The sequence below is a fragment of the Candidatus Pelagibacter sp. PS_28 genome, assembly GCF_059417885.1.
On the sequence record NZ_CM182070.1, the window covers coordinates 346,030 to 402,214 of the forward strand.

Genomic DNA, 56,185 nt, shown 5'->3' on the forward strand with positions numbered 1-56,185 from the left:
TTTGGGATATTCATCCACTAATGCCAATTATAAAAGCAGCAGGTGGAGTTGTAACTACTTGGGATAATAGAGATGCAGTTAATGCTGGAAATATTTTAGTTTCAGCTAATCAATCTATTCATAATAAAATGCTTAAGCTTTTAAAATCAGTTTCAAAATAAATGCATACAAGAACTAAAAAGATATTAGATTTTTGGTTTAAAGAAACCTCATCAAAAAAAAGATTTCAAAAACATAAAGATTTTGATGCGCTAATAAAAAAGAATTTTTTAAAAGATTATGAGTTAGCAGGTTCAAATGAGTATGATGATTGGCAAGATAGTCCCCTTGGTTCTTTAGCTTTAGTTATTTTATTTGATCAATTTTCAAGAAATATGTTTAGAGATGATCCAAAAGCTTTTATCCAAGATCATAAAGCAAGGTTGATAGTTAACGATTCCGTTTATGCAGGCTTTTTAGATGAAATGGATCAAGATCAAAGATTGTTTATGATATTACCACTAATTCACAGTGAAGAGATCACAGATCATGATATGGCCTATTATCTACTAGATAAATTCTTAAAAGATCATCCAGGTTTAATCTCTATAAAAAAATCTTGGAAAGATCACACCTTAGTAATAAAGAAATTTCATAGATATCCTCATCGAAACTTAGTGTTAGTTAGAAAATCTACTCCTGAGGAAATAGAGTTTCTAGCTCAACCAAATTCATCCTGGTAAAATGTTCACTAAACGAACAAATAAAATAAGCTATTCAATCTCTGCATTGCTGTAGTGACAATATGTCATTTTAATATCTTAAAGTGCCGTCTATAAGGAGCCTACAAAATTCAAAAATTAACATTATCTTCTCTCTCTATTAGATAGTTAATATTAGCTTCCCTCGAAAGGGGGGAGTTTCTTATTGTCAATATCCCCACTGAATAATATAAATTTTATATGAATTTCAAATTTGTTTATAAAATATGTACCAAATCTGAATGGCAAGAGGTTAAGACTAAAGGTAAATTAACAGGTTCTAAAAAAGATTTAGAAGATGGTTACATCCATTTTTCAGGTGATGATCAAGTTGCTGGAACGCTTAAAAAATTTTACCAAAATCAAAAAGATTTAATTTTATTAAAGGTTGATACTTTAAAGTTAGATCATTTAGTTTGGGAACAAGCATCAGATGGAAATATGTTTCCACATTTATATTCGCCACTAGATATTTCTAATGTAGTTGATGAATTTGATATTATTTTAAATGATGATGGCAATCATGTGTTGCCAGATATTTTTTGACCGCTTTTTTTAAGGGGGTCACCCTTTCGGTAAACTCCAAAAGAGTTCCCCTGTAAGTGAGCGGTATACGCTAAAATCTATAATAATAGATTCATATTTTATTGGTCTTATCTAGTCTTTGATTATTTAATCACACCAGTTATGTGTCAGGTGGTGATAAATTCATAATCATCCTCCTTTATTGATATTTATATATTAGCATTTTTGAATATTGTATTCAAAATATTTATTTCACTTTATGTTAAATATATTTATTGAATGCAACCTAGCAAAACTGTAGGATTTCGATAATTTTAGAAACTCTCCTAACTAGTTTTATTTAAATAATTTTATTAATTATTACCTAAAAGATTTACCATTAGTACACCCACAATAATAAAACATAAACCAACTATCGAATAAAGATTTGGAACTTGATTATATTTGATTATGCCAACACCTACAGTTGAGATAATCGCAAGACCCGCAAATGATGCGTAAGTAATTCCCATTGGAATATTTTTCATCACCATTGATAAGGCATACATACATAAAACTATAGTAATTGCCGTAATAATACTTGGAACAAGTAGAGTAAAACCTTCAGCACTTTTTGCAAAACTATTTGAAGCAACACCTAGTACTACTGCTAAAGCTAGAAATAAGTAGGAAGTTGTCATATTCATTAATTAGTTTTTCCCATTGTGTTTAATAATATAACACCAATAATAATTAAAGATATTCCAAGAACAGCATAAAGGTTTGGTGTTTGATTGTATTTTACAACACCAAAGATTGTTACAGCTGTAATAGTGAGCCCCCCGTAAGTAGCGTAAGTAAAGCCCACGGGTATAATGGTCATTGCCTTAGATAAACAAAAGATACATGCAACAATTGTAATAATACAAAAAATAGTAGGATAAATATTTGTAAAGCCTTCTGTAGCTTTTAAAAAACCATTGGATGAAATTCCAAGTATTATTGCTAACACTAGAAATATATAGCCACCAGTAAGATTCATCTAATTATCTTAAATGAAATATTGTTAGAGATATATAATTATTTAGATATTACCACCAACCCATTACACGGCCGTTACCAGCAATAATTAATAGGCAAGTTAATACATGAAGCGCTATCCAAAATGTTCTAAAAGCTAATGCTTTTTTAACATCGGTTTGTTTTATAGGTAAAAATTCAGGTTTATCTTTGTCATTAATACCTATTGGCATTCCAACAGTTCTTGCCCAAATTTTTAACCAACGTCTTTGACCAGTCATAATTTTATTTAAATTTAATCAATCCAATTAGGAAAAGGTAATCCTTTTTCTTCAAGAAAAGATTTGTTAAACATTTTAGTAGCGTACTTTTCACTTTTATCACAAAGAATTGTTACAATAGTTTTTCCAGGACCAAGCTCTTTACCTAATCTAATTGCACCAGCAATATTAATTCCACAACTAGTACCAAGACTTAATCCTTCATTTTGAATTAGGTCGTATAGAATAGGAAGTGCTTCATGGTCATCAATTGAGTAAGCATCATCAATTTTAGCATTTTCAAAATTTTTAGTAATTCGACTTGAGCCAATTCCTTCAGTAATTGAACCACCTTCAGATTTTAATTCTCCATTTTTTATATAATTGTAAAGAGCAGAGCCTTTTGGATCAGATAGAAATATTTTTATATCTTTATTTTTTTCTTTAAGAGCATTACTTACTCCTGAAATTGTTCCACCTGTTCCAGATGAACATACAAAGCCATCAACTTTACCTTCGGTTTGATCCCAAATTTCTTGTCCGGTTCCTTCATAATGACCCTTAGCATTTGCAACATTGTCAAACTGATTAGCCCAAACAACACCGTTATTATTCGAAGGTCTTAATTCATCAGCAAGTTTTGCTGCAACTTTTACAAAGTTTGCATCATCTTTATAAGGTTTAGCTGGAACTAGTCTTAAATCAGCACCAATATTTCTAAGAAGATCTTTTTTTTCTTGTGTTTGGTTATCATTCATTACTATGATTGTTTTATAACCAAGTGAATTACCAAGTAGACATAAGCCAATACCAGTATTACCAGCAGTACCTTCAACAATTGTTCCACCTTTAGAGATTAATTTTTTTTCTTCAGCATCTCTAATCAATGTAAGTGCTGCACGATCTTTAACAGAACCACCAGGGTTCATAAATTCTGCTTTACCGTAAATATTACAACCAGTAATCTCTGATGCAGCTCTAAGTTTGATTAAAGGAGTATTGCCTATTCCAGAAATAAAGTTGTCTTGAATATTTTTCATTAACTTGAAGTATTTTTATCTACCTCTTCTACCGCATAAGGTTTAAATTCTTCAGTTGCTGTACCAACATTTTTAGCAGGTATTCCAACCATTACTGCATTTTCGGAAACATCTTTTGTAACTACTGCATTAGCTCCAATTTTAGCATTAGCACCAATTATTACAGGGCCTAATATTTGTGCACCAGAACCAACCACAACACAATCACCTAATGTGGGGTGTCTCTTAACTTGTCTCTGTTCGTTTGAATTAATACTTGGTGCGATCCCACCTAAAGTTGCCATATGATAAATGGTTACATTATTTCCAATTTCTGATGTCTCACCGATTACAACACCCATACCATGGTCAATAAATAAATTTTTTCCAATCTTAGCTCCTGGATGAATTTCTATTCCAGTAAAAAACCTAGATAGCTGAGAGATTATTCTTGCAACTAAATGAAATTTAGCAAGTTGAAAAAAATTAGCAACTCTATGAAAAAAAACTGCTTTAACACCAGGGTAAGTTAAAATTAAACTTAGTTTAGATTTTGCCGCAGGGTCTCTGTCAATTATAGATTGTAAAAAGTCGTTCATTTTTTTGCTAGTGTTGATTATAATTTTATATTGCTTTATATAAGCTTTAAATAAGCAATTTAAAGAGGAAAATCTATGTACAAAAACACTAACTGTTTTCATTTAGCAATACCTTGTGGCGATTTAGAGAAAGCAAAACATTTTTACAGTGAAATATTAGGGTGCCGATTAGATAACTCGGCTCAAGAATGGGCAGATGTAGATTTTTGGGGAAATGAATTAACTCTTCACGCAAGTGAGCATAAACTTGAAAGTGAAAGACATGATGTTGATATGGGTAACGTTTCCGTTCCTCATTTCGGTGTACATTTATCTAGAGAAAATTTTAATTCACTAAAAAAGAGATTAACAGACAACAATACAAAATATTATGATGAGCCTTATTTAAGGTTTAAAGGCACGAAGTATGAACAGGAAACATTCTTTGTTAAAGATCCTAATGAAAATATTTTAGAGATTAAAACATTGACTGCAAATCCAGAATAGCTTCTTTACTAAAATCAATCTTTAGAATATCTTTAAATCTATAAAATGACTGTAGATTACAAAACTATAGCTAAAAATTTAAAATTTGAAGGCAGAGCTTTTATTAATGGTAAACATGTAGATGCCATTGATGGCGAAAAATTTGAAAATATAAACCCTGCAACAGGCGAAGTCCTTTGTGCAGTTTCAAAATGTAATCATAAAGATGTTGATTTAGCAGTTAAAGTTTCAAGAAAAGCTTTTGATAGTGGAGTTTGGTCTAGAACATCCCCAGAATTTAGAAAAGATGTTTTACTGAAATTTGCAGAATTACTAAGACAAACTGGTGAAGAAAATTCTGTTCTTGAATGCGTAGATACTGGAAAATTAATTGGAGACTGCATTAATGAGGTTGCAAATGACGCGCCAATGCATTTCCAGTGGTATGGAGAATTAATAGATAAAGTATTTGGTAAAGTTGGACCAACAGAACCATCGTTAACTAGTTTAATTGTTAAAGAACCAATTGGTGTTGTTGCTGGAGTTGTTCCATGGAACTTCCCTTTAATGATGGCAGTTTGGAAAATGGCACCAGCGTTAGCTGCAGGATGCTCTGTTATAATTAAACCAGCAGAAGACACACCTTTAACTGCAATTAGAGTTGCTCAAATTGCTAAAGAAGCAGGTATTCCAGATGGAGTTTTAAATGTATTACCTGGCTTTGGAGATGTGGGAGAAGCACTGGGTAGACACAATGATGTTGATGCAGTTTCATTTACTGGCTCAACAGAAGTTGGAGGACTGTTCATGAAATATTCTGGTGAAAGTAATTTAAAGACAATTAGTTTAGAGATGGGTGGTAAAAGTCCGTTCATCGTTTTAGAAGATGCAAAAATCACAGATAATTTAATTGATAATGCAATTAATTCTGCCTTTTGGAATGGTGGACAGAACTGCTCTGCAAATATGAGGCAAATAATTCACACTAAAGTTAAAGATGAATTTTTAGATAAAGTTTCCAAAAAAGTAAAAGATCTTAAAGTAGGAGATCCTTTAGATCCAAGCTCTAATATGGGATCAATGATTTCTAAAAAACATCTAGCAACTGTTGATGGGTACATTCAAAAAGGAGTTGATGAAGGTGCTAAATTATTATTTGGAGGAGTTTCAAGTAAAGATCAAAAAGGTTTTTTTGCAAAACCAACTCTTTTTGATGATTTAAAAGAGAATATGACTATTGCCCAAGAAGAAATTTTCGGACCAGTACTTGGTGTTCTTACAATCAATAGTGATGAAGAAGCTTTGAAAATTGCAAGTAATTCAAAGTATGGGTTGCACGCAAGTGTTTTTACTCAAGATATAGATAGGGCTTTTCATATGGCTAAAAGTTTACCTTGTGGAACTGTCTCTGTTAATACTTTTTCTGAAGGAGATATTAAAACGCCCTTTGGTGGATACAGACAATCTGGATCTTTAAGTAGAGATCAAGGTACAGAAGCTCTGGACCAATACCTTCAAACCAAGACTATTTGGATTAGTCATTCATAAAAAGATAAATAATATTAGGGATTATAAGTAGATAATTTTCTTTGACTTGCTCAAAAGTTTTAAGTTATGCTAGTTTTTTTAAATTAATCGAGAGGGATATAATGAAAATAATAAAAACTACACTTGTAGCTGGTTTAATTTCTTTATTTGCTACTTTTTCAGTGCTTGCTGAGAAAGTTAAAATTGGAGATCCAGGTTGGACAGGTGCAACAGCTATTGCAAATTTATTAGCAGCAGTTGTTAATGACAAAATGGGTGGAGAAGCAGAATTAGTTCCAGGAAATAATACTGCAATCTACGCGGCAATTGATAGAAGTAAAGGTGAGATAGAAGTTCACCCTGATATCTGGCTACCTAATCAACAGGCTTATACTAACGATCTAGTTCCTAAAGGAACTCTTAAGTTAAGTTCAAAACCTTACGAAGGAAACCAAGGATATTGTGTGTCTCAACAATTTGCTAAAAAAATGAATATTACAGCAATTGAAGACTTAGCTAGACCAGAAGTTGTTAAAGCAATGGACAGTGACGGAAATGGTAAAGGTGAGTTTTGGATTGGTGCTGATGGATGGGCTTCTGCAAATGTAAACCAAGTAAAACTTAGAGATTACGGTTTATACGATGCAGGCATTGAAGCAATCAGAGCTGCTGAAGCTGTAAAAAATGCAAGAGTACTTGACTCTATTAAAAAAGGTGAAGGTTATGCATTTTATTGTTACAAGCCACATGCAATTTGGGGAATGGCTGATGTAGTTATGTTAACTGAACCTAAGTTCGATGAAGCAAAATACAAAATGGTTCAGCCTAAAGAAGATGCTGATTGGTACAAAAAATCTTATGTTGCATCAAAAGATGCTCTTAAGCAAATCCAAATCGGTTGGGGAACTTCTTTAGAAGCAAAATCTCCAGCGATTGTTGATTTCTTTAAGAACTTTCAATTGTCAGCAGACGATGTTTCATTAATGGCTTTTCAAATTTCAGTTGAGAAAAAAGATCCAGCTGATGTTGCTAGAACATGGATGAAAAACAATAAGTCTAAAGTTGATGGTTGGTTAGGCCTTTAAGTTAAACTAAATTTTACCCGGCAGCCAAATTTGTTGCCGGGTATATTTCTTTAAAAAATTATTAAATTTTCGAACGGATCTGATGGACTCAGCTATAGAAATAAAAAATGTTTGGAAGATTTTTGGCAACACTTCTGACGAAGCATTAAATGCCATTCAAAATAATCGTATTTCAAAACAAGAAGCTTTAGAAAAATATAATTCAGTAATTGGTGTATCAGATGTCTCTTTTGACGTTAAAAAAGGAGAAATATTCTGTGTAATGGGTCTTTCAGGGAGTGGTAAATCCACTTTAGTAAGACATATTAATAGATTACTAGAACCTACTTCAGGACAAATTTTGATCGATAATGAAGATGTAATGAAGTTTGATCCAAAAAGTTTACAAGATTTAAGGAATAAAAAGATAGGCATGGTTTTTCAAAACTTTGCTCTAATGCCTCACCGATCAGTTTTAGACAATATAGCAATGCCACTTGAAATAAGGGGTATTAGTAAAAATGATAGATTGGATGCTGCTAATAAGATTTTAGATATTGTGGAACTTCAAGGTTGGGGAAATAAATTTGCCCATGAACTTTCAGGTGGAATGCAACAAAGAGTAGGATTAGCTAGAGCTTTAGCAGCGGATCCTGATGTTTTATTAATGGATGAACCTTTTAGTGCACTAGACCCATTAATAAGAAGACAGCTTCAAGCAGAATTTATCAAACTTTCAAAACAAATGAAAAAGACTACAGTATTTATAACTCATGATTTAGATGAAGCAGTAAGAGTGGGTCATAGAATTGCTATCATGAGAGATGGAAAAGTTATCCAAATAGGAACACCAGAAGAAATAGTAATGAAACCAGCAGATGATTATGTTGCTGATTTTGTAAAAGGAATATCTAGATTAAAAATTATTCAAGCAAAATCTATCATGCAGCCTGTTGATAAATTTGAAAAAGAATTTGGATTAATATCAAAAAATTTAGAAAGCGTTCATGAAAATGATTTACTAAATAAGTTGATAGAAAAATCCTCTATTAAGGATGAGCCGATATTAGTAATTAATAATGAAAACAAAAATATTGGTATAATAACACAGGCAGACTTATTAAAAGCTGTTGTAGAGGGTAGTGATGGATAATAAAGCAAACAGAAACCCATCAAGAGATGAATTAATTACTGACTTTGTAAAAAGTAATCCAGACTATTATATTAAAGAGTTTAAAAAAATTGGTAGCAAGCCTACTTACTCATTTTCATTTAATTTATTTGCATTCATATTTGGACCAATTTGGTTTGGAATGCGTAATATTTGGAATTGGACTTTAGCTTTTTTAATTATTGAAACTTTTTCAGTAGTACAAATAATCAGAGGTTTATTTGGTAATATTACGGCAGAGGCCATTGCTAAAGTTGAACAAGTAAAAAGCACTATAGCCTTTAGAAATAAACAATTAGAAGCTGCGATAGAAAATAATCCAGACAAAATTGATGTCTTTGAAAGAAACATAAAATCCTTAGAGGATGCTATGCAGGGTTATTTAGATGAAATTACGAGAATAGAAGCTTCAGCAATTTGGATAGCAATTTTTGGTTTTATTTTATTGATAGGAGTTAAAATTGTTCAGGGTGTTTTGGCAAATTCAATTTTAGAAAAGAAATATTCTGAATGGTTATCTGATAAATCTATTCATCCAGGGATGCAGATGAAAAATTACATTTTAAGTGGTGTTTTTACCTCTGTTATAATGATTTTTACAGTTATCCATTACAGTTTTCCGGGCTTACTTCAGATAATGGATACGTTCCCAACACATCCTGAAATAAGATTATTTTCAATTAAATGGATAGAAATTGTTTTTGATTATGCCGTTGTTAAAGGAGATTTAATTTTTACAGCTATAACAATTGGTATTAGGTCCGTATTAGATTTCTTAGAATTATTGTTTGTTAAAACTCCTTGGATTGTAATTATAACTGCAATTGTAACTTTAACTGGGTTATCAGCAGGACCCAGGGCTGCAATTTATTCTACAGGATTTTTATGTTACATGGGTTTTTTAGGTTTCTGGGTTAAAGCAATGACTACACTTGCCTTATTAGGAACTGCTGCAGTTTTAAGTATAGCAATCGGAATTCCGCTTGGAATTTTCTGTGCAAGACGACAAAGATTTTATTCATTAATTAGACCGATAATGGATTTCATGCAAACAATGCCAGCCTTTGTATTTATGATTCCAGTAATAGCATTTTTTGGAACTGGAAAGGTTGCAGCAGTAATTATTACAATGATTTTTGGTGGTACACCTGTTGTAAGACTTACAGTTTTAGGGTTACGTGGAGTGCCAGAAACAATTCGAGAAGCTGCTATCGCATACGGTGCAACTAAATGGTATTTGCTGAGAAAAGTAGATCTGCCACTAGCTACACCTTCAATTTTGGCAGGTGTGAACCAAACAGTAATGTTAAGTTTAGCCATGGTAGTTGTAGCATCTCTAATCGGTGCAAAAGGTTTAGGTCAAGATGTCCTCGAGGCATTGCAATATGCTAATGTTGGACAAGGTATACTTGCGGGTATAGCTATTTTATTTGTTGCATTAATACTTGATAGGGTTGTTCAGGGTAAAAAAAGAGTTTAATAAAACTTAATGGATTATTTAATATTAGGTTTTTTAACTGGGTTAAGTTTAATTCTTGCAATTGGTGCTCAAAATATATTTGTCATAGAACAAGGCTTAAAAAAAAAATATATTTTTATTGTATGTTTAATTTGTTCAATTTCAGACTTTTTATTAATTTTTTTAGGAATTTTTTTATTTCAGTATCTGAATCATTTTTTTACTCCAACTATTGAGTTAGTTTTTAATATTTTACTTTTAATATTTTTATTACATTTTATTTGGGGAAAAATTAAAACTAAAGTTTCAGAAACTTCATTTGATGTGGATAGTAAAACTAATAATCTATCTAACATTATAGTTAAAACTTTAGGTTTTACTTTTCTTAATCCACACGTTTATTCAGACACTGTGTTTTTCCTAGGAAACTTCTCTAAAAGCCTTACTCAAGTGGATAAGTATTACTTTGGTGCTGGGGCAGCCATTTCTTCATTCCTATTTTTTTTTATAATAGGATATCTTTCAAAATATTTTTCTAAATATCTTAAAAGTGCAACAGTGTGGAAAAGAATAAATTATTTGATTATTCTTTTTATGTCTATTTTGGCTTTAACAGTGCTAATGGAAATTATATAATTTAACTAGAATAACCGTACTTTTTAAGCCTAACGTCGCCTGTTCTTGCATGTGCTTCCATTCCTTCGTATCTAGAAATTCTTGCAGCTGCAGCACCAACTAATTCAGTAGATTCTTTTGTCATTCTTTGAAAACTTAAAGTTTTAACAAACTTACCAACGAATAATCCACCCGTATATCTTCCCGCACCTTTAGTTGGAAGTATATGATTAGTTCCTGAACATTTATCTCCATAAGCAACAGTTGTTTCTTCTCCAATAAATAAAGAACCATAGTTTGTAAGTCTTTTGTGAAACCACTCTAAATTTTCTGTCTGAACTTCTAAGTGTTCTGGAGCATACTCATCACTAATAGTTGCCATTTCTTCATCAGTATCACAAAGGATAACTTCACCATAATCTCTCCACGCTGCATCTGCGTTTGTTCTTGGAACTTCTGGTAGTTCAGCAATTAATTCTGGAACTCTTTTCATTACTTTTTCTGCAAGCTCTTTACTCGTTGTGTATAACCAACAAGGTGAATTATAACCATGTTCAGCTTGACCCACTAAATCTACAGCAACTATCTCAGGGTCAGCTTTAGCGTCAGCAATAATTCCAATCTCAGTAGGACCAGCAAACAAATCAATGCCCACTTTTCCAAATAAAATTCTTTTAGCTTCAGCAACAAATTGATTTCCAGGACCAACGATAATATCTGCAGGAGGGTTATTAAATAAGCCATTAGTCATTGCTGCAATTGCAGGAACACCACCTAAATTTAAAATTACATCAGCACCACAAAGATCTGCGGTATAAATAATTGTTGGATGTGCACCCACTCCTTCTTTTGGAGGACTACAGGCGATAACGTTTTTTACACCAGCAACCTTTGCTGTTGTTACACTCATAACAGCTGATGCAATGTGTGCATAACGACCTCCTGGTACATAACATCCAGCAGTATTAACAGGTATTAATTTTTGACCAGCAAAAAGTCCATCTGAAAGCTCTACTTCAAAATCTTGACCATAATTTTTTAATTGAGCTTCAGCAAATTTTCTAACTCTTTCATATGAAAATTGAACATCATCTTTTGTTTTTTGATCTAATGTTTTTTTAATTTCTTCAATTCTTTCTTTAGAAACGATGATTTCTCCATCGTACTTATCAAATTTTTTTGTAAGATCGATACAACCTTGTTCTTTTGTAGTTTCGATATTTTTTAATAAATCCTGAACAATTCCAGTTGTTTTAGTATCGTCTGTTGACGATGTTTTTGGTGATTTTTTTAAGTACGTTATAGCCATTGTTTCCCTCTCTAATTTTGAAGCTTTATTTAAAACATTAATGTAATTATTTCAATGAAGAATTAGTCTAAAGCAACAACAGCTGCAGCAATAGAGGCTAATCTAGCTTGTGCTTCATCAGATCTACTAGTAATTACTATTGGAACTTTACCACCCACTACCACACCAGCTGCACAAGCTCCCATAAAATAAATCATCATTTTGACTAAACTATTTCCTGTTTCAACACTTGGAACTAGCAATACATCTGCATCACCAGCTACAATATTTTTAACACCTTTTATAGCGGCAGATTTTTTTGAAATACTATTATCAAATGCCAAGGGACCAAAAACATCAGCATTTAAATTTTCTTCTTTTGCGAGTTTTGTAATCTCATCTGCATCGACAGAGCTTGGTACACTATCTAAAATTTCTTCTGTTGCTGATAGAACTGCAATCTTTGGTTTTTCAATTCCTATACGATTTGAAAAATCAATTACGTTTCTTAAAATATGCATTTTTGTTTTTACATTGGGTAAAACATTTAAAGCACCATCAGTGATTATAAGTGGCTTGTCGTCCTTAGTATTTGTCATATGCCATATGTGACTAAGTCTAGTTTTACCAAGTAAATTGTAATCTCTTTTTAAAATTTCTTTCATTAAGACATCCGTATGAATATGACCCTTAACAATAATTTTTACTTTATCTTGGCTAGCAAGTTTTGCAGCAATAGCAGCAGTATTATTTTCAATAGGTTCATCAATGATTTCAAATTTTGAAATATCCCATTTTAAATCTTCAGCACATTTAAGAATTTCTTTTTTATCACCAATAAAAATAGGTGTTATTAAATTTTCATTAACAGCATCTTGAACTGAAAGCATTGGTAAAGGCAACCCTGCATTTACGATTGCAGCATTAACACCTTTTTTCTTATGTGCATGATCCAGAAGGTTATTAGGACAAACAATTTCTTTATTTGAAAGCATGAGGTATATTTAGTCTGAATTTTTAAAAAGTATATACTGTAAATTGATAATGATTAAGCCTTTTAAATTAGATATTCCCGATAAAGTACTTCAAGAAATATACACTAAAGTAAAAAATTACCCATGGCATGAAATGCCAGATGATGGTGGCTGGAAATATGGAAGTAATCTTGATTATATGAAAGAGATCTCAAATTATTGGATTAAAGATTTTGATTGGAGAAAACATGAGGCAGAAATAAATCAATTTCCAAATTTCACAACTATTGTAGATGATATCGAAATACATTTTATTCATAAAAAGGGAAGTGGGTCCAACCCAACACCTTTACTTCTTATGCATGGATGGCCTGGATCGGTAATTGAGTTTTTACATATTATAGGAAGACTTGCACACCCTGAAAAATTTGGTGGAAATATTGAAGATGCCTTTGATGTAGTGGTCCCATCATTACCTGGTTTTGGTTTTTCTGGGAGACCTTCAAGACCCATGGGACCAAGAAAAATAGCCAATACTTTAAATAAACTGATGACAGAAAACCTTGGTTATAAAAACTATTTAGCACAAGGAGGTGATTGGGGAGCAACCATTGCAAACTGGATTGGTTATGACCATTCAAAATCATGTAAGGCAATTCATATTAATTGTTTAACAATGCGCCACCCTGATGGTCCACAATCAAAACAAGAAGAAGCATGGCAACAAAAATTTAATACAGACCAAATAATGCAGGATGGATATAGAACTCAACAAGCAACTAAACCACAAACCTTAAGTTATGGAATGATGGACAGTCCTGTTGGCATTGCTGCATGGATTATTGAAAAAATGTATTCTTGGTCTGATTTAAAAGACAACGATATTGAAAGTGTTTATTCAAAAGATACACTCTTAGCTAATATTATGGTTTACGTAGTTACAAAAACTTTTAACACAGCTACTTGGATTTATTACGGAAGAAGAGAAGAGGGTGGACGTTTTTTTCCTAAAGATTTTAAAAAAATAGAAATTCCAACAGCTGCAGCAATTTTTCCAGCAGAAATGTCCGAGTGGCCACCAAAATCTTATGTAGATAGAATGTTTAATATTACTCAATGGACAGAGATGCCGAGGGGTGGACATTTTGCAGCGCTTGAAGAACCTGAACTTCTTGTTAATGATCTTGTAAAGTTTTCAAGAACTGTAAGATAGTTAGATACTTTGTAAATATTCCAAGTCTTTTAAAACAGCTTTTGAAATATTAATTTCTTTTTTAAGATTACTTTTAAACCTATTAAACTTACTTTGTCCTGGGTAAAGAATTTCTTTAACGCCTTTTATCCTAGGTAGTCTTTTTATAGTTTTGATATTGTCTTTTATTCTTTTATTGAAAGAATTTCCCACAAATAAATTAGGCTTTAAAACAAAAAATAGGTGACCAATATTTTGTGGACCACTAAAATCGGTAAATGGATCTTTAACTCTACCTGCGTGATTACCACCTGTTAATACACCACTTAAAATATCAACCATCCAAGCTAATCCAGAACCCCTAAAACCAGCTATTGGTAATTGAACACCCTCTAATGCTTTTTTAGGATCCGTTGTTGGTTTACCAAATTTATCTAAAGCAACTCCTTCAGGAATTTTAGCTCCTTCTCTTGCTGCAACTCTAATTTTTCCTCTATTAATCATTGAGATTGAAGTGTCTAAAATAAAAGGAACCTTTGATCCAGTAGGCGTTCCAAAACAAATAGGGTTTGTTCCAAATAAACTTTTTAAAGCTCCATGAGGTGCAACAGCTGGAGGTGCATTAGTAAATACCATTACCATTAAACCTTTTTTAACTGCTTGCTCTGCGTAATAACCAGATAAACCATAATGACCACTATTCTTAACTGCAACTAAGCCAATTCCAGTTTTCTTAGCATTGCTTATAGCAGTTTTAATAGCAGTATCAGCTGCAACAAAGCCAATACTATTGTTACCATCAACATGGGCAATGGATTGAGAAATTTTTTTAACTTTAATTTTAGCTTTTGGATTAATAACTTTTTTAGAAATACGGTCACAGTACATCTTAAGTCTAGATAAACCATGTGATGGAGCACCAACTAATTCTGCATTGATTAAGGCTTCAGCACAAATAGTGGCATGATCTTTGTTTAATTTATGCTTAATAAAGATATCTTTAATAATTGTTTTTAATTTCGAAGATTTCATAGTTTAATAAAAGTTTGATTAACCTTTACCATGCCATGGAATTGTTTTGTCAATTATTTTTCTTAAAGCAACATCAAATAATAAACCTAACATACCCATTACAAAAATAGTGATCCAAATAACTTCATATTGGAAGTATTTTTTAGCAACGTTTTCAACAAATCCAATACCTGTAGTACCAGCTAAAAATTCAGCTGCAACCAAAGTTCCCCAACACATTCCAACAGCAACTCTAACCCCTGTTAAAATTTCTGGTAATGAGTTTGGAAATATTACATGTCTTAATATTTGCCATTTAGATGCACCAAGTGAGTGTGAAGCATGAATTTTAGACAACTGCGTACCAGCAGCTCCTGCTCTAGCAGAGATGATCATAATTGAAAATGAAACCATAAATAATAAGAAAACTTTCCCAACATTATCAATTCCAAATACAGTAATAACTAGAGGAGCCCAAGCTAATGGGGGTACCGGTCTATATAGTTCAATTAAGGGATCAAAAAATCCTTTAGCGAATCTGTTTAAACCCATAAATAATCCTAGTGGTACACCAAAAATAATTCCAAGTACCAAACCTAGGAGAACTCTTAAAAAAGAATCCCAGATATGACCCATCGGAACTGGTATCTTAAATAATTTAAACTCACCCGTAACAACACTTAAGACTTTACTCTTAAAGTTTGGAGTAACAGTTCCGTCAGCATTATGAATTGGATATGCCCCAGGCATAGCATCTGCAATCCAATCAGGTAATATAAAACCAACTATTTTACTTACATCCATCATTTCATACCAAATTAGAGGTACGTTTTTAAATCCAATACTGGGTTTAAGGAGTAGCACAAATTTATTAAAGGTATCAGACGGTTTTGGTAACCATCTTCCAGATCCTTGCTCAGAACAATTTGGTCCACTTGAAACAATTGTACCAGCAGGAAATAAAAAAATATCAACTAGTCTTAAAACACCTTGCTCTTTCTTTTGAACTTCATCAAACTCTATTATTGATTTTTGCATATCATCAAGAGTATTAGGTGGAAAAATACTTGCGTATTCGATTCTTCGAGCAATTTTTAAAACATCTTTTGCTAATGCAGAAGCTACTTCTTGGGTATCATCTAAACTAGATCGATAAGCTTTAATCTCATCCTTAATCTCTTTCATTAACTGTTTATATTTATAGTTATGATTTCTTAATTTGAAAAAGTCATTACTAATAAGAGTTAATTCTTTTGCAGCTGCATCAAATTTTAAACCCATTTTTGTTTCAGGAATAGTTGGTATTTCAACTGTATTTTCTACAGCGGTTGCAGAGGCTCCCCATTTCCCTTGTTTTTTTAAAGCTTCAATTCTTGCGTTCTCTTCTTCAATACTTTTAATTGGTGGATAGCTTATTTTTTGGAAATCTTCTGTTAACCAAGTAATTCTATTTGTTAAATCTCGAATTTGACTTTTTGTTTCTTCTTCTAAAAGATCAATATTGGTTAATAATGGAATTGATTTTTGAGTTTTTGCAATAAATTTTAAAAGAGTAGTTTTGTCTTGTTCTCTTATATTAGGTGAATTTTTAATTTCATTAGCTAGTTTTTGTATATTTTTGTTTTCACCTTTAATTATTGAAGTACTCTTAAATTCACGTTCCTCAATTGGAAATAAATATTTTAATGAAAGTAAAGAGTCGTTTACTTTTGCAACCTGACAAAGTTCATTTGCAGACTGAGGATAAAATGATTTAGCCATATCCCAAGAATAGTAAAGCCAAGTTAATAGTAAAAAACTACTACCAACAATAACCCAATGAACTCCACCTTTAGCTCTTTCAGGGTTACCAAATACAGCATCTAATTTTTCAGTTTTTGCTAATTTTCTTCCATACAAAATAGATCCAATAACTGCAAAAATTACTACGAATGTTATAATACCTGTTAGCATACTAAATATCTTTACCCATAATTTCTTCTTCCATATTCCAAATCATAGTTAGAATTTCTTCTCTAGTGCTTACAAAGTTAGGTGTTTTTTTTATCTCTCTTAAATCACCATCAATACCCATTGATGCAAAAGGAAGATTATATTCTTTATGGATACGACCTGGTCTTGGTGCCATTACATATAATCTTTCACCTAGTAGTAAAGCTTCTTCAACTGAGTGGGTGATTAAGATAATGGTTTTTCCTGTTTCTTTCCAAATTTTTAAAACTAAAGACTGCATCTTCTCTCTGGTTAATGCATCTAATGCTCCTAACGGTTCATCCATTAAAATTAAATCAGGGTCATTAATTAAACATCTAGCAAGAGCAACTCTTTGCTGCATACCTCCAGATAATTGATAAGTAGGAGTGTTTCCAAAACCTTGTAGGCCTACTATATTTAACCATTCTTCAACTTTCTTAGCAGTTTTAACCGGGTCTTCTTTTTTCATTCTTAAACCAAAGTCAACATTCTCTGCAACCGTTAGCCATTCAAATAAAGCACCTTGTTGAAAGACCATTCCCCGTTCAACACCAGGGCCATTAATTTCATTTCCGTTAAGAGTGAGAACTCCAGAAGTAGGTCGTAGAAATCCAGCAGTAATGTTTAACAAAGTTGTTTTTCCACAGCCCGAAGGACCAAGAACAGTTAAAAGTTCACCTTTTTTAAGTGTAAAGTTTACATCTTTTAATGCATGAACTGTTTCTCCTTTAGGAGTTTTAAAGATCATGTTTAAATTCTGAGAAATTAAATCACTCATAAGATAATACTATATTAGAATTTTTTTAAAAAAATAGGCACCAATTTATTAAATTGGCGCCTATTTAAATTTATTTAACTCTCTAAATTAAAGAGGTAAAAAGCTTGTATCAACTGCTCCGTTAGGAGTACCCATTCCTTTTAAAAATCCACTTAGATTCCCAGAAGTCATAGATTTTTCAGTCTCTTCAGGTGTAAGAAATTTAAATCCGCTTAAAGTTTCTTTCATATCACCAAGCTTCATCTCAGCATCTTTAGCGATAACATTTAAATCACTTTTACCTGCTGCATATCTAGCATTTGCTTCATGAGTTACTTCTATGAAAGTTCTCAGCATACCTGGGTTCTCTTTCATAAATTTGTCAGTAACAGATGTAATGTCAATACCTAAGATACCAGCATCACGCGCTTCTTGAACTGTTAGTAATCTACTTCCAACTGCAGTTGCAGCTTTAATAGAATTACCACCAAATAAACATGCCATTACAACATCACCAGAAACTAGTGCAGCAGCACCTTCTTCAGGATCCATTTGAATAACTGTCATTTTACTTTTGTCAGCGCCAACAACTTTCATACTTTCATCAAAAACATACTCAGCCATTGTTCCTAGAGGAACAGCAACTTTTTTACCTTCTAATTCAGAAGCGTTAGCTTTTGTAATTCCAGAAGCATTAGATGTAACACAAGTTGTTCCACCCATTCCATATTCCATAGCAATATCTACAAGTTTTAGCGGAGCTTTTGATTTAACAGCATTGATGAATGGCACTAAGCCTTGTGAGTAAGAAATATCAATATCTCCAGCTAACATAGCATCAGTCATTGCACCACCGTTTGAAAAGTTAGTCCATTTAACTGGAACACCTAGAGCTTTATCAAACATCTTTTTAACTTTGTCTTCTTGGTTTGGAGTAGGCCATTCTAAAAAGAATGCAACTCTAACTTCTTTAGCAGCAGCGTTAGCAACTGATATAGATAAGTTAAGAGCAACTACAGCACCAAGAATAAAACCAATTATTTTTTTCATTATTATTCCTTTGTTAGTAATTTAATTAAATTATCCGTATTTAAATAGAATTTGGAATTGATGTAAAACAAATTTTCATTATTATACACTTATAAGTTGTAGAAAATTATAAGTATTAAAAAAGAAAATAATTCTAGAAAACCTTTTGATTTAGTCTAATAGTTAGGATTAAAATTATAATACTACATACATAGAGAGAAAAATTTATGAGCTCAGAAAATAGAACTGCAGTACCTAATTCACTAAACGAACATTGGATGCCTTTTACATCTAATAAAGATTTTAAAGCAAACCCCAGATTAATTACAGAAGCAAAAGGTGTTTACTTAAAAACTCACCATGGAAAAACGCAAATAGATGCTAGCTCAGGTTTATTTTGTAATCCACTAGGTCATGGAAGAAGAGAAATTACAGAAGCTGTTACAAAGCAATTAGAAACATTGGATTATGCTCAGCCTTTTCAACAAGGTTTTGGTGGTTCGTTTGAACTAGCTACAAAAATTTCAAAGCATACACCAGGTGATTTAAATAAAATGTTTTTTACAATTTGTGGATCTACAGCTGTAGAGACTGCAATTAAGATTGCTGTTGCTTATCATAGAGCAAAAGGGCATGCAGAAAGATTTAGATTCGTTGGACGTGAACGTGGTTATCATGGAATGAACATCGGCTGTATTTCAGTTGGTGGAATGGTGAATAATATTAAAACGTTTGCAAGTGTTTTAATGCCAGGTGTCCAACACATTAGGCATACACATTTGCCAGAACATAAATTTGTAAGTGGTCAACCTGAGACAGGTGACTATTTAGCAAATGACTTAGAAACTATTTGTCAAAATTTTGGTGGCGAAAATATTGCTGCTTGTATTGTTGAGCCCATTGCTGGATCAACTGGAACATTGGTTCCACCAAAAGGATATTTACAAAAACTAAGAGAGATCTGTGACAAGCATGGAATACTTTTAATTTTTGATGAAGTAATTACAGGATGGGGCAGAACAGGTTCTAAATTTGGTGCAGATGAATTTGGAGTAACTCCAGATATTATGACAATGGCTAAAGCTACAACAAATGGAGTTGTTCCTATGGGTGTTGTTGCATGTAATGATTATATCTATGATGCAGTAATGGATGCTTCACCAGCAGGTGCAGTTGAATTATTTCATGGTTACACTTATTCAGGAATTCCTGTTGCAGTAGCAGCTGCTCTTGCAGTGCAAGAAATTTTTGAAAAAGATGATATTTTTAATAGAGCAAAAAATTTAGCTCCTTATTTCCAAAAAGGATTATTCTCTCTTCAAGATCTAGAGTCTGTGGATAATATTAGAGGATATGGAATGATGGGTGGAATAGACATGAAGCTAAACACTAAACCAGGTAAAGCTGGTTATGAATGTTTTAAAGCATGTTATGAAGCTGGTGTTAACTTTAAAGCTACAGGAGATTGCTTAATTATAGCTCCTCAATTTATCTGTGAAGAAAAACATATTGATGAAATTATTGAAAAGTTAAGAACTGGTATTACCAACTATCAAAAAAATCAAAAAAACTAAAAACTTTATTCAATTAAAGTATTTGTAAAAAGTGAAAGCAAGTTATGAAAATAGGCGTACCTAAAGAAATCAAACCACAAGAACATCGTATTGGATTAACTCCTGATAGCGTTAAAACTTTAATATCAGAAGGTCATGAAGTTTTAGTTGAAAACAATGGTGGATTTGAAGCTGGTTTTGAAAATGATCAATACACAAGTGTGGGTGCTAAAATTGTTGATAAAGCTGAAGATATTTTCAATGATGCAGATATAATTGTTAAAGTAAAAGAGCCGCAAGCAGGTGAAGTTAAGATGATTAGAGAAAATCAAATCGTATACACTTATCTACACTTAGCGGCAGCTAAAGAATTAACAGAGGGTTTGATTAAATCTAAAGGTGTTTGTATAGCCTATGAAACAGTTACAGATGACAATGGCAGATTACCATTACTTGCACCAATGAGTGCAGTTGCTGGACGTATGTCAGTTCAAGCTGGAGCACATTGCTTAGAAAAAAACCAAAATGGTAGAGGTCTTTTATTAGGAGGTGCTCCTGGAGTAGAAGGTGGAACTGTTGTTATTTTAGGTGGTGGTGTTGTTGGAGAAAATGCTGCTGTAATTGCAACAGGTATGCAAGCAAAAGTTCACATTGTTGATAAATCTGAAGCAAGATTGAAACAATTAGTTGAAATGTTTGGAGATAAAATAATTCCAGAACAAAGTGATAAGATCGATTTAAATCAACTAGTTGCAAAAGCTGATTTATTAATTGGAGGTGTTTTAATTCCAGGTGCTGAAGCTCCAAAGTTAATTACTAAACCAATGTTAAAACTGATGCAAAGAGGATCTGTTATTGTTGATGTTGCAATTGATCAAGGAGGTTGTGTTGAAACGAGTAAACCAACAACCCATGGTGATCCAACTTATATCATTGACGATGTAGTTCATTACTGTGTAGCTAATATGCCAGGTGGAGTTCCAAGAACTTCAACAATTGCATTAAATGCTGCAACACTACCTTATTTAGTTAAACTTGCTAACAAAGGTTATCAAAAAGCTTTAGGTGAAGATAAAAATTTCCTTGCAGGATTAAACGTCCATAAAGGTATGGTGACTTATAAAGCGGTTGCTGATGTTTTTGGACACGAGTTTGTAGCAGCGGAAAAAGCTATAACCCATTAAAAAGGTATGGATAAAATGCTTCCGGCCAAAGCAAAAGTTGTTGTCATTGGTGGGGGAGTTGCTGGTTGTTCTGTTGCATATCATCTTGCAAAATATGGTTGGAAGGATACCATTTTATTAGAAAGAGACCAACTAACATCAGGAACTACTTGGCATGCAGCAGGTCTTGTTGGTCAGTTGGGTGCATCCGCTACAATTACAAGACTTCGTAAATACTCTTTAAATCTTTACAAAGAATTAGAAAAAAAAACTGGTTTATCAACTGGACTAAAACAAAATGGAGCAATCACAGTTGCTAGCACACCTGAAAGGCTACAAGAATTATTAAGACAAGCAACTGCTGCTCAGTTATTTGATGTTAATGTTGAAACTGTTAGCAAACAAAGAATAAAAGAACTTTATCCTGTTATAAATGATGATGATATTTTAGGTGGAGTATATATGCCGGAAGACGGTCAGGCAGACCCCGTTGGAGTGACTAATGTTTTAGCAAAAGCTGCAAAAATGGAAGGAGCTCAGATATTTGAGAAAACTCCTGTTGAAAAAATATTAATTAAAGACAAAAAAATTGTTGGTGTTCAAACGAAATTTGGCAAAATTGATTGTGAATACGTTGTAATTGCAACCGGGATGTGGGCTCGACAAATGGGTGAAGATATTGGAGTAAGTATTCCATTATATCCAAATGAGCACTTCTATATAATCACAGAACCATTAGATAAATTGCCTAAAAATCTACCAGTTTTGAGAGATTACAATTCTTGTCTTTATTTAAAAGAAGATGCTGGCAAAATGTTAGTTGGAATATTTGAACCTAATGCAAAACCTGCGTTTAAAGATAAAGGAATTGTACCAGATGATTTTTCATTTGGAGAATTTCCAGACGACTTTGATCACTTTGAGCCTTATTTAGAAAAATCATTTAAAAGATTACCAATACTTGAAACTGCTGGGATTAGAAAATTTTTTTCAGGTCCTGAATCTTTTACACCAGATACTCAATATCTTTTAGGAGAAACTCCAGAAGTTAATAATCTTTTCACATGCTGTGGATTTAATAGCATTGGCATAGCCAGCTCAGGGGGTGCTGGAAGAGTTACTGCTGAATGGATGATTAATGGATATATGAATGAAGATTTATTTTCACTTGATATTAAAAGATTTCAAAAGTTCCACTCATCTACAAAATTTATTATGGAAAGAGTAACAGAAACTCTTGGTGATTTATACGGAATGCACTGGCCCTATAAACAGCATAACACTTCAAGAAATCAAAGATTATTACCGTATCATGAAGAATTAAAAAAAGAGGGAGCGTGCTTTGGTGTATCCGGTGAATACGAAAGACCTATGTGGTACGCAAAAGATAATGAAAAAGCAGAATACAAATACAGTTTTGATTATCAAAACTGGTATCCTTCAGTTGAATTTGAAACAAAAAATACAATTACCAATGTTGGTTTGTATGAACTCTCTCCATTTTCAAAATATGAAATAAAAGGAGAACAAGCACATAGAGAATTACAAAGAATATGTACAGCTAATATTAAAAATGAAATAGGTAGATCAACATATACACAAATGCTGAATGAAGCTGGAGGAATTGAAGCAGACTTAACTGTTATTTGTATTGATAAAAATTATTTTAGAATAATAAGTTCAGCTGCAACAAGAACCCATGATAAAGCGCATATCATAAAACATTTATCTCCTAATTTAGAATTAAAAGATATTACAGATGATCTTATTTGTTTAGGAATTTTTGGACCAAAAAGTAGAAATTTAATTTCAAAAATTTCAAATGATGACTTTAGTAATGAAGGATTTAAATTTGGTTATGGTAAATTTATAAGTCTTGGTTCAAAAAAAATTTGGGCTCAAAGATTATCTTATGTAGGTGAATTAGGATTTGAGCTTTATATAGAAAATAAGGATGCTAAAGAAATTTATCAATTAATTATTGAAGAGGGAAAAAATCATAATTTATCTCACTGTGGATCGCATGCAATGGATACAATGCGAATGGAAAGTGGATTTTTACATTGGGGTCACGATATTTCACCCGAAGAAAATCAATACGAGGCAGGATTAAATTTTGCAATTAGTTATAAAAAAGAAATCGATTTTATTGGCAAAGAAAGCTTATTAAAAATAAAAGGTAAAAAACAAAACAGAAGGTTTGTCATGCTGTCACTTAAAGATAGTAAGCCAGGCACACCTCTATTATTACATGAAGAACCAATTTATCTGGAAGATAAGATTATAGGAAGAACGACATCTGGGAATTATTCCTTTAATTATAAAAAAAACCTGTCTTTTGGATATGTAAGCTCAATACATTCAAATGAAGAACTTTCAAAAATGAACCTATATATTGAAGTTGCTAAACAAAAATTCCCAGCACTAGTAGAGATTACTCCTCTAAAAGATAAACGTCCTAGATTGTTATAATTTTGTTGCCGAGTTAAATAATTGGTGGTTAAATAATCTCATGCAAAAAACTTATTTTCATGACAGAAAACATATCAGTGAAAAAAAAATTAATAAAAAAACTATTCAACTACAATATATTGATCAAAAGAGAATTGTAGACATCAACAAATTACTTAACAGGGTAAAAATAGATCAAAAAAATGAAACTAAACGAAAAATAATTTTTTATAGCTCTACTATATTAGGACTTTCTTTATTAGGAACTTTGATCACGTTCTTAAAGTAAACAACTCTCTCAAATACTTGATTGCACTAAATTAAAAAACTATTATAAATCATCAAGAATTATGTGGCGGGGTAGCTCAGTCGGTTAGAGCGCAGGACTCATAAGCCTGAGGTCAGTGGTTCGATTCCACTTCCCGCTACCATTTCATAATTTTATTTAATTTTGCAATATTCATGGAAACTTTTTTTGGAAATAATTTTTTACCAGATTTTTTTTTGACACTTTTATTATTTTTTTTTGCAAATGAATAAATTGATTGAATTTTGCCACCAACATTAATTATTCCTGTTTTATCTAAAATTTTAGGTATAATTTTTACAACTTCTTCATGAAATATAAAGTTTGCCTCAATATCATGAAAAGCATATTTATGTAAAAAGGGCTTTTCACACATTGTAATTCTCAAGATTAAAGAATTTTTGTACATAGTAACCGCACACTCACCACCAAGTTTTGACCATGCGTAATTGTTAACAGGTAAAACAGGATCAACTTCTTTATAATTACCAATTTTTCCCTCATAAACATAGCCAGTTGAAAAATAAATAAGTTTAATTTTTAGTTCAGAGCAGATTTTTACTATATTGGCTGTACCTATTATGTTTAAATCAATACTTTTAGATATTTGTTTGTCATGAATATTCATTGGTCTCGATAAAGCTGCTGCATGAATCAGGTATTTAGGCTTATTTTTTTTTAAATATTTATTTATAGAATTGATATTTAAAATATTTAATTCTTTTTTACTTGGATAAAGGATATCTAATTTTTTATTATCTCTCTTTAAAACTTGGGCAAATCTTCCCTCACCACCCGTGATAACTATCTTTTTTTGCATTAAATTAAATTTTTAAGATATTTTGAATAATTACAGTTACCATAAAACTTAATTGATTTATCAATTTCTTTTTTCCCTATCCATTTATTGTTTAATGCAATTTCTTCTATACAAGCAATTTTAAATCCTTGTCTATTTTCAATTGCCTGCACAAAAGCAATTGTTTTATAATAATCATCAATTGAACCTGTATCTAACCAGGCACCACCTCTTCCAATAAAATCAGCTGATAACTTATTATTTTTTTTGTATCTTAACAAAAGATCAATAATTTCTACTTCACCTCTTTTAGATGGCCTTAGTTTTTTTGAATACTGTACAACTTTATTATCAAAAAAATATAACCCTGTTATAGCGTTATTAGATATAAATTTTTTTGGCTTTTCTTTTAATTGTATAATTTTGTTATTTTTATCTACTTTTGCAACACCAAATAACTCGGGTGTTTGAACACTATGCAATAAAACTTTAGCACCATTTTTAATTTTTGCGCAGTCTAGTAATTTTGAAGTTAGGTTCTGACCATAGAAAAAATTATCACCTAAAATCATTGCCACGTTATCTTTACCAATAAATTTTTCACCTAATACAAAGGCATCAGGCAATCCTCTTGGCTTATCTTGTTCTATATAGCTAATCTTAATTCCTAAATTGTCTCCATTAGGTATTAATTTTTTATATTGATTTAGTTGACCTTTGTTTACAATAATTAATATATCTTTAATTTTTGCAAGCATTAGTATTGAGAGTGGATAAAAGATAAGAGGTTTGTCGTAAATTGGTAAAAGTTGTTTATTAACAGCTTTTGTAAGAGGACTCATTCTTGTTCCCATTCCTCCAGCTAAAATTATCCCTTTTTTAATCATTTTGTACCCAATCTTTTAATGATATCTTTTTTAGATATAGATTTGTAGTAGTTATTATTGTGAAGATACCATAAAAATGTTTTTTCCAAACCTTTCTCAAAACTAACTTTTGTCTTCCATCTCAAGGTTCTTAATATTTTTTTACTATCAAGTGCATATCTTATGTCGTGACCAGGTCGATCCTTAACAAATTTAATCATAACATTTGAACCAATTAAGTGATCTTTTTTAGCAATTTTAATTAAAGCTTTACAAATCTCAAGATTGTTCAAATTTTTATTTGAACCTATATTATAAAATTCACCAATTTTACCTTTTTGAAAAACTTTTATTAAAGCTTCACAATGATCTTGAACGTATATCCATTCTCTTGAATTTTTTCCATTTCCATAAATGGGCAAACTTTTATTATTTAAAATATTATAAATTAATTTTGGTATAAGTTTTTCAGGGTGTTGTTTTGGGCCATAGTTATTTGAACAATTTGTGACTATAGCAGGAATACCATAGGTTCTAACATATGAACTTACAAGATGATCGGAGGCTGCTTTAGTAGCGGCATACGGCGAACTAGGCTTATAAGGAAAGTTTTCATGAGATCGCCCCTTTAATATATCTCCATAAACTTCATCAGTTGAAATATGAATTAATTTACTTTTTTTATTTAATTTCGAATATTCTCTAAATATTTCAAGTAGATTAAAAACACCAATAATATTGCTATCAATAAAACTTTTAGGACCATCTATTGATCTGTCAACATGAGTTTCTGCTGCTAAATTAAAAATACCAATTGGCCTATGTTTAAAAATAATTTTATTAAGTTTATTTTTGTTATTAAGATCACATTTTATAAATTTGTAATTCTTATTTTTTTGGTACTCTTTTGTATTATAAAAATTTGATGAGTAGCTGACCTTATCTAGATTTATAACTTTATATTTTTTAAGGAGTAATAGCTCAATTAGATTACTACCTATAAACCCAAGTCCACCAGTTACTAAAATATTCTGCATGATTTTATTTATAATAAACGTTATAGTAAGTATATAATAATTTACTTCAACAATGACTTTAAGTTTAAATAACCTAACATTTATTATCGTTACATTTAAAAGTGATCATGTCATTCATGAATGCATCAAGTCTTTACCAAAAGATTCTAATATAATTATTATTGAAAATTCAAATAGCCTAGAATTTAAAAAAAAACTTGAAGCAAAATATTCGAAAATTAATGTTATTGTTCAAGAAAATACAGGTATGGGGTCTGCAAATAACAAGGGAATTAAATTATGTAAAACAGATTATGCTTTTGTGATTAATCCTGATGTAAAATTTTATAAAAATACTATTGATGAATTAATCACTTTGTCATCAAAGCATAATGATTATTCAATTTTAGCACCATTATCTGATGATATTCAATATCCGAATTATAAGATTAAAAATAAGAAATTACAAAATAATGACTTAGAGTTTTTAAGTGTCGACTCTGTAGACGGATATGCAATGCTGATAAATAAAAATAAATTTCAAGATAATTTTTTTTTTGATGAGAATTTTTTTCTTTATTTAGAAAATGATGATTTGTGCTTAAGAACGAAAAAAAAAATAATAAAATATATATATCAAAAAAAGCAAAAATTAATCACCTCGGAGGAAAATCTCATTCTCCTATGCATGAAAGAGAAGTTGAATTTTCACGAAACTGGCATTGGATGTGGTCAAAATTTTATTTTAATAAAAAACATTTTGGTTATTTAAGAGCCATTTTAATAAGCGTCCCAACATTGACCACTTCTATGATTAAATTTTTTTATTATTTAGTAACTTTCAATAAATTTAAAAAAAAGATTTATATGATGAGATTCTTGGGACTTAGCAACTCCATACTTGGTAAAAAATCATGGTATAGACCACAAGTTTAATACTAGTGACCAGGAAAATCCATCAGGTTTTCTATTTTGTAACCTTTTTTTACTAATTTATCGGAACCCCCTAAGTCAAAAAGATTTATTGCAAAAATAAAAGCTGCAACTTTACCTCCTGATATTTCTACTAATTTAGCTGCCGCTTCAGCAGTGCCACCTGTTGCAATTAAATCATCTATAATTAAAACTGAGTCATTTTTATCAATTGAATCTTTATGAACTTCAATAGTTGCCGTGCCATACTCTAATTCAAAATCTATTGAATATGTATCAGCAGGCAATTTATTTTTTTTTCGAAGCATTATAAATGGTTTTTTTAAAATGTAAGAAACCGCAGATGCAAAAACAAAACCTCTAGACTCAATTGCTGCAATTTTATCAATTTTATATTTTTTAGATCTTTCAACTATTTGATTAATACATTCTTCAAATGCATTTGAGTCCTTAATTAGAGTTGTAATATCCCTAAATAAAATTCCTTTTTTTGGATAATCTGGAATAGACCTAATATAATCTTTTAAATTCATGATATTAATATATTTATATCTTTAGTAAAAAAAATCTATGGACAAATTATTCCTAGCAGCAATTAAAGAAGAAACTATTGGGTTGGACTATTTTAATCACGTTGGTGTTGGAAAAGTTAATGCAACCTACAACACATTAAAGTTAATTAATATTCACAAACCAAAACTAATTATTAATTATGGTACAGTTGGTGCAATTAATACAGATTTAAAAGGAATAGTTGAGTGTACTAAATTCTATCAAAGAGATATGGATGTTAGAGGGTTAGACTTTGAATTGGGAGAGACGCCTTTTGATAAAATTAAAGAAATTATTACATCAAAAGATGGTTATTCTTGTGGAACGGGAGACAGCTTTGTTAATAAAAAGATTGATATGGAAGTTGATGTAGTCGATATGGAGGCATACGCTATTGCAAAAGTTTGTAGGTTGGAAAATATTGAGTTTAAATGTTTTAAATATATATCGGATAATGCGGATGAAAATGCTGATAATGATTGGAACAAAAATCTAGCAAAAGGGGCTAGTGCATTTGCTAATTTAATTAATGCTCAGTTTTAATTTAATTAAGTAAAATATCAAAAAATTGATTAATTGTTGAAAATTATCAATACACCTATATAAAACCGAGCAACTTAATATTAATAAAAAATTATAAGAGGGAATAATTTTTATGACTAAAGTAGGTGAGCACATAACTTTAGACATCATAGGTACTACTCAAGAGTATGACCCTTCAGTTTACGAGAACGTAATTCGTAAAATTGCAAAAGCTGCAGAAGTTACAATTCTTGAAATTTCAAAGTATAAATTTGAGCCTCAAGGTTTCACTATACTTGCTTTATTAGCTGAAAGTCATATCAGTTTTCACACGTTTCCAGAAAAAGGAATTATTAGTTTTGATTTTTTCACATGTGGGAAGGTAAGTCCTTCTATTGCGCTCGATATTGTTAAAAAAGAATTTAAACATAAAAGAATTGTCACAAAAGCTTTTGATAGAGATACTAAGTCTTTATATCATGACATTTACAGTTCACCTGGATTACAAAAGTCATATGTTGTAAATGAAGTTTTAGAAGATTTTAAATCTAAAGTAGGTCAACATATTGAAATATTAGATTTAGAACAATTTGGTAAATCATTATTCATTGATAACGAAATTCAAGTCGCAACAAATGATGAGGTTTTATATAGCTCAACATTTGTAAACGCTGCTTTAAAATTAAATAAAGATATGGGAACAGCAGCTATTATTGGCGGTGGAGATGGAGGAGTTGCAAGAGAGTGTACCTCTAAAGGTTTTGATTTTATAGACTGGTATGAACTTGATCCAGAAGTAGTTGAAGTTTGCAATAAACATCTTGGAAGCATTGGTAATAAATCAACTGAAAAAAATTCAGTTAAATGTATTTGGGGAGATGCTTTTGAAAGTATAAAATCTGTTGAAGACGATAAGTACGATAAAATTTTTGTAGATCTTAACGATGATCAGTTTTGTATTGATCTTGCTGCCAAAAATATGGATTCGCTCATTAGAATATTAAAACCTAATGGAGTAATTACTGCTCAAGTAGGCAGCCAAGATAAAAAACCAGATCAAGTAGAGAAATGGTTAGATGTTTTCAATAAGAATTTTGGAAATACAACTTTGGATAGGGTTTATATCCCAAGTTTTGACTGTTCTTGGAACTTTTCATCATCAATTAATCACTAAAAATTTCTTTTTAAATTAGCAAATTTGTGAAATAAATATCCCTAAGGGGGATTTCTTCCCCTAAAATTTATGGAGGAAAAAATGAATATATTTAAAAAAACAATTTTAACTGTTCTTGCTTCTTTATTATTAATCGGAAATGTTTACGCTGATAAAATAAAGATTGGAACGGAAGGTGCTTACCCACCATGGAACTCTAAGGATGCTTCAGGAAAATTAATTGGATTTGAAGTTGAGTTAGCTTATTCACTTTGCAGATACATTGGAAGACAATGTGAAGTTGTTGAGCAAGATTGGGATGGAATGATACCAGCTCTTCAAATGAGAAAATTTGATGCAATTATGGCTGGAATGTCAATTACTGATGAAAGAAAAAAAGTAATTACTTTCTCTCAAGGTTATGCTGACGAAGTTGCTTCACTTGCTGTTATGAAAGGTTCAGATTTAGAGGGAATGGAAACTCCTGAAGGAGTGAATCTAACATTGGGCGGTTCAAGTGTTAATAAAGCACTTAAAACTATAACTGGAGCTTTATCTGGTAAAACTGTTTGTACTCAAACAGGAACTATTCACCAAAACTTTTTAGAGTCTGGTGATGTAGGTAAAGTAAATGTTAGAACTTACAAAACTCAAGATGAAGTTAATCTAGACTTAGAAGCAGGAAGATGTGATGTTGCCTTAGCGGCAGCAGTAGCATTTACTGATTATGCTGAAAAATCTGGAAAACCAGTAGTACTAGTTGGACCAACTTTTTCAGGTGGTGCATTTGGAAATGGTGTTGGAGTTGGTTTAAGACAAGCTTCTCAATTAGGTGGAACACTAGGAGAGAGAGACGCTGAGCTTTTAAAAGCTTTTAACAAAGCCATTGATCAAGCAAGAAAAGATGGAGTTATTTCTAGACTTGCAATCAAGTATTTTGGCTTTGACGCTTCTATGTAAATAATATTTTGAAAAGGCGACTATTTAATTAGTCGCCCTTTCGATATGGATCTTTTATCATTCGGAAAAACGGGCTGGGGAGACGAGTTGTTTTATGCAACTCTAATGACAATTGCAGTAGCAGTCACTGCAATGTTAATTGGTTTTTTATTTTCATTAATCTTTACGCCGTTAAAATTATCTAATAATAAATTTTTAAATTTTATTGGCAATACTTACACAACAGTTATCAGAGGGGTTCCAGAATTATTAGTAATCTATCTTTTCTTTTTTGGGGGAAGTGGCGCGATTATGTATGTTGCTTCAATTTTTGGATACTTTGAATATATAGAAATTAATGCATTTGTTACAGGTTCAGTTGCAATCGGCATTATATCTGGGGCCTATTCAACAGAAGTGTTTAGAGGAGCGATACAATCAATAGATAAAGGCCAATTTGAAGCTTCAAAAGTTTTAGGGGTTAGTAAATTTGTACAATTTTATAAAATAATTTTACCTCAAATGTTAAGGCTTGCTATTCCGAACTTAAGTAATGTTTGGCAAATCACTTTAAAAGATACGTCACTAATATCAGTTACTGGTTTAGTTGAGATTATGAGACAATCTTATATTGCAGCAGGATCTACTAGAGATCCTTTATTCTTTTATTGTTTTGCTGCAGTTTTATATTTGATGCTTACTTTTTTAAGTATGAAACTAATTAACAGACTTGAAGTCAAATACAGCAGGGGCTTTTAATGGATTTTGATTTAATGATCACAAGTTTACCAAAGTTACTTAGTGCTGCAGTTATAACTTTAAAATTGTTATCAGCATCATTAATCATTGGTTTATTTATTGGATTTTTATTTGCAGTTTTAAGATTAAATAAAAACCCATTTATTAATAAATTTGCTTATGGATATTCTTATTTATTTAGAGGAACTCCATTACTAGTTCAAATATTTATAATTTATTATGGTCTTGGACAAATCGAATGGCTAAGATCTACTTTTCTTTGGGTCATCTTAAAAGAACCCTATTGGTGTGCAATTATTGCATTTGCCTTAAATACAGGGGCTTATACTTCAGAAATTTTAAGATCAGCTTTTCAAACTATAAAACCTGGAATAATTGAAGCGGGTAAAAGTTTAGGGATATCAAGTAAAATTATTTTGTATAAAATTCAAATTCCTGTAGCGATCAGACAATCTTTACCAGCTTATGGTAATGAGATTATATTAATGATGAAGGGCACATCTCTTGCAAGTACGGTAACGTTGATGGATATTACAGGTGTTGCAAAACATATTGTATCAACAACTTATAAACCTTTAGAAGTATTTCTTTTAGCAGGTGGAATTTATTTATTTATGACTTTTATTTTTCACAACTTGATAAAATATCTAGAAAAAAAATATAGTTTTCAATAAGAAGTGTATTCTTTAATCTCTTTAATCTTAGAGCCTGTGTGATTATTCATCTCTAATTTTATTTTAGCACGATCATCATTTAAAAAATGAACATCTCTTGATAGTTTTATAAATTTTTCAGTAAAATCAGAATTTTTTTCACACAATCGTTTGTCATCTTCTATAACCCATAATTTTGCATTAATATCTTTCAGTGACTTAAAAAGTGTATTAAGCTTTTCATCAGATTTAACATTGTTATCTAATTGATTTTTTAAAATACCGTGTTCATCATTAATAAATTTTAATTTTTCAGGATCTTTAATTTTTTCTTGTTTAATCTCTAAAATAGAAATTTTATCTAAAAGTTCACCAACTGATACTTCAACTAGAATTTTATTCATAAAAATTTATACTATGTTAAGTTGTTAGAAATATGTCTAATATTTTAGTTATCAAACATGGTTCTTTAGGAGATATAGCCCAAGCTTGTGGGGCAATTCAAGATATTTCTGAAAACCACCCTGAAGATCAAATACATATATTAACAACAAAACCTTATTTTGAATTATTTAGGAAAAACCCATTTGTACACAATGTTATTTTAGACAAACGTAAATCAAGATTTAATTTAATTTATCTATATATGTTAATGAGAAACTTGAAAAAGAAGAATTTTAGAAAAGTTTATGATTTACAAAACTCATCTAGAACAAAATTTTATAAAAATATTTTATTTCCAAAAGCAAATTTTAATACTTGGTCTAGCTCAGAAACAACTTTACCAAGTAATATTTCAAAAGATGAATTTGATAAAAACCCAGTTTTAAATAGATTTGATCATCAACTTAAAACCTCTGAAATTAAAACAGAACATACCATGAAACCAAATTTTAGTTGGGCTGTGACTAACATCGATAATATTAAACAAGAATTTAAGTTAGACAAATACATTGTCTTATTTCCATTTTGTTCAGCGCATCTAACTCATAAAAAGTGGCCCCATTACAATGAGCTAATTGAGTTGATTAAAAATAAATATAAAGACCAAATTAAAGTTATTGTGGCACCTGGACCTTCTGAAATTAATGATGCAAAAAACATTAATGCCATTTCAATTTTAGACAAAGGTAAAGCTTTAGATATTTCTCAACTTGCAAGCTTGATTAAAGAAAGTTCATTTGTTGTTGCAAATGATACAGGACCTGCTCATATGACTGCTCATCTTGGAGTAAAAGGTTTGACTTTATTTGGTAAACATACCACAGCTTTTAAAGTTAGTATTGAGCGAGAAAACTTTAAAGCAATACAGGTTGATGATTTAAATAAATTAAATGCAGGTAAAGTTTTAGAAAAAATATTAATTTAATTTCTTACCAATAATTTTCAATATTACAGGAACAGTGAAGAGTATCATTAGTAATCTAATAATATGGTGAAATGCCACAAAGTTAGGGTCTAAATCAAAAGCTATTGCTATTACAGCTACCTCATAAATTCCTCCAGGAGAAAAAGATAAAAGTAGAGTCAAGAAATTGGTATCAATAAAATATGTTGCAACAATTGCAGCTAATAATCCAAGAGCTACAAGCATTACAGTTGCAACTAAACTATGAAATGAATTACCTGCAACTTCTTTTAATGATTTATCTGCAAAACGACAACCCACAGAGGCACCTAAAATAAGCAAACAAAAATTTATACTTTCATCTGGTAGTTTGTAAGAGGCAACTTCAGTTATTTGTAAAATTCCACTTGCAACTAATGTCCCAGATAATAATGCAGCAGGCACACCAATTTTATCAAATAAGAAAATTAATAATATCGAACCTATTAAGAGAATTAAAAGATGAAAATGGTTTTGATCAAGATAATTAAATTTTTCAATTGTTAGTGCTTCATTTGTTGAATAATTAACAACAAAAAAGGGAATGACAGTTATTATTATAATTAATCTAATTAAATGTGATGTAGCAACTTGCGATAAGTCAGATTTTTCATGTTCAGCCAGTATCATTAACGGACCTAATGCACCCGGTGCTGCTGAAAAAATAGAAGTTTTGACATTATAGCCTGAAAATTTTTGTAAATATTTTGAAACAATTAAAATACTTATTAGAATATAGACAAACATTATTATTGAAGTCCACACCCATTCAGTCATTTGATTGATTAAATTTTGATCGATATAATTTCCAATATGAAGACCAAGAACTATTAAAATTGAACTTAAAGCTATTTTTGGCATTCTAATTTTTAATCCACTTAATGCTACAATTGAAACTGCAAGCATAGGGCCAAGCATCCACGCTAATGGAATATTAAAATAATCAGCTACAATTGCACTTGGGATTGAAATTAAAATGACTAATAAAAATTTTTTAGAAAATAATTCTTTAATGTTAGAGGAATTAAATTGAATAGAAGAATTTTTCATTAACAAATATTCTTTTATCACTTACCTTTAAAAAGATAACAGAAAAGAAATTCCCTTAATTAGTGATAGGTATTTTTTTTATTATTGAAATAACAAAGCTAATAGTTGCAAATTTATCAAATAAATAAAATCAACTTTAAGTTGTATGTTGTTCAAAAACTTGCATTCATAACTATAGTATAATTAACTGCAACTATTAAAAACAAACAATAAAGGAATATAATGAAAAACATTAAAAAATTAGTTTCAGTATTATTCTCAGCAATTCTATTATTCTCTGCAACAGCAACAAATTCAATCGCAATGGATAAAATCCATTTCGTGATTGGTGGTGGTGCTGGTGGTGGATGGGATGGAACTGCTAGAGGTACTGGAGAAGCTTTAACAAAATCAGGAATGTTAAAAAGTGCATCATTTGAAAATATGTCAGGTGGTGGTGGTGGAAAAGCTTTAGCTTACATGATTAACACTCAACCTAAAAATACGGTTTTAGTACAATCTACACCGCTAGTTTTAAGATCTATTACTAGACACGAAGGTTATGTTACAGGATCTGGAGTTTTATCTTATAAAGATGTTACCCCAATCGCTGGTGTAATTGGTGACTACGGTGCGATTGCAGTTGCAAAAAACTCACCTTACAAAAACTTTAAAGATGTAGTTGATGCATACAAAAAGAATCCAAGCTCTATCAAAATGGCTGGTGGATCAGTAAGAGGAAGTATGGACCATTTAATTGGTGCTTTAGCTTTCCAAGCTGCTGGTGCTAATCCAAATGATGTTGCTTACATTCCTTATGATGCTGGTGGAAAAGCGTTAGCTGGACTTTTATCTGGAGAAACTCAAATTATTTCTACAGGTTTAGGTGAACTTATGGGTGCAAGAGACCAAGTTAGAATTATTGGTATCACTGCTCCTTCAAGAGTAGCTGATGCACCGGATGCACCAACTCTAAAAGAGCAAGGTTATGATGTTCAGTTCGTAAACTGGAGAGGATTTTTTGGACCTCCTAATATGAGCAATAAAGATAAAAAAGCTTTATCTAAAATGTTAGGTAAAGTTATGAAAACTCCTGAATGGGAAGCTGTTAGAAAAAGAAATGCTTGGGTTAATATTTATAACTCAGATAAGGATTTTGTTAAATTCTTAGAAAAGCAAACTGTAGAAATGACAGCTCTTATGAAGAAATTGGGAGTTATATAATCCTTTAGGATTATTTAAAAATTAGAGCAGTGAATATAAATACTACTAAAATTATATCACTGCTCTTTTTTATTTTCTCAGCATTCTATTTATATATCGCATATCAAATTCAAGTTTTTTCATTTGATGAAAATGCACCTTTTAATGCAAGAACATTTCCAATTTATTTAGGTTATGCAGGTTTATTTTTTTCTGGTTTAAAAATTATTTTACCAGAGCGTAATACAATTAAAGTCGATCATAATAATTTAGAGTATAAAAAAACAGCTATACTTGTGATCATAGCAATTATTTATGGAGCAACTATATTAAAAGTAGGTTATTTTTTAACAACCTCTTTATTTCTAGCGTCTTCTTATTATGCGTTAGGTGAGAGAAGGTGGAAGTTAATATTTTTACTCTCTTTCCCTTTTGTGGGTGCTTTTATGTACCTTTTACATGGAGTACTTGAAATTTATTTAAGAGATCCATTTTTAAAACTAATTGGAGTTATGGGATGATCGAAGGAATTTTAATCGGTTTAAAAACAGCTCTTACATTTCAAAACATATTTATGGTCATGATTGGTTGTTTTTTTGGAACCATCATTGGAATGCTACCTGGCCTTGGACCAATGACGGCAATTGCATTAATGATACCTATTACTTATGGTTTTGATCCAGCTACTGGATTAATTTTAATGGCAGGTGTTTATTATGGTGCAGTGTTTGGTGGATCAACTTCATCAATTTTATTAAATGCTCCAGGTGTTCCTGGAACTGTTGCAACATCATTTGATGGATATCCAATGGCTCAACAAGGTAAAGCTGGAAAAGCTTTAGCTATTGCTGCTTGGAGTTCTTTTGCAGGTGGAACACTTGCTTCAATTTATTTGTTATTTCTTGCACCAAGCTTATCTAAAGTAAGCTTATCCTTTAGATCACCAGATTATTTTGCTTTAATGATTTTAGGTTTAACAGCGATTGCAGCCTTTTCATCAAAGGGACAATTTTTAAAAGCAATGATGATGGTTGTTTTAGGCTTAATGTTAGCATCAGTTGGTCAAGATTCTTTATCTGATATTACAAGATTTACTTTTAATAACATGAATTTATCTGATGGGATAAGTTTCGTTTTAGTTGTAATGGCAACTTTTGCTATGAGTGAAGCCTTAACAATTATTTTAAAACGAAATGATCCGTCTGTTGTTGCTAAACAAGTTTCATTAACTGAACTAGGTTCAATCAAGATTAACAAAGAAGAGAGAGGTAAAATGTTAAAAACTATTCCTCGAAATTCAGTTATTGGTTTTTTAATTGGAGTTTTACCAGGAGCTGGTGCAACTATTGCATCATTTCTAGCCTATGGAATGGAAAGAAATTTTGTTAGCGATGAAGAAAAAGAAAAATTTGGTAAAGGTAGTGTTCATGGTTTAACTGCACCAGAAACTGCAAATAATGCAGCATGTTCTGGAGCTTTTGTTCCTTTATTAACTTTAGGAATACCTGGGAGTGGAACTACAGCAGTTATGCTTGGAGCTTTATTAGGATTTGGAATTCAACCAGGGCCTAGACTTTATATAACCAATCCTGAAATTTTTTGGTCTGTTATTATGTCGATGTATATTGGAATGGTAGTGTTACTTATTCTAAACTTGCCTTTAATACCTTACATAGCAAGAATACTTGCAGTTCCTAAAAATTATTTAATTCCGCTTATTTTATTTTTTTCAATTACAGGAATTTACGTAATGTCATTTAATAATTTTGATATTTATTTAATGATTGGAATTGCAGTTGTTGCAACTTTTATGCGCTTATATGATTTTCCAATGCCACCACTCATATTAGCCTTTGTCCTCGGTGGATTAATGGAAGAAAATTTAAGAAGATCTTTATTAATAAGTGATGGTTCTTGGACTTTTTTATGGGACAGACCTCTTACTGCTGCAATAATAGGGATAACAATTCTAATTGTTGGCTGGCAAATTTATAAAACAATTAAGAGTAAAAAGATTTAGTTTAGAATTTTTTTATATTCTTCAATAATAGTACTCCACTTAAATTTAGCAGAATTTTCTTTGGCAGCTTTTCCATACTCTTGGAATTTATTATTTTCTAACATTAAATTAATTGCTGAATAGACTTCATCTAATTCATTACCATCACAAATTAAACCTGTTTTCTCATGTTCTATTGCATCTGCTGCACCTCCATCTTTTCCACCAAGAGAGGGCAATCCATATTGAGCAGCTTCAACATAAGCTATCCCAAATCCTTCAACAGATTTTTTATGAACAATAGATGGCATTACAAAAATATTAGATTTAGCAACTAGCGCATTTTTTAATTCGTTAGAAATATCTTTAAAAAACATAACTTGTGGCTGAAGGCCCAATTCTGCTACTAATTTTTTAATATTTTCCTCCTCGTCTCCATAGCCCACACAAATGTAAATAATACTAGGGTAGATTTGTTTTAAATTTCGAAGCGCCATGATTACTTTTTCATGGTTTTTTCTTTTATCAAATCTAGAGACAGTAATTAATCTGGGAGATTTATGTTTTAATAAATTCTCTACTTTATCTAAAGTTTTTTTATCTAATTCTTCAACAGGATCAACACCAGGATTAATAACTACAATTTTATCTTGGTGAACACCTAATGAAATAGCTAAATTTTTAGTGTACTCAGAATTTGCAACAATGGTTTCAACACTATCTAAAACCTCCAATACTCTTTTATTAAGAGAGGTGCCTTTTTCATGATTAATTTCTTTACCATGAATTAAGCATATCTTTTTTTTATTAGTTTTAAGATGTTCTAAACTTTTCCAATGATCAGCAATTATACCATCAATTTTATTTTCTTTAATAAATTCATTAATCAATTGAGCTTTTCTATATTTTCTAAGAAGTTTTATGCCACCAACACGCTCTATTGAAAAAGAAACTTGCTCATCAAATAATTTATAATTTTCATGATAATCAGCAAATACTTTTATCATGTAGTGTTTTGAAAGTTCATTTGCTAAACCCCACATTAAATTCTGCATACCTCCAACTTCTGGAGGGAACGTTTTTGTAACTATTAAGTACATTAATTATCTAACCATTTGATACTGCAGCCAACACTTGGAATTTGCGTTTCAGGACCTTTGCCCGTCTCTGCAATTTGTTTCATTGCACTATATAAATCACTATCACCAGTTCTTACTGGTTTTAAATTATCCAATTCTCTTATACGACCTCTGTATTGTAATTCTAAATTATTATTGTATCCAAAAAAATCAGGAGTGCATACTGCATCATAACTTTTTGCAACATTTTGAGTTTCGTCAAATAAATATGGAAAATTAAATTGATGTTTTCTTGCAAATTCAATCATATTTTCAAAACTATCTTCAGGATAATTTATTGGATCGTTTGCTGAAATAGCCACAGCTTTTACCCCATGTTTTTCTAAATTTTTGCAATCTTCAACAATGTCTTTAATAACTGCTTTTACATAAGGGCAGTGGTTACAAATAAACATAACCAAAGTTCCATTTGTCCCTTTAACATCATTTAATTTAATAATTTCGTTATTAGTGGACTTTAATTCAAAGCTTTTAGCAGCTTGTCCGAAATCACATATTGGAGTTTTTAACGGCATGTTATAATAATATATAAGTTATGTTTTATGATTTGGAAGATAAAAAAGTTAAAAATTTAGGTGATAATTGGTCTGCATCTAATGCATCCATCATTGGTGATGTCACGCTAGAAAAAAATACCAGCATTTGGTTTAATGTTACTTTAAGAGGAGATGTTGAAAATATTCATATCGGTGAAGGCTCCAATATACAAGATGGCAGTGTATTGCATACCGATCCAGGTTACCCTTTAAAAATTGGAAAAGATGTAACTATTGGTCATTTGGTTATGCTGCATGGCTGCACCATTGAAGACAATTCTTTAATTGGAATTGGTGCTGTAATTTTAAATGGTGCAAAAATTGGAAAAAATTGCATCATAGGAGCTAATGCATTGATCACAGAAAACAAAGTCATTCCTGACAATTCTTTAGTGGTTGGATCCCCTGGTAAAATTATAAGACAAGTCTCAGGTGAAGAAGCAAAATTAATCACTGAAAATGCTATTCACTATCAGGATAACTGGAAAAAATATTCTAAATCAGTATTTTAAAACCCAAAATAGGTTTTTGTTTATTAGACATTTGAGTTTTAAATAGTTAATAAACTTATATTGGGTTTTTTTATAGTTTATGAAAAAAATATTTTTAATTTTAATTGCAATTTTATTTTCATCATCTGCTTTTGCGGATCATGATAAATACAAATGCACAAAAAACAAATCTATTTTATACGGTGCTGATAAAGTTTTAAAAGATGGGGAGATAATCGCATTGCCTTCTTATACTACAATGGGTTTGTATAATGTTTTAAATGAAAATTATTTGTTGAATCCAGTAACTGTAACAGGATATTTAGCTTTTCCAAAAGGTACTAATAAAGCTCCTGTAGTGATTATGACTCATGGAAGTGGAGGTGCTGGATCATTATTCACTAATTCTTATTATGTCAAAGCGCGTAAAAATCTTCTGGAGGCTGGGATTGGAGTAATGTTGATTGATAGCTTTTGTAATAGAGGCACAAAAGATACATGGAGAGATCAATCTAAGGCGACGATGGTTAGTCAAGCAATAGATACTATGATGGCTTATCAATTTATAAAATCTCATCCAAGATCAAATGGAAAAATTGGAACTAATGGTCACTCAAGAGGTGGTACTAATTCTTTACTTGTTGCAGATGTAAAATTTACATCAAAATTTTTAGAAGGATCAAATGGATTTGATGCAATACTTCCAGAGGCTGCAGAGTGCAGAATGGCTGGATTGTTTAAAAATGCTGAACTTACAAAGAATACAAAAATGCTTTATGTCCACGGTGCAGATGACGATTTAACTTTAGCAAAGCCATGTGCAGAATATGTTAAAAATATTCTAGCTAAAGAAGGACAAATTGAAATTGATATTAAATCAGGCTGGGGTCATGATTGGCATTCACCATACAAACCTCAAAAAGTTAAGGCAATGGTTATGCCTACATGTCCCGCACATTACGTTGATGATAATGGTGTTGTTATGGGCAAACTTGCTGACCTAGGTTTAAATAAGTATAAACTTTTTAATAGTTGGGAGGAGTACGGTGAAGCTGCTGCCACAGAACCTAAAAAAACTTTTAAAAAAGTGTTTAAAATTTTAAAAGGTGAAAAATGTTTAAAAAGAGGAGCTCATGTTGGAGGAAATCATGGTGATGAATATATGCCTCAATTTATAAATTTCTTTAAGAAAAATCTTTTATAAGTCGTGGTTAAAGGGATAGACAATAAATTGATATATTTTATTGTTTCTCATCATATTAACCATTTTCTAAATGTAAAAAAGATGGTGAAACATGATTATGAAAGTCACATGATCTTGTTAACAGTATATACACATTTTCTATATCAAACTATCACTCTAGGAAAGTCACTTAGTTGGACTGAAGTTTTTGATAAGACAGAGACCGAAGATCATAAGAGATTAATGAAAGGTAAAAAATTGACGATCTTTGCAGTTGCTGAAAATCTATACATACCTCAAGAAACGGTAAGGAGGAAATTAGAAAAATTAATCAAAAAAAAATTATTAGATTATTCTAAATCAGAAGGGCTAAGTTTAGGTAAAAAATTTAAGGAAACGATTGAACCCTTAGGAAAAATAGACACTGATGATTGTTTAAAACTTTATAAAAAATTTGCTAAGCAATTTAATTAAGACTTAACAAAAAAGTATCACTCAAAAAAAATAAAGTAATTTCAATAAAAAAAACCTATTTTGGGTTAAAAAATAATTGTTTTTTAAGTTATTTAAAATTAATCAATGATAATGAAGTTTTTAATAATAATATTATCATTATTTATCACAACTGTAGCTAATGCAGACATTAAGGGAAGTGTTTTATCTAAAGCTTCTGAAAAAATTTCAGAATACACAATCGGTCTAATCCCAGGCGAAGGAACTACAGAGTTTGATATTCAGTTTTCTGATAAAGATGATAATGAACCTAGAATAAATCTTTTAATCTTAAGAGATTTGAATAAGACAACTAATTCTAATTTTTTTACCCAAATGAGTTTACATACTCAAGATGTCGGAGTATCTGATTTGCGTTACATAGGTAATTTTGGACTTGGTTATCGTATGTTAAGTGATGATAATTCTTTTATGTTTGGAGCAAACTTATTTTATGACAGGGATCTTCAAGAAGATCATTCAAGAGCAAGTTTAGGTTTAGAAGCAAAAGCAGGAATTTTAGATTTTCACTTTAACCATTATGAAGCAGCATCCTTACAAAAAATAGTTGATGGTACAAAAGAACAATCTCTCGGGGGTATGGATTATACTTTAGCAACAGAAGTGCCCTATATGCCATGGATGAAATTTAATTTTACAGGATATAAACATGAAGCTGATTTAGCTTCAGAAGACACTAAAGGAAAAAAATATATTTCAGAAATGAATTTAACTTCCTCATTAGTATTTGAAGTAGAATATGATGAGAGTGGAAATAATGCTGATGATTTTACTTCAGCTAGAATTACTTTTGTTTACCCTCCAAGAAATTCAAACCCTTCATTGGTTGATGGGTTTTTAAGCACTGATGCATTTCGTACAAAAGATATGAGCACTACTTTATTTCAGAAAGTTAAAAGAAATAATAATATAGCAATTGAAACTCAGGGAGCAGTAATTATTACTGTACAGTAATTTATGAATAGAATATTTTCAGCATTAATCATATTTTTATCTTTAGTGAATTATAACAAAGCCTATTCAGCTGCCGTTACACCAAGTAGCTATATCAATACAGTTCATTCTGTTATGTTATGTGAAACAGGAAGTTCACAAACTACATGTTTAAATCCTGTGATTCTTGGAAGTGAGGGAACAACTGGGAAATCTTTTGATCTCAGTTCAACAACTGCAGGACAATCGGCAGGAGGAATTGGTAGTCTTAGCAGTGTTCCTTTTGGAAAAACTTTTACATGGTTTCAGGTTATCCTTAATAGAAATTTTACAGTAACAGCTGCAGGAAGTGATGATACAGCAGCTTGTGTTACTGGAGGATCAGATGCCTCAGCAGCAAGTGGAGCAACTCCTGCTGATGGAACAAGAGATGCAACGGCTTCGAATGCAGTAGCACAAATCATAAGAATTCCAGATAATACAACTTTAGCCAATCATATGAATGGTACAGATGCGATTGATGGAACTGTCACTGCTAACGAAGAGCCAGCAGGTGATCCAGTTGATGGAGATACACCCTATATCAAATTTAGAGTTGAATTAGGTACTCCATTTACTTTAAAGCCTGGAAAGATGCCAAACGTTCAGGTTGCATTTGACTTAGCGAATGCAGTACAATTTGATGATGCGGCTGCTTGTTTAGTTTGGCCTAACGCTCCAGCTGTTTCAATAACTTTCGTTGAGTAAAATAAAAATTTTTTAATTTTTTGGAGACTTGTAATATTTTACTTTAAAAGATCTTGTAATTCATTTTCTTTTTCAAGAGCTCTAACATCATCTACATTTGGTATTGAGAAGTGTACTTTTTATTAAGGAATTAACCAGGTATCTTTATTATTCTCTAAATCAAATCTAGCACGACGGTGGCCTTTAGCTGCTAAATAAAGCCACTCCATGCTTTTAATTTTACATTGAATAACAGTAAAGTTTTTATATCCCACCTCACTTTGCTCCATTGTAAATTCAAAATTATCCAGTTCAGGCTTTAGTCCTGAAGTAGGGGTTTTGGATAATGTTCCTGGTCCGTTATCTACTAAATAACACTTTCTACTCATGTGTCCTGTATTTAACCAAGACTGTTTTGTAATGTCATTTTCATGATTAATGGTGCATTCCACTTTAAGTCTAACTTGGATCTTCTCTTCCTTGTCATAAAATAACATTGCTGCGTTTTTATTTGATTTTAATTTAGCAATTTTATCTGATCTAATATCACTATGGTATTGGACAAGATTATTTGTTTCATCTGATTTTCTAAGAACTACAATTCTTCCATCAAAGTCATCTTGACCACCACAAATAAATACAGGAATTCTAAAAGGAGACCCTCTATCCTTGACAGCATTGTCCAACATTGACCAGATCTTATTTTTAATCTCTTCAAAATCTTCGTAGTATGTTGGTTGCATTATGGCTTATTTGCTAAGTCTTCTAATCAAACTAGAAGTATCCCAACGTTTTCCACCCATCTCTTGAACTTCAGCATAATACTTATCAACGATTTCAGTTACAGGAAGTAATGAACCATTATTTTTAGCTTCATCCATTGCAATTTTTAAATCTTTTCTCATCCAATCAACTGCAAAACCAAATTCAAACTGATCATCAATCATTGTTTTGTATCTGTTTTCCATTTGCCAAGATTGAGCAGCACCTTTAGATATAACCTCAATTACATCTTCCATATTTAATCCAGCTTTTTTGCCAAAGTTAATTGCTTCTGATAAACCTTGAACTAAACCCGCAATACAGATTTGGTTAACCATTTTGGCTAATTGGCCATTACCAGCGCCACCTAATAATTTCATTTTTTTGCTATAACAATCAATGATGTCTTTAGCTTTATCAAAATCAGATTGATCTCCACCGATCATCACTGTCAGTGCACCATTTTCAGCACCAGCTTGACCCCCTGACACTGGCGCATCTAATGCACCAAAACCATTTTTTTTAGCAAACTCATTAATTTCTCTAGCAATTGTTGCAGAGGCTGTTGTGTTATCAATGTAAACTGAGCCTTTTTTAATTGTTTTAAAGATACCGTTGTCACCGAAAGTTACTTCTCTTAAATCATTATCATTACCAACACAGGTAAATATAAAATCTGCACCTTCTGCAGCTTTTGCAGGAGTATCTGTTTTTGATCCTTTATTTTCAGCAACCCATTTATCAGCTTTTGCAGCAGTTCTATTATAAACAGTTACATTGTGACCTGCTTTTGATATATATCCTGCCATTGGATAACCCATGACACCTAAACCTATAAATGCAACATTGCTCATAATTTCTATTTCCTATGTTTAAAAGTTTGAATTTTAAAGTAATTTTATTTGGATTTATATTTACATTTTTTTCAAGCTTTGGACAGAGTTTTTTTCTAGGACTGTTTAATTCAAGCATAAGAGACGCGCTTTCTATCACGCATGGTCAGTTTGGATCTATTTACGCGTCCGCTACTTTATTAAGTAGTTTTATACTTGTTTGGGTTGGTAAAAAAATAGATGACTTTAATATTTTAAAATTTGCATCTTATGTTATTGCGTTACTAGCGATCTCTTGTTTTTTATTTTCTAAAATTTCATCAGTCGCTTTCTTATTTTTATCAATTTTCTTAATGAGGTTATCAGGTCAAGGACTAATGTCTCACACTGCAACCACAACAATATCAAGATTTTTTGAAAAGACTAGGGGACGTGCATTAAGCACAACTTGGCTTGGTTTATCGTTAGCTGAATTTATTTTACCTTTATTAATTATTTTTTTATTAACTTTTATTGATTGGAGAAATATTTGGATAGCCATATCAATTTCAGTTATTATCATTTTACCTATTGTCATTGTTACATTAGTTAAAAACGTTAAATTAGACTCAAGAGAAACATCTAGTGCTACAAATATTAAAACTAAAGATATAAAACAATGGACGAGAGGTGAAGTTTTAAAAGATTATCGCTTTTATATTATATGTTTAAGTATGTTAGCGATGCCTTGGATTGCAACGGGTACATTTGTTTATCAATCTTTTATAGTGTCATCTAAAGGTTGGGGACCATATGTTATTCCCCAATCCTTTATGGTGTATTCAATTTTATCAGTGATTACTTTATTTTTAACAGGCTTTTTAATTGATAAGTTTAGTAGTCGAAAATTAATAATTTATATGAACATTCCTTTATTAGTTGCAACGTTTGTGCTTTATTATTTTAACTCACCAATTTCATCATTTGTATTTTTAGGTTTAATTGGAATTTCAAATGGTTTAGCAAATGTTCTAGGTTCTGCTACTTGGGCTGAGATTTATGGAGTAAGATATATTGGTTCCATTAAAGCATTAACCACAGCGTTAATGGTATTTTCAACTGCATTTGGTACAGCACTCTTTGGAATTTTGATTGATAATAGCCTTTCTATTGAGCAAATTGCTCTTGTTTCAGGATCTTATATTTTAATAGCAATATTGTTGTTATTCCTTGTAAAGAACAAGCTTAATCCTGATTATTTATAGAATTATCCTTGATTTTTTTTTAACTACTGTATAGATACTGCGCATGGCTAGAGTAACAGTAGAAGATTGCATAGATAAAGTAGAAAGTCCTTACGAATTAGTTTTAGTTGCTAAAGAAAGAGCTGTTCAATTAAATTCAGGTTTAGAACCAACTTTAGATAGAGATAATGACAAAAACACAGTTATATCTTTAAGAGAAATTGCAGCAGAAACTATTAAAGTTTCAGACTTAACAGATAGCGCTGTACACAAACTTAGAAAGCACGTTGAGCAAGTTGACGATGGTACTGATGATGATGAAATTATTGGTGATGATTTTGAAAGTATGTACAAAGGTGAAATTTCTAAAAGTGGAACTCCTATTTTACCATCTAAAAGAGCTAGAAAAATTCCTGAAAAAATTCAAGTATCCTCTGATGATTTAGAAGAATTAACTGCAAAAGCAGAACCAGAAGTTGACGTTGATGCAGAGTTAGAAGTGGGAGATGAAGAGACAGCAGTTTCTTTAGATCAAATAGCTGAAGCTGAAACAGAAGCTGAAACAACTGAAGAAAACTCTGACGATTCAGAGACTACAAATAGCTAAAAAAATAATATAAAAGTTTAGTATGAACAGGAAAGTATCCGTTGCACCTATGATGGATTGCACTGATCGTCATGAACGTTTTTTTTTAAGACTGATTAGTAAAAACACATTGCTCTATAGTGAGATGGTTGTCTCTGAAGCTATTCATCGAGGGGATAAAAAAAAACTATTAGAATTTAATATAAATGAAAAACCAATAGCCCTTCAAATTGGTGGATCGTCTCCAACTTTACTTGCAGAGGCTACCAAAGCAGGTGAGGACTTTGGTTATGATGAGATAAATTTAAACCTTGGTTGCCCTTCAAAAAAAGTTGAGAAAAATAAATTTGGGGCATGCTTGATGAAAGAACCAAATTTAGTTGCAGACTGCTTAAGTAAAATGCAATCGGTTACAAAGTTGCCGGTTACGATTAAAACAAGAATTGGTTACGATGACACCGAAGATTATGAAAATTTACATCATTTTATTTCAACTTTAAAAAGCACTGGTGTTAAAACTTTCATCATTCATGCAAGAAAAGCTATTCTTGGAAAATTTACTCCTAAACAAAATCTAAACATCCCTCCTTTAAAGTATGATTTTGTCTACAGATTAAAAAAAGATTTCCCTAATGAAGAAATTATTATCAACGGTGGAATTACCACAACTGATCAAATGAAAGATCACTTAGATAAAGTTGATGGAGTTATGATTGGACGTGCTGCTTACCATACTCCTTATTTATTAGCTGATATTGAAAGAGATATATTTAATAATGAAAATGTACCAAGTCGACAAGATGTAATTGAACAATTACTACCGTATGTCAGAGAAGAAATAAAAAAAGGAACACGTTTAAATCAAATTATGAGACATACACTTGGATTATTTCATGGTCAAACAGGATCTAGCTTTTGGAAAAGGTATTTAAGCGAAAATATGTGTGTTAGAGATGCCGATGTTAAAAAGATTGATCACATCATGGATAAGATTAAATATAACAATGTCGACACGTCGGTAAGTCAATCTGCTTAGTTCTCTTTTATCTAACGAGTACATATACTTTAGCCTACTAATGGCCTTAACTGCTATTCCTGTTGGATTTGTTGCAGGTTTATTTGGTATTGGCGGTGGATTAATTACAGTTCCATTTTTGTTTTATATTTTTAATTCTTTAGGGATTGATCAAGAATATGTCATGCACCTTGCGGTTGGAACATCGTTTGCAATCATAATACCAACCTCAACTGTCTCAGTTTTAACTCATCATAAATTTAAAGCAGTTGATTTTGATATAGTTAAAAGCTATGGAATATTTGTAGTGCTTGGTGTTATTTTTGGAACAATTTTTGCAGCAACTCTTAAAACTAAAACTTTAGTTCTTTTCTTTGCAATCGTAATATTTTTATTAAGTATTTATCTTTTATTATTAAAAGAGAAGGAAAAAAATATAACTCTTAAAATTAAACTTCATTTGAAAATTATTTTAGGATTTTTAGTAGGTTTTATCTCGGCACCCATGGGTATTGGAGGGGCTGTTATGAATGTTCCAATTCTAAAGTTTTTTGGTTACTCAATTAATAGAGCTATAGGTAGCGCTGCTGCTATTGGTTTTTTAATAGCATTATTTGGCGCAATTGGATTTTTGATAACGGGTAGTTATTTAAAAACAAATATTCCATTAAGTATTGGTTTTTTAAACATTCCAGCTTTTTTGATTTTTATACCGATTACAACCTTTATGGCTAGAATTGGTGCAAGAACAGTTCATGCAATTGATAAGAATAGAATTAGTAAATATTTTGGAATATTTTTACTTATCATTGCTGCAAAATTTTTATATGAATATTTCAAACTGTAGTTATGGCAAATAAAGTAAGTAAAAGTTTTCTAAAAGATTCTCATTTAATAACTGAATTAAAATTATGCAGTATTCGTTTAATTGATAATGCTAAATTTCCTTGGATCATTTTAATTCCAAAGCGAAAAAATATAACTGATATCTCAGAACTTAATTCAAAAGATCAAATGTTATTAATGAAAGAAATTGTTCATTGCAGCAAGTTAATGAAAAAAATTTTTAAAACAAAAAAACTTAATGTTGAAAAAATTGGCAACATTGTTCCCCAATTACACATTCATATTATTGCAAGATCTACTAAAGATAGTACCTGGCCACTTTCAGTTTGGGTAGTAAAGGGGAAACCTTATTCAAAAGTTTTATTAGCAAAAACTATTTCAAAAATTAAAAAGTTTTTTAAGGATTAAAGGGTAAGGACAGAGGTAGTTTTAGTCTCCCGCCACTACCTCTTAATCATTATGTATATGATTCGTCTCAAATTTGTTAACACGTATTAATTGAAACTAGACTTTATCAACTGCTTGCTTTACTAAATAGATAACACGCCTACTTATAAATAATTAAAATTTAAACACATTGATTAAAACCACACTCTCATCATTTGCTAAATCTATTGGCTTTAACTCACAAAATTATATTCCAAAGGAAGGGGCATCCTTTTCTTTATTTAGAATTGAAGTTTTATCTGGTTTAACAGTTGCTTTAGCGTTAGTCCCTGAAGCTATTGCCTTTGCTTTTGTTGCAGGAGTTGCACCCTTATCAGGACTTTATGCAGCTTTTATTGTTGGTTTAATTACTGCTGTGTTTGGTGGAAGACCTGGAATGATTTCAGGAGCAACTGGTGCTTTAGCTGTTGTTATGGTGTCCCTTGTTATGGATCACGGTGCACAATATTTGTTTGCAACCGTAGTTTTAATGGGAATTTTACAATTATTAGCGGGTGTCTTTAAGCTTGGAAAATTTATTAGAATGGTACCACAACCAGTAATGTTAGGTTTTGTTAATGGCCTTGCAATTGTTATTGGTATTTCACAACTTAGTCAGTTTAAAACTCTTAATGCAATGGGGCAATTAGAATGGATTTCAGGAAACACTTTATATTATTCAGTAGGGTTCGTTGTTTTAACCATGTTAATCATTTGGTTATTACCAAAGATTACTAAAGCGGTTCCAGCAACACTCGCTGCAATTTTGGTTACTTCAATTTTAGTTTTAGCATTAAAGATTGATATTCCAAGTGTTGGAGATCTTGCAAGTGTTAAAGGAGGATTACCAATATTTTCAATTCCAAGTGTTCCTTTAAACTTTGAAACTTTAAAGATCATTTTCCCTTATGCATTTATATTGTCAGCCATTGGCTTAATTGAAAGCCTGTTAACTCTTAACTTAGTTGGTGAAATTACCAATAAAAGAGGTGGGGCTAGTCAGGAATGCTTAGCACAAGGCTTTGCAAATACAGTTACTGGTTTTTTTGGGGGTATGGGTGGATGTGCGATGATCGGTCAATCCATGATTAATGTAAAATCAGGTGGTAGAACAAGAATTGCAGGAATAGCTGCAGCATTATTTCTATTAATTTTTATTTTATATACATCAAACTATATTGAGATGATCCCAATTGCAGCACTTGTTGGTGTAATGTTTATGGTAGTGATTGGAACCTTTGCCTGGAACTCATTAAAGATATTATTTTTTGTACCAAAGAGTGATGCGTTAGTAATTGTCCTTGTAACTGTTGTAACTGTTTTAGAGGATTTAGCTGTTGCTGTAATTGTCGGAGTAATTGTATCAGCATTAGTTTTTGCCTGGAAATCTGCATCAAGAATTAGAGCCATAGAGAGACCATCTGTTAGAGAAAAAGGTGCTAAGGTTTATGAAATAGAAGGACCATTATTTTTTAGTTCAACGGATAGCTTTTTAGAATTATTTAAACCAGAAGAAGATCCTGAAGTAATTATTATAGATTTTGCAGGATCAAAAGTAATTGATCAATCAGCATTAAAAGCCATTGAAGACATTGCTGACAAATATAATAGTTTTGGAAAAAAAGTTAAATTAAGACATTTAACTAAAGATTGTCATAGATTATTAAGTAGAGCAGGCCAATTAGTAGTTGATAGTGATGATGATCCTGATTACGGAATTGCAGTTGATTATGATGTTAAATTAGGTATTTTTGGCAGATAAGATGAGCAAAGAGATTAAAACAGATGATGTTATTTTCAATTTCTTCAAGCAAGTTTGTGATGAGAAAGATGATGTTAAATGTGTTGAACTTGGTAATGATTGGATTAGTGCCATGGAAACCAATCTTACTAACATGGAAAAAAATCTAGAAGAAACAGATAAAGTTAAATACCAAGAAAGTATTAATAGTAATAAACAACAGCTTGATAGTCTTAAAGGCAAAACCGCTAGTGAATGGCGTGAATACGCAACTCAGTGTATGGTTGAGATCTTAGATCATAAAACTAAATCGTGAATTTCTTTAAGAGATTATTTTCAAGTAGCAATTTAGAATTACAAATTAATGATGGAGGTAGAGCTGCGGCTGGATATAAAGGTAAAGCTGGAGACTGTGTAGTTAGATCTATAGCAATTGTAACAAATCTTCCTTATCAAAAAATTTATGATGATCTTTATAAGGCAAATGAAGAATTTAGAACTACATCAAGAACAAGACTTGCAAGAAGTTTAAAACAAAAAAATGACAGCCCAAGATCAGGTACGCATAGAGTGGTGGTTAAGAAATACCTTGAAAAACTAGGTTGGCAGTGGACGCCAACTATGTTTATTGGTCAAGGCTGTAAGGTTCATTTAAAAAAAGATGAGCTTCCTAGTGGGACTTTAATTGTATCTTGCTCAAAACACATAACTGTTGTTAAAGAGGGTGTCTTACATGATACTTATGATTGTTCTAGACGAGGTACTCGCTGTGTTTATGGTTATTGGAAAAAAAAAATTAAAGATATAATAATTATTAATGAGCTTTAAAGATAACGTTAATTTACATGTAGATAAATCAGCTAAATTACTAAATTTTAGTGATGACTTACTTGAACATTTAAAATCTATTCATTCATTAATTAAAGTAAATGTAGGTGTTGTCCTAGACGGTAAAATTAATAATTTTACTGGATGGAGAGCCGTTCACTCAGAGCACATTCTTCCAACTAAAGGTGGACTAAGATATTCAGAAACGGTTGATCAAGATGATACAGAAGCTCTAGCATCTTTAATGACTTACAAATGTGCAATAGTTAATATTCCTTTTGGAGGTGCTAAAGGGGGTTTAAAGATTAACCCTAAGAATTACACCATGCCTCAACTTAGAGAAATTACTAAAGCGTTTGCTAGTAAACTAATTAATAAAGGTTTTATTTCTCCAGCATTAAATGTACCAGCCCCAGATGTTGGAACGTCTGAAAGAGAAATGGAATGGATTTTAGAGACTTATAAAACACTTAAACCAGATGATATAAATTATAGAGGTTGCGTAACAGGTAAACCCTTACACAGAGGAGGTATTGCTGGCAGAACTGAGGCTACCGGTAGAGGTATTGAAGAAGTAGTTAGAGAAATATTTAGGCATGAAGATGTTGTTAAAGAAGCAGGATTGAAAAATGAATTAAAAGATAATGAAATTATAGTTCAAGGCTTTGGTAATGTTGGAAGTAATTTAGCTAAACATTTATACAATAGAGATAATGCAAAGATTATAGCCGTAGGTGAGTTTGATGGTTATTTATATAATAAAAAAGGCATTGATATAAATGCATTAATTGAATTTTATAAGACAAATAAAACTATCAATAATCCTAAACTTGGAAAATTTAAAAACAATCCAAGCGAACTTTTAGAATTAGATTGTGATATTTTAATTCCAGCTGCATTAGAAAATGCAATCACTATTGATAATGTAGATAAAATTAAAACAAAATTAATAATTGAGGCTGCAAATGGACCCATTTCATTTGAGGCGGATCAAAAATTATTTGAAAAAGGCGTTATGATTATTCCTGATATCTATGTCAATGCAGGGGGTGTTGTGGTTTCTTATTTTGAGTGGGTAAAAGATATTTCTCATATACGTTTTGGTAGAGTTGAAAAAAGATTTCAAGAACAAAAAATATTAGACATTATTGATTTGATAGATAAAAAAACGAATACTAAAACAGATTTTGACACCATTAAAAAAATTATTCATGGTGCTGATGAAGAGGACTTAGCTTTTTCAGGTCTAGAAGATAGTATGAGAAATGCATTTATTGAAATTTATAATGCTAAAAAACAAATAAAAAAATCCTTTAGAGATAGTGCTTATTACGTGTCTCTAAAAAAGATAAGAAACTTCTATACCGTGGAAGGCTTCCCTAAACGATAAATAGCGGCTTAATTTTACCTATAATTAAATTAATAGAAGACTCCCGATCTATGATTTGTTAGCATTTGTCATGATAAAATTAATAAGAGCAGGCTTTATAAGCAAGCTTTTTGCCATTTTAGTTCTAAGTTTATGGTTATCTAATGGTGCTAAAGCAGGTTGTGATGATGCACCAGTTGATGGAGTGGATTATTCTAATTGTCAATTCTCAGAAGGCCAAGATCTAAGTAGAGCCTATATACCAAACTCTAATCTATCTTTTATTAGTTTTATTAAAGTTACCTTTGATAAAGGGGTAATGATGAATGCAACATTAGCTAATGGTAATTTTGTAGAATCTTCTTTTATTAGAACGAATTTATATGAAGCAAATCTTGAGGGGGGTATTTTTGAAAAAGCTAATTTTTCAAGTGCTAACCTAACAAGAGTAAATTTTAAAGGCTCTTCATTAATTGAGACAAACTTTAGTAATAGCAACCTCTTTGAAGCTGATTTTACAGGAGCTAATATTTTAAATGCCACCTTTGAAGGTGCCAATCTTAATAACGTAACATGGATTGATGGAACTAAATGTTTACTTGGTTCTATTGGTAAATGTGTTAAATAGTTAAAAGTTAATTCACATAATATCCATGAAAAAACATTTAATAATTTTAGTTTTATTTTTAATAGTTCCAAATTTATCTTTTGCAAAACAGCTAAGTAAATCTCCATTTATTCCAGATAGTGTTCAAGATGAGTTTAATGAATTATCTACCGAACATAAGAGCAAGTTTTGTGGTTTTGAAAACTATAAAATTAGAAAAGGCGTTATTAACAAAGATCTTGCACCCAAAATACTTGGTTACAATTCAAGAATGGATAATTGGAAGATTGTAGAAGGTAATCACAGTAGAGATGTTATGAAAGAATACTTAGCGGCAGTAACTTATGCCAGTGTTACTAAGAATGATGAGGTTAAAGAATTTCTATTTGATAAACTTTATACTTGGGCTAAAAATAATGCACTATCAGCAACCAAGCAGTGTTATACAAACTCAAAAGATAAACCTGTTTTAAAAGATTGCCAGGGAGAATGGAGCGACCCTAACGGACAAGACTTAGCGCCAGTAAAAGATTCAACTGTTGCTGTACAAATTGTTATGGGTCTTAATTATATTTATAATTTAAATTTTACAACTTATAAAACTGACGATCCTAGACACAAAAAAATTAATCAATGGTTTAAATCTTTTTACAAAAGAATAAAACCAGTATCAGATTTTTATTTTGGAAATTCTGCTGGATGGTATTTTCCAAATATAGCCTTAAAACACAATGATAATAAGAATTATAAATCATTAGTTAAAAAGCTTATTAAAAGTGCAGATAAACGGATTTTAAAAGATGGCAGCATTAAAGATAGGACAACCCGTGGTAATAGATCTTTATGGTATCATCATTCTGCATTAGGTGAAGCTTTTATGATTATGGAAATTGCAAATGCTGCAAACGTTAAAATACCAAAAAATTATGAAAAAAATCTATTAAAAGCTGCTGAATTATTTCAAGATGGTTTTTTAGATAATTCTATTTTAGAACCATGGGCAAAAAAAGCACATAATGCACAACCTAGTAATGGAATACAAAAATTTAATAAGAATTTAAATTCTATAACTATTGATAGTCAATGGTTTCATATAATTCAATACAGGTACCCAAATCACAGAACTTCAAAATTTTTAAAAACTAAACTTACCACCAAAGCAAAATCCTTGAAAAGTAGTGGAGCAATAGCAATCGGAATTGGCTGTATCTATAATGCTTTAGCAAATAAATAAAAAAGTTTTAATTTGCTCATTTTACAGGTTTAATTTTCTGATTAATAACGAGCACTGCACCAATCATTAAAATAGGTAAGCCTATTATTAAATCTTGCTGCCATTCTAAGTTTTCAAATATTGTTGAGATTAATAAAGCAAGTACGGGCATAACAACTCCCACATAACCCGCTCGTCCTGCTCCAACTTTCTCTAATAGTCTTAAGTAAAAGATAAAAGCAAATATTGAGCCAACTATTGATAAATAAGCAAGGGATGCGATGTAACTGAAGCTATATTCAAATAATAATTCAGTGCCTTTTATCTGAGTGATTAATAGAGTAACTAATGATCCATAAAGCATTGAATACGCAAGTGTTGGTATTAATGAGAAGTTATTATTTAAGTTTCTTTGGTGAACCATGTTACCTGTTGATGCACTAAATGTACCAAGTAAGGCTAAAAATAATCCAACATGGGTTCCATTAGCAAAGCTGAAATTGAAAATCTCATCATTGAAAATAATTATAATTCCAATCATTCCAATAGTTGCACCAAGTAAAGTTTTTAAAGAAGGTTTCTTTTTAAAGTAAAAGCCTTCTCCTAAAATATTCATAATAACCACCGTTGAAAAGACAACTGCTGGAAATGCGCTTATTAAATAAGTGTTTGATAGATAAAAGAAAACGTAATTTAAAGAGTAAAGACAAACACCAAAGAGTAAAAACCAAAGATGTTGATTTAAAGAAAACTTAAGATTTTTCTTCTTATAAATTAAATAAACAAAAATAACTATTGCAGCTATCAAAAATCTATAAAACACCGATACTAATGGATCAACGTAACCTAATTGAAACTTGATGACATACCAAGTAGGGGACCAGCAAAAAAGTGTGATAATAAATAAGAAAAAATTGTTCATTATTAAGGACTATAATCAATCAATCTTAAAAAAATATAAGATTAATCTAACAATTTTTAATATATAAATTTATTAGTTATGAAAAAAATACTTCTAATTTTAACTCTACTTATATCATTAAGTAGCTTTTCTTATTCTGATAATCATTATCCAATCACGAGAGATTCTGAATTAATGATTGCTAGAGGTAAAATTGCCTACCAAAACAATTGTGCAAGTTGTCATCAAGTTAATTTATCAGGTGCTGAAAATTGGAAGGGCGTTGATGAAGACGGCCATAGAAAAGCGCCACCTTTAAATGGTACGGGTCACACTTGGCATCATGATGATGAGACATTACA

At 31.2% G+C, this 56,185-nt stretch carries 63 protein-coding genes and 1 tRNA gene (2 of these 64 running past the window's edge); 42 read left to right on the top strand and 22 right to left on the bottom strand.

The window, feature by feature from the left end; genetic code table 11:
- From AC5SMR_RS01810 to AC5SMR_RS01820, 3 genes are all read left to right on the top strand, one after another.
- Window positions 1-161, top strand: partial view of an inositol monophosphatase family protein gene (locus tag AC5SMR_RS01810; RefSeq protein WP_494577148.1) — the end only. The gene continues 646 nt to the left of window position 1, outside the view; the window shows 161 of its 807 coding nt (coding positions 647-807); the start codon falls outside the window, past its left edge; it ends in the stop codon at window positions 159-161.
- A complete protein-coding gene (locus AC5SMR_RS01815) occupies window positions 162-722 on the top strand; it encodes a DUF924 family protein (protein WP_494577149.1) in 561 nt (186 codons plus the stop codon). It begins immediately after the preceding gene.
- 219 nt (window positions 723-941) lie between these two features.
- Entirely contained in the window at window positions 942-1,286 is a 345-nt protein-coding gene (locus AC5SMR_RS01820) for a DUF952 domain-containing protein (RefSeq protein ID WP_494577150.1), read from the top strand.
- A 332-nt stretch (window positions 1,287-1,618) separates the two neighbouring features.
- On the opposite strand, the gene AC5SMR_RS01825 is transcribed toward AC5SMR_RS01820, so the two are convergent.
- The 5 genes from AC5SMR_RS01825 to epsC are packed head-to-tail and all read right to left on the bottom strand — an operon-like array spanning window position 1,619 to window position 4,142.
- Window positions 1,619-1,951: a DMT family transporter gene (locus AC5SMR_RS01825; RefSeq protein WP_006997130.1), complete on the bottom strand. Its 333-nt coding sequence runs from the start codon at window positions 1,949-1,951 to the stop codon at window positions 1,619-1,621.
- Window positions 1,951-2,286: a DMT family transporter gene (locus AC5SMR_RS01830; protein ID WP_006997129.1), complete on the bottom strand. Its 336-nt coding sequence runs from the start codon at window positions 2,284-2,286 to the stop codon at window positions 1,951-1,953. Before AC5SMR_RS01830 ends, AC5SMR_RS01825 begins: the two co-directional genes overlap by 1 nt.
- Window positions 2,287-2,335: 49 nt before the next feature.
- The gene (locus tag AC5SMR_RS01835; RefSeq protein ID WP_006997128.1) at window positions 2,336-2,545 is read right to left on the bottom strand and encodes a hypothetical protein; all 210 of its coding nucleotides are present in this window, start codon (window positions 2,543-2,545) and stop codon (window positions 2,336-2,338) included.
- 14 nt (window positions 2,546-2,559) lie between these two features.
- Window positions 2,560-3,564 carry a cysteine synthase A gene (locus tag AC5SMR_RS01840; RefSeq protein WP_494577151.1) on the bottom strand — a complete coding sequence of 335 codons (1,005 nt, stop codon included), beginning with the start codon at window positions 3,562-3,564 and terminating at the stop codon, window positions 2,560-2,562.
- Complete coding sequence (gene epsC, locus AC5SMR_RS01845) at window positions 3,564-4,142, bottom strand: serine O-acetyltransferase EpsC (RefSeq protein WP_494577152.1); 579 nt, start codon at window positions 4,140-4,142, stop codon at window positions 3,564-3,566. Before epsC ends, AC5SMR_RS01840 begins: the two co-directional genes overlap by 1 nt.
- A gap of 75 nt (window positions 4,143-4,217) precedes the next feature.
- Here epsC and AC5SMR_RS01850 point away from each other — a divergent pair, with 75 nt between their 5' ends.
- The 6 genes from AC5SMR_RS01850 (at window position 4,218) to AC5SMR_RS01875 (ending at window position 10,464) form a co-directional block, all read left to right on the top strand.
- Window positions 4,218-4,628: a VOC family protein gene (locus AC5SMR_RS01850; protein ID WP_494577153.1), complete on the top strand. Its 411-nt coding sequence runs from the start codon at window positions 4,218-4,220 to the stop codon at window positions 4,626-4,628.
- A 45-nt stretch (window positions 4,629-4,673) separates the two neighbouring features.
- Complete coding sequence (locus AC5SMR_RS01855; RefSeq protein ID WP_494577154.1) at window positions 4,674-6,155, top strand: aldehyde dehydrogenase; 1,482 nt, start codon at window positions 4,674-4,676, stop codon at window positions 6,153-6,155.
- A 101-nt stretch (window positions 6,156-6,256) separates the two neighbouring features.
- On the top strand, window positions 6,257-7,219 hold the full coding sequence (locus AC5SMR_RS01860) for an ABC transporter substrate-binding protein (RefSeq protein ID WP_020169281.1): 963 nt from the start codon (window positions 6,257-6,259) through the stop codon (window positions 7,217-7,219).
- Window positions 7,220-7,301: 82 nt separating this feature from the next.
- A complete protein-coding gene (locus AC5SMR_RS01865) occupies window positions 7,302-8,351 on the top strand; it encodes a quaternary amine ABC transporter ATP-binding protein (protein ID WP_494577155.1) in 1,050 nt (349 codons plus the stop codon).
- Entirely contained in the window at window positions 8,344-9,849 is a 1,506-nt protein-coding gene (locus AC5SMR_RS01870) for an ABC transporter permease (protein WP_006997120.1), read from the top strand. Before AC5SMR_RS01865 ends, AC5SMR_RS01870 begins: the two co-directional genes overlap by 8 nt.
- 9 nt (window positions 9,850-9,858) lie before the next feature.
- Window positions 9,859-10,464, top strand: coding sequence for a LysE/ArgO family amino acid transporter (locus tag AC5SMR_RS01875; protein ID WP_494577156.1), 606 nt, complete (start codon window positions 9,859-9,861; stop codon window positions 10,462-10,464).
- Window position 10,465: 1 nt separating this feature from the next.
- Here the strand turns inward: AC5SMR_RS01875 and hisD are convergent, their stop codons facing one another.
- Entirely contained in the window at window positions 10,466-11,752 is a 1,287-nt protein-coding gene (gene hisD, locus AC5SMR_RS01880; RefSeq protein WP_011281955.1) for a histidinol dehydrogenase, read from the bottom strand.
- A 62-nt stretch (window positions 11,753-11,814) separates the two neighbouring features.
- Entirely contained in the window at window positions 11,815-12,726 is a 912-nt protein-coding gene (locus AC5SMR_RS01885) for a bifunctional enoyl-CoA hydratase/phosphate acetyltransferase (RefSeq protein ID WP_494577157.1), read from the bottom strand.
- Between the two features lie 49 nt (window positions 12,727-12,775).
- Between AC5SMR_RS01885 and AC5SMR_RS01890 the strand changes: the two genes are divergently transcribed.
- A complete protein-coding gene (locus tag AC5SMR_RS01890; protein ID WP_494577158.1) occupies window positions 12,776-13,918 on the top strand; it encodes an epoxide hydrolase family protein in 1,143 nt (380 codons plus the stop codon).
- On the opposite strand, the gene AC5SMR_RS01895 is transcribed toward AC5SMR_RS01890, so the two are convergent.
- The 4 genes from AC5SMR_RS01895 to AC5SMR_RS01910 all read right to left on the bottom strand — a co-directional run bounded on the left by AC5SMR_RS01895 (window position 13,919) and on the right by AC5SMR_RS01910 (window position 18,689).
- A complete protein-coding gene (locus AC5SMR_RS01895; RefSeq protein WP_494577159.1) occupies window positions 13,919-14,929 on the bottom strand; it encodes an Ldh family oxidoreductase in 1,011 nt (336 codons plus the stop codon).
- Window positions 14,930-14,947: 18 nt separating this feature from the next.
- On the bottom strand, window positions 14,948-16,861 hold the full coding sequence (locus AC5SMR_RS01900) for an ABC transporter permease (protein WP_494577160.1): 1,914 nt from the start codon (window positions 16,859-16,861) through the stop codon (window positions 14,948-14,950).
- A 1-nt stretch (window position 16,862) separates the two neighbouring features.
- On the bottom strand, window positions 16,863-17,660 hold the full coding sequence (locus AC5SMR_RS01905; RefSeq protein WP_020169287.1) for an ATP-binding cassette domain-containing protein: 798 nt from the start codon (window positions 17,658-17,660) through the stop codon (window positions 16,863-16,865).
- Between the two features lie 87 nt (window positions 17,661-17,747).
- Window positions 17,748-18,689 (bottom strand): ABC transporter substrate-binding protein, encoded by a 942-nt coding sequence (locus AC5SMR_RS01910; protein ID WP_494577161.1) that lies wholly within the window; start codon window positions 18,687-18,689, stop codon window positions 17,748-17,750.
- Window positions 18,690-18,895: 206 nt separating this feature from the next.
- Here AC5SMR_RS01910 and aptA point away from each other — a divergent pair, with 206 nt between their 5' ends.
- The 5 genes from aptA to AC5SMR_RS01935 all read left to right on the top strand — a co-directional run bounded on the left by aptA (window position 18,896) and on the right by AC5SMR_RS01935 (window position 24,266).
- Window positions 18,896-20,242, top strand: coding sequence for an omega-aminotransferase AptA (aptA, locus tag AC5SMR_RS01915; protein WP_494577162.1), 1,347 nt, complete (start codon window positions 18,896-18,898; stop codon window positions 20,240-20,242).
- Window positions 20,243-20,286: 44 nt separating this feature from the next.
- Window positions 20,287-21,405, top strand: coding sequence for an alanine dehydrogenase (gene ald / locus AC5SMR_RS01920; protein WP_494577163.1), 1,119 nt, complete (start codon window positions 20,287-20,289; stop codon window positions 21,403-21,405).
- A gap of 6 nt (window positions 21,406-21,411) precedes the next feature.
- A complete protein-coding gene (locus AC5SMR_RS01925; protein WP_494577164.1) occupies window positions 21,412-23,856 on the top strand; it encodes a GcvT family protein in 2,445 nt (814 codons plus the stop codon).
- A gap of 40 nt (window positions 23,857-23,896) precedes the next feature.
- Entirely contained in the window at window positions 23,897-24,124 is a 228-nt protein-coding gene (locus tag AC5SMR_RS01930) for a hypothetical protein (RefSeq protein ID WP_494577165.1), read from the top strand.
- A 65-nt stretch (window positions 24,125-24,189) separates the two neighbouring features.
- A tRNA-Met gene (locus AC5SMR_RS01935) sits at window positions 24,190-24,266 on the top strand.
- Here AC5SMR_RS01935 and AC5SMR_RS01940 read toward each other — a convergent pair.
- From AC5SMR_RS01940 to rfbB, 3 genes are read right to left on the bottom strand one after another with little or no spacing between them, the layout of a single operon-like run.
- Window positions 24,261-24,962, bottom strand: coding sequence for a sugar nucleotide-binding protein (locus tag AC5SMR_RS01940; RefSeq protein ID WP_494577166.1), 702 nt, complete (start codon window positions 24,960-24,962; stop codon window positions 24,261-24,263). The two genes, AC5SMR_RS01935 and AC5SMR_RS01940, sit on opposite strands and share 6 nt — an antisense overlap.
- Window positions 24,962-25,828, bottom strand: coding sequence for a sugar nucleotidyltransferase (locus tag AC5SMR_RS01945; RefSeq protein WP_494577167.1), 867 nt, complete (start codon window positions 25,826-25,828; stop codon window positions 24,962-24,964). Before AC5SMR_RS01945 ends, AC5SMR_RS01940 begins: the two co-directional genes overlap by 1 nt.
- Window positions 25,825-26,844, bottom strand: coding sequence for a dTDP-glucose 4,6-dehydratase (rfbB, locus tag AC5SMR_RS01950; protein WP_494577168.1), 1,020 nt, complete (start codon window positions 26,842-26,844; stop codon window positions 25,825-25,827). Before rfbB ends, AC5SMR_RS01945 begins: the two co-directional genes overlap by 4 nt.
- A 52-nt stretch (window positions 26,845-26,896) precedes the next feature.
- On the opposite strand from rfbB, the gene AC5SMR_RS01955 reads away from it, so the two are divergent.
- Window positions 26,897-27,595, top strand: coding sequence for a glycosyltransferase (locus AC5SMR_RS01955; protein ID WP_494577169.1), 699 nt, complete (start codon window positions 26,897-26,899; stop codon window positions 27,593-27,595).
- A gap of 166 nt (window positions 27,596-27,761) precedes the next feature.
- Here AC5SMR_RS01955 and AC5SMR_RS01960 read toward each other — a convergent pair whose 3' ends face one another.
- Window positions 27,762-28,289, bottom strand: a complete 528-nt coding sequence (locus tag AC5SMR_RS01960; protein ID WP_494577170.1) for an adenine phosphoribosyltransferase — start codon at window positions 28,287-28,289, stop codon at window positions 27,762-27,764.
- 37 nt (window positions 28,290-28,326) lie between these two features.
- On the opposite strand from AC5SMR_RS01960, the gene AC5SMR_RS01965 reads away from it, so the two are divergent.
- The 5 genes from AC5SMR_RS01965 to AC5SMR_RS01985 all read left to right on the top strand — a co-directional run bounded on the left by AC5SMR_RS01965 (window position 28,327) and on the right by AC5SMR_RS01985 (window position 32,355).
- The gene (locus tag AC5SMR_RS01965) at window positions 28,327-28,851 is read left to right on the top strand and encodes a 5'-methylthioadenosine/S-adenosylhomocysteine nucleosidase (protein ID WP_494577171.1); all 525 of its coding nucleotides are present in this window, start codon (window positions 28,327-28,329) and stop codon (window positions 28,849-28,851) included.
- A gap of 112 nt (window positions 28,852-28,963) precedes the next feature.
- Window positions 28,964-30,004, top strand: coding sequence for an adenosylmethionine decarboxylase (speD, locus tag AC5SMR_RS01970; protein ID WP_494577172.1), 1,041 nt, complete (start codon window positions 28,964-28,966; stop codon window positions 30,002-30,004).
- An 81-nt stretch (window positions 30,005-30,085) separates the two neighbouring features.
- The gene (locus AC5SMR_RS01975) at window positions 30,086-30,943 is read left to right on the top strand and encodes a transporter substrate-binding domain-containing protein (RefSeq protein ID WP_271486635.1); all 858 of its coding nucleotides are present in this window, start codon (window positions 30,086-30,088) and stop codon (window positions 30,941-30,943) included.
- Window positions 30,944-30,988: 45 nt separating this feature from the next.
- A complete protein-coding gene (locus AC5SMR_RS01980; protein ID WP_494577173.1) occupies window positions 30,989-31,681 on the top strand; it encodes an ABC transporter permease in 693 nt (230 codons plus the stop codon).
- Window positions 31,681-32,355 (top strand): ABC transporter permease, encoded by a 675-nt coding sequence (locus AC5SMR_RS01985; RefSeq protein ID WP_006996682.1) that lies wholly within the window; start codon window positions 31,681-31,683, stop codon window positions 32,353-32,355. Before AC5SMR_RS01980 ends, AC5SMR_RS01985 begins: the two co-directional genes overlap by 1 nt.
- Here AC5SMR_RS01985 and AC5SMR_RS01990 read toward each other — a convergent pair.
- Window positions 32,349-32,738 carry a DUF6165 family protein gene (locus AC5SMR_RS01990; protein ID WP_494577174.1) on the bottom strand — a complete coding sequence of 130 codons (390 nt, stop codon included), beginning with the start codon at window positions 32,736-32,738 and terminating at the stop codon, window positions 32,349-32,351. The two genes, AC5SMR_RS01985 and AC5SMR_RS01990, sit on opposite strands and share 7 nt — an antisense overlap.
- A 32-nt stretch (window positions 32,739-32,770) precedes the next feature.
- On the opposite strand from AC5SMR_RS01990, the gene AC5SMR_RS01995 reads away from it, so the two are divergent.
- Complete coding sequence (locus AC5SMR_RS01995; RefSeq protein WP_494577175.1) at window positions 32,771-33,703, top strand: glycosyltransferase family 9 protein; 933 nt, start codon at window positions 32,771-32,773, stop codon at window positions 33,701-33,703.
- Here AC5SMR_RS01995 and AC5SMR_RS02000 read toward each other — a convergent pair.
- The gene (locus AC5SMR_RS02000) at window positions 33,695-34,771 is read right to left on the bottom strand and encodes an AbrB family transcriptional regulator (protein ID WP_494577176.1); all 1,077 of its coding nucleotides are present in this window, start codon (window positions 34,769-34,771) and stop codon (window positions 33,695-33,697) included. The genes AC5SMR_RS01995 and AC5SMR_RS02000 overlap by 9 nt on opposite strands.
- Before the next feature lie 222 nt (window positions 34,772-34,993).
- On the opposite strand from AC5SMR_RS02000, the gene AC5SMR_RS02005 reads away from it, so the two are divergent.
- From AC5SMR_RS02005 to AC5SMR_RS02015, 3 genes are read left to right on the top strand one after another with little or no spacing between them, the layout of a single operon-like run.
- A complete protein-coding gene (locus AC5SMR_RS02005; protein ID WP_494577177.1) occupies window positions 34,994-35,974 on the top strand; it encodes a tripartite tricarboxylate transporter substrate binding protein in 981 nt (326 codons plus the stop codon).
- 29 nt (window positions 35,975-36,003) lie between these two features.
- Complete coding sequence (locus AC5SMR_RS02010; RefSeq protein WP_415289891.1) at window positions 36,004-36,474, top strand: tripartite tricarboxylate transporter TctB family protein; 471 nt, start codon at window positions 36,004-36,006, stop codon at window positions 36,472-36,474.
- Window positions 36,471-37,973: a tripartite tricarboxylate transporter permease gene (locus tag AC5SMR_RS02015; protein ID WP_494577178.1), complete on the top strand. Its 1,503-nt coding sequence runs from the start codon at window positions 36,471-36,473 to the stop codon at window positions 37,971-37,973. Before AC5SMR_RS02010 ends, AC5SMR_RS02015 begins: the two co-directional genes overlap by 4 nt.
- Here AC5SMR_RS02015 and AC5SMR_RS02020 read toward each other — a convergent pair.
- Both AC5SMR_RS02020 and AC5SMR_RS02025 read right to left on the bottom strand, forming a co-directional pair.
- On the bottom strand, window positions 37,970-39,052 hold the full coding sequence (locus AC5SMR_RS02020) for a glycosyltransferase family 4 protein (RefSeq protein ID WP_494577179.1): 1,083 nt from the start codon (window positions 39,050-39,052) through the stop codon (window positions 37,970-37,972). The two genes, AC5SMR_RS02015 and AC5SMR_RS02020, sit on opposite strands and share 4 nt — an antisense overlap.
- Window positions 39,052-39,606 (bottom strand): thioredoxin family protein, encoded by a 555-nt coding sequence (locus AC5SMR_RS02025; protein ID WP_271486661.1) that lies wholly within the window; start codon window positions 39,604-39,606, stop codon window positions 39,052-39,054. The genes AC5SMR_RS02020 and AC5SMR_RS02025 overlap by 1 nt, the downstream gene beginning before the upstream one ends.
- 20 nt (window positions 39,607-39,626) lie before the next feature.
- Here AC5SMR_RS02025 and AC5SMR_RS02030 point away from each other — a divergent pair, with 20 nt between their 5' ends.
- The 5 genes from AC5SMR_RS02030 (at window position 39,627) to AC5SMR_RS02050 (ending at window position 43,494) form a co-directional block, all read left to right on the top strand.
- A complete protein-coding gene (locus tag AC5SMR_RS02030) occupies window positions 39,627-40,139 on the top strand; it encodes a gamma carbonic anhydrase family protein (RefSeq protein ID WP_494577180.1) in 513 nt (170 codons plus the stop codon).
- Window positions 40,140-40,218: 79 nt separating this feature from the next.
- On the top strand, window positions 40,219-41,322 hold the full coding sequence (locus AC5SMR_RS02035) for a dienelactone hydrolase family protein (RefSeq protein ID WP_494577181.1): 1,104 nt from the start codon (window positions 40,219-40,221) through the stop codon (window positions 41,320-41,322).
- 3 nt (window positions 41,323-41,325) lie between these two features.
- The gene (locus AC5SMR_RS02040; RefSeq protein ID WP_494577182.1) at window positions 41,326-41,775 is read left to right on the top strand and encodes a hypothetical protein; all 450 of its coding nucleotides are present in this window, start codon (window positions 41,326-41,328) and stop codon (window positions 41,773-41,775) included.
- 105 nt (window positions 41,776-41,880) lie between these two features.
- Window positions 41,881-42,768, top strand: coding sequence for an inverse autotransporter beta domain-containing protein (locus AC5SMR_RS02045; RefSeq protein ID WP_494577183.1), 888 nt, complete (start codon window positions 41,881-41,883; stop codon window positions 42,766-42,768).
- A gap of 3 nt (window positions 42,769-42,771) precedes the next feature.
- Window positions 42,772-43,494, top strand: coding sequence for a hypothetical protein (locus tag AC5SMR_RS02050; RefSeq protein WP_494577184.1), 723 nt, complete (start codon window positions 42,772-42,774; stop codon window positions 43,492-43,494).
- Between the two features lie 122 nt (window positions 43,495-43,616).
- On the opposite strand, the gene AC5SMR_RS02055 is transcribed toward AC5SMR_RS02050, so the two are convergent.
- On the bottom strand, window positions 43,617-44,216 hold the full coding sequence (locus tag AC5SMR_RS02055; protein ID WP_494577185.1) for a flavin-binding protein: 600 nt from the start codon (window positions 44,214-44,216) through the stop codon (window positions 43,617-43,619).
- A gap of 6 nt (window positions 44,217-44,222) precedes the next feature.
- Window positions 44,223-45,089, bottom strand: a complete 867-nt coding sequence (locus tag AC5SMR_RS02060) for an NAD(P)-dependent oxidoreductase (RefSeq protein WP_494577186.1) — start codon at window positions 45,087-45,089, stop codon at window positions 44,223-44,225.
- A gap of 14 nt (window positions 45,090-45,103) precedes the next feature.
- Here AC5SMR_RS02060 and AC5SMR_RS02065 point away from each other — a divergent pair, with 14 nt between their 5' ends.
- The 11 genes from AC5SMR_RS02065 (at window position 45,104) to AC5SMR_RS02115 (ending at window position 54,943) form a co-directional block, all read left to right on the top strand.
- Window positions 45,104-46,312, top strand: a complete 1,209-nt coding sequence (locus AC5SMR_RS02065) for an MFS transporter (protein ID WP_494577187.1) — start codon at window positions 45,104-45,106, stop codon at window positions 46,310-46,312.
- A 43-nt stretch (window positions 46,313-46,355) separates the two neighbouring features.
- Window positions 46,356-46,898, top strand: a complete 543-nt coding sequence (gene rpoZ, locus AC5SMR_RS02070) for a DNA-directed RNA polymerase subunit omega (protein ID WP_494577188.1) — start codon at window positions 46,356-46,358, stop codon at window positions 46,896-46,898.
- Window positions 46,899-46,920: 22 nt separating this feature from the next.
- Entirely contained in the window at window positions 46,921-47,913 is a 993-nt protein-coding gene (dusA, locus tag AC5SMR_RS02075) for a tRNA dihydrouridine(20/20a) synthase DusA (RefSeq protein WP_018414250.1), read from the top strand.
- A 40-nt stretch (window positions 47,914-47,953) separates the two neighbouring features.
- Window positions 47,954-48,739 carry a sulfite exporter TauE/SafE family protein gene (locus AC5SMR_RS02080; RefSeq protein ID WP_494577189.1) on the top strand — a complete coding sequence of 262 codons (786 nt, stop codon included), beginning with the start codon at window positions 47,954-47,956 and terminating at the stop codon, window positions 48,737-48,739.
- A gap of 2 nt (window positions 48,740-48,741) precedes the next feature.
- Window positions 48,742-49,146 carry an HIT domain-containing protein gene (locus AC5SMR_RS02085; protein WP_020169526.1) on the top strand — a complete coding sequence of 135 codons (405 nt, stop codon included), beginning with the start codon at window positions 48,742-48,744 and terminating at the stop codon, window positions 49,144-49,146.
- Window positions 49,147-49,315: 169 nt separating this feature from the next.
- The gene (locus AC5SMR_RS02090) at window positions 49,316-50,926 is read left to right on the top strand and encodes a SulP family inorganic anion transporter (RefSeq protein WP_494577190.1); all 1,611 of its coding nucleotides are present in this window, start codon (window positions 49,316-49,318) and stop codon (window positions 50,924-50,926) included.
- 1 nt (window position 50,927) lies between these two features.
- On the top strand, window positions 50,928-51,221 hold the full coding sequence (locus AC5SMR_RS02095) for a hypothetical protein (protein ID WP_494577191.1): 294 nt from the start codon (window positions 50,928-50,930) through the stop codon (window positions 51,219-51,221).
- Entirely contained in the window at window positions 51,218-51,733 is a 516-nt protein-coding gene (locus tag AC5SMR_RS02100) for a hypothetical protein (RefSeq protein ID WP_494577192.1), read from the top strand. Before AC5SMR_RS02095 ends, AC5SMR_RS02100 begins: the two co-directional genes overlap by 4 nt.
- On the top strand, window positions 51,723-53,123 hold the full coding sequence (locus AC5SMR_RS02105; protein WP_494577193.1) for a Glu/Leu/Phe/Val family dehydrogenase: 1,401 nt from the start codon (window positions 51,723-51,725) through the stop codon (window positions 53,121-53,123). Before AC5SMR_RS02100 ends, AC5SMR_RS02105 begins: the two co-directional genes overlap by 11 nt.
- A 70-nt stretch (window positions 53,124-53,193) precedes the next feature.
- Complete coding sequence (locus AC5SMR_RS02110) at window positions 53,194-53,730, top strand: pentapeptide repeat-containing protein (RefSeq protein WP_494577194.1); 537 nt, start codon at window positions 53,194-53,196, stop codon at window positions 53,728-53,730.
- Between the two features lie 25 nt (window positions 53,731-53,755).
- Entirely contained in the window at window positions 53,756-54,943 is a 1,188-nt protein-coding gene (locus tag AC5SMR_RS02115; RefSeq protein WP_494577195.1) for an alginate lyase family protein, read from the top strand.
- 16 nt (window positions 54,944-54,959) lie between these two features.
- Here the strand turns inward: AC5SMR_RS02115 and AC5SMR_RS02120 are convergent, their stop codons facing one another.
- Entirely contained in the window at window positions 54,960-55,844 is an 885-nt protein-coding gene (locus AC5SMR_RS02120) for a DMT family transporter (RefSeq protein WP_494577196.1), read from the bottom strand.
- A gap of 78 nt (window positions 55,845-55,922) precedes the next feature.
- On the opposite strand from AC5SMR_RS02120, the gene AC5SMR_RS02125 reads away from it, so the two are divergent.
- Window positions 55,923-56,185, top strand: the 5' portion of a protein-coding gene (locus AC5SMR_RS02125; RefSeq protein WP_020169524.1) for a c-type cytochrome. Its footprint extends 166 nt past the window's final position; only the first 263 of its 429 coding nucleotides appear in the window; the start codon lies at window positions 55,923-55,925; its stop codon lies off the right edge, out of view.

Excerpts from the sequence above, each read along its gene's own strand:
- AC5SMR_RS01815 (WP_494577149.1), top strand. The coding sequence starts at position 162 with ATGCATACAAGAACTAAAAAGATATTAGATTTTTGGTTTAAAGAAACC.
- AC5SMR_RS01820 (WP_494577150.1), top strand. The coding sequence starts at position 942 with ATGAATTTCAAATTTGTTTATAAAATATGTACCAAATCTGAATGGCAA.
- AC5SMR_RS01825 (WP_006997130.1), bottom strand. The coding sequence starts at position 1,951 with ATGAATATGACAACTTCCTACTTATTTCTAGCTTTAGCAGTAGTACTA.
- AC5SMR_RS01830 (WP_006997129.1), bottom strand. The coding sequence starts at position 2,286 with ATGAATCTTACTGGTGGCTATATATTTCTAGTGTTAGCAATAATACTT.
- AC5SMR_RS01835 (WP_006997128.1), bottom strand. The coding sequence starts at position 2,545 with ATGACTGGTCAAAGACGTTGGTTAAAAATTTGGGCAAGAACTGTTGGA.
- AC5SMR_RS01840 (WP_494577151.1), bottom strand. The coding sequence starts at position 3,564 with ATGAAAAATATTCAAGACAACTTTATTTCTGGAATAGGCAATACTCCT.
- epsC (WP_494577152.1), bottom strand. The coding sequence starts at position 4,142 with ATGAACGACTTTTTACAATCTATAATTGACAGAGACCCTGCGGCAAAA.
- AC5SMR_RS01850 (WP_494577153.1), top strand. The coding sequence starts at position 4,218 with ATGTACAAAAACACTAACTGTTTTCATTTAGCAATACCTTGTGGCGAT.
- AC5SMR_RS01855 (WP_494577154.1), top strand. The coding sequence starts at position 4,674 with ATGACTGTAGATTACAAAACTATAGCTAAAAATTTAAAATTTGAAGGC.
- AC5SMR_RS01860 (WP_020169281.1), top strand. The coding sequence starts at position 6,257 with ATGAAAATAATAAAAACTACACTTGTAGCTGGTTTAATTTCTTTATTT.
- AC5SMR_RS01865 (WP_494577155.1), top strand. The coding sequence starts at position 7,302 with ATGGACTCAGCTATAGAAATAAAAAATGTTTGGAAGATTTTTGGCAAC.
- AC5SMR_RS01870 (WP_006997120.1), top strand. The coding sequence starts at position 8,344 with ATGGATAATAAAGCAAACAGAAACCCATCAAGAGATGAATTAATTACT.
- AC5SMR_RS01875 (WP_494577156.1), top strand. The coding sequence starts at position 9,859 with ATGGATTATTTAATATTAGGTTTTTTAACTGGGTTAAGTTTAATTCTT.
- hisD (WP_011281955.1), bottom strand. The coding sequence starts at position 11,752 with ATGGCTATAACGTACTTAAAAAAATCACCAAAAACATCGTCAACAGAC.
- AC5SMR_RS01885 (WP_494577157.1), bottom strand. The coding sequence starts at position 12,726 with ATGCTTTCAAATAAAGAAATTGTTTGTCCTAATAACCTTCTGGATCAT.
- AC5SMR_RS01890 (WP_494577158.1), top strand. The coding sequence starts at position 12,776 with ATGATTAAGCCTTTTAAATTAGATATTCCCGATAAAGTACTTCAAGAA.
- AC5SMR_RS01895 (WP_494577159.1), bottom strand. The coding sequence starts at position 14,929 with ATGAAATCTTCGAAATTAAAAACAATTATTAAAGATATCTTTATTAAG.
- AC5SMR_RS01900 (WP_494577160.1), bottom strand. The coding sequence starts at position 16,861 with ATGCTAACAGGTATTATAACATTCGTAGTAATTTTTGCAGTTATTGGA.
- AC5SMR_RS01905 (WP_020169287.1), bottom strand. The coding sequence starts at position 17,660 with ATGAGTGATTTAATTTCTCAGAATTTAAACATGATCTTTAAAACTCCT.
- AC5SMR_RS01910 (WP_494577161.1), bottom strand. The coding sequence starts at position 18,689 with ATGAAAAAAATAATTGGTTTTATTCTTGGTGCTGTAGTTGCTCTTAAC.
- aptA (WP_494577162.1), top strand. The coding sequence starts at position 18,896 with ATGAGCTCAGAAAATAGAACTGCAGTACCTAATTCACTAAACGAACAT.
- ald (WP_494577163.1), top strand. The coding sequence starts at position 20,287 with ATGAAAATAGGCGTACCTAAAGAAATCAAACCACAAGAACATCGTATT.
- AC5SMR_RS01925 (WP_494577164.1), top strand. The coding sequence starts at position 21,412 with ATGGATAAAATGCTTCCGGCCAAAGCAAAAGTTGTTGTCATTGGTGGG.
- AC5SMR_RS01930 (WP_494577165.1), top strand. The coding sequence starts at position 23,897 with ATGCAAAAAACTTATTTTCATGACAGAAAACATATCAGTGAAAAAAAA.
- AC5SMR_RS01940 (WP_494577166.1), bottom strand. The coding sequence starts at position 24,962 with ATGCAAAAAAAGATAGTTATCACGGGTGGTGAGGGAAGATTTGCCCAA.
- AC5SMR_RS01945 (WP_494577167.1), bottom strand. The coding sequence starts at position 25,828 with ATGATTAAAAAAGGGATAATTTTAGCTGGAGGAATGGGAACAAGAATG.
- rfbB (WP_494577168.1), bottom strand. The coding sequence starts at position 26,844 with ATGCAGAATATTTTAGTAACTGGTGGACTTGGGTTTATAGGTAGTAAT.
- AC5SMR_RS01955 (WP_494577169.1), top strand. The coding sequence starts at position 26,897 with ATGACTTTAAGTTTAAATAACCTAACATTTATTATCGTTACATTTAAA.
- AC5SMR_RS01960 (WP_494577170.1), bottom strand. The coding sequence starts at position 28,289 with ATGAATTTAAAAGATTATATTAGGTCTATTCCAGATTATCCAAAAAAA.
- AC5SMR_RS01965 (WP_494577171.1), top strand. The coding sequence starts at position 28,327 with ATGGACAAATTATTCCTAGCAGCAATTAAAGAAGAAACTATTGGGTTG.
- speD (WP_494577172.1), top strand. The coding sequence starts at position 28,964 with ATGACTAAAGTAGGTGAGCACATAACTTTAGACATCATAGGTACTACT.
- AC5SMR_RS01975 (WP_271486635.1), top strand. The coding sequence starts at position 30,086 with ATGAATATATTTAAAAAAACAATTTTAACTGTTCTTGCTTCTTTATTA.
- AC5SMR_RS01980 (WP_494577173.1), top strand. The coding sequence starts at position 30,989 with ATGGATCTTTTATCATTCGGAAAAACGGGCTGGGGAGACGAGTTGTTT.
- AC5SMR_RS01985 (WP_006996682.1), top strand. The coding sequence starts at position 31,681 with ATGGATTTTGATTTAATGATCACAAGTTTACCAAAGTTACTTAGTGCT.
- AC5SMR_RS01990 (WP_494577174.1), bottom strand. The coding sequence starts at position 32,738 with ATGAATAAAATTCTAGTTGAAGTATCAGTTGGTGAACTTTTAGATAAA.
- AC5SMR_RS01995 (WP_494577175.1), top strand. The coding sequence starts at position 32,771 with ATGTCTAATATTTTAGTTATCAAACATGGTTCTTTAGGAGATATAGCC.
- AC5SMR_RS02000 (WP_494577176.1), bottom strand. The coding sequence starts at position 34,771 with ATGAAAAATTCTTCTATTCAATTTAATTCCTCTAACATTAAAGAATTA.
- AC5SMR_RS02005 (WP_494577177.1), top strand. The coding sequence starts at position 34,994 with ATGAAAAACATTAAAAAATTAGTTTCAGTATTATTCTCAGCAATTCTA.
- AC5SMR_RS02015 (WP_494577178.1), top strand. The coding sequence starts at position 36,471 with ATGATCGAAGGAATTTTAATCGGTTTAAAAACAGCTCTTACATTTCAA.
- AC5SMR_RS02020 (WP_494577179.1), bottom strand. The coding sequence starts at position 39,052 with ATGTACTTAATAGTTACAAAAACGTTCCCTCCAGAAGTTGGAGGTATG.
- AC5SMR_RS02025 (WP_271486661.1), bottom strand. The coding sequence starts at position 39,606 with ATGCCGTTAAAAACTCCAATATGTGATTTCGGACAAGCTGCTAAAAGC.
- AC5SMR_RS02030 (WP_494577180.1), top strand. The coding sequence starts at position 39,627 with ATGTTTTATGATTTGGAAGATAAAAAAGTTAAAAATTTAGGTGATAAT.
- AC5SMR_RS02035 (WP_494577181.1), top strand. The coding sequence starts at position 40,219 with ATGAAAAAAATATTTTTAATTTTAATTGCAATTTTATTTTCATCATCT.
- AC5SMR_RS02045 (WP_494577183.1), top strand. The coding sequence starts at position 41,881 with ATGATAATGAAGTTTTTAATAATAATATTATCATTATTTATCACAACT.
- AC5SMR_RS02050 (WP_494577184.1), top strand. The coding sequence starts at position 42,772 with ATGAATAGAATATTTTCAGCATTAATCATATTTTTATCTTTAGTGAAT.
- AC5SMR_RS02055 (WP_494577185.1), bottom strand. The coding sequence starts at position 44,216 with ATGCAACCAACATACTACGAAGATTTTGAAGAGATTAAAAATAAGATC.
- AC5SMR_RS02060 (WP_494577186.1), bottom strand. The coding sequence starts at position 45,089 with ATGAGCAATGTTGCATTTATAGGTTTAGGTGTCATGGGTTATCCAATG.
- AC5SMR_RS02065 (WP_494577187.1), top strand. The coding sequence starts at position 45,104 with ATGTTTAAAAGTTTGAATTTTAAAGTAATTTTATTTGGATTTATATTT.
- rpoZ (WP_494577188.1), top strand. The coding sequence starts at position 46,356 with ATGGCTAGAGTAACAGTAGAAGATTGCATAGATAAAGTAGAAAGTCCT.
- dusA (WP_018414250.1), top strand. The coding sequence starts at position 46,921 with ATGAACAGGAAAGTATCCGTTGCACCTATGATGGATTGCACTGATCGT.
- AC5SMR_RS02080 (WP_494577189.1), top strand. The coding sequence starts at position 47,954 with ATGGCCTTAACTGCTATTCCTGTTGGATTTGTTGCAGGTTTATTTGGT.
- AC5SMR_RS02085 (WP_020169526.1), top strand. The coding sequence starts at position 48,742 with ATGGCAAATAAAGTAAGTAAAAGTTTTCTAAAAGATTCTCATTTAATA.
- AC5SMR_RS02095 (WP_494577191.1), top strand. The coding sequence starts at position 50,928 with ATGAGCAAAGAGATTAAAACAGATGATGTTATTTTCAATTTCTTCAAG.
- AC5SMR_RS02105 (WP_494577193.1), top strand. The coding sequence starts at position 51,723 with ATGAGCTTTAAAGATAACGTTAATTTACATGTAGATAAATCAGCTAAA.
- AC5SMR_RS02110 (WP_494577194.1), top strand. The coding sequence starts at position 53,194 with ATGATAAAATTAATAAGAGCAGGCTTTATAAGCAAGCTTTTTGCCATT.
- AC5SMR_RS02115 (WP_494577195.1), top strand. The coding sequence starts at position 53,756 with ATGAAAAAACATTTAATAATTTTAGTTTTATTTTTAATAGTTCCAAAT.
- AC5SMR_RS02120 (WP_494577196.1), bottom strand. The coding sequence starts at position 55,844 with ATGAACAATTTTTTCTTATTTATTATCACACTTTTTTGCTGGTCCCCT.